Genomic DNA, 41,975 nt, shown 5'->3' with positions numbered 1-41,975 from the left:
ACGTGGGCGTTCGTGCCGCTGATCCCGAACGACGACACGCCCGCCCGACGCGGACGGCCCGTCTCCGGCCACGGCCGCGACTCCGTCAGCAACCGGACGTTCCCCGAATCCCAGTCCACCTTCGACGACGGCTCGTCGGCGTGCAGGGTGCCCGGTAGGGAATCGTGGCGGATCGCCTGGACCATCTTGATCACGCCGGCGACGCCCGCCGCCGCCTGGGCGTGCCCGATGTTCGACTTGATGGAGCCGAGCCACAACGGCCGGTCCTCGGGACGCTCCTGCCCGTACGTCGCCAGCAGCGCCTGCGCCTCGATCGGGTCGCCCAGCGTCGTACCCGTACCGTGCGCCTCGACGACGTCCACATCGCTCCCGGCGAGGCCGGCGTTCGCCAGCGCCTGCCGGATCACACGCTGCTGGGAGGGGCCGTTGGGGGCGGAGAAGCCGTTGCTCGCGCCGTCCTGGTTGACGGCCGTACCGCGCACCACGGCGAGCACGGGGTGGCCGTTGGCACGCGCGTCGGACAGCCGCTCCACCAGCAGCAGGCCCACGCCCTCGGAGAAGCCGGTGCCGTCGGCGCCGTCGCCGAAGGAGCGGCAGCGGCCGTCCGGGGACAGGCCTTGCTGGAGCCCGAACTCGACGAGTACCTCGGGGGTGGCCATGACGGTCACGCCGCCCGCGAGCGCCAGGGAGCACTCACCGGTGCGCAGGGCCTGGATCGCCAGGTGCAACGCCACCAGTGACGACGAGCAGGCGGTGTCCACCGTGACGGCCGGACCCTCCAGGCCGTAGGTGTAGGACAGCCGTCCGGATGCGATCGAGCCGGTGGCGCGGGAGCGGGCGTAGTCGTGGTACATCGCACCGGTGAACACGCCGGTGGGGGTGCCCTTGAGGACCGCGGGGTCGATGCCGGCCCGTTCGAAGACCTCCCAGGACGTCTCCAGCAGCAGGCGCTGCTGCGGGTCCATGGCCAGCGCCTCGTTGGGGCTGACCCCGAAGAAGGAGGCGTCGAACTCGGCGGCGTCGTGCAGGAAGCCGCCCGAGCGGGTGTACGTCTTCCCCGGCGTACCGGGCACAGGGTGGTAGACGTCCTCGATGTCCCAGCCGCGGTCGGTGGGAAACTCGGTGACGGCCTCCGCGCCTTCGGAGACCAGCCGCCACAGGTCCTCCGGGCTCTCGACGCCTCCCGGGAACCGGCAGGCCATGGCGACGATGGCGATGGGCTCGTCGTGGGCCGCGGCCGGGGCGGGAGCGGGGACGGCCCCGGAGGAGCCGAGCGCCGCCTGCTTCAGGTACAGGGCGGCGGAGCGGGCGGTCGGGTGGTCGAAGACCAGGGTGGCGGGTAGGCGCAGTCCGGTCGCGGTGGTGAGCCGGTTGCGCAGTTCGACCGCGGTGAGCGAGTCGAAGCCGAGTTCCTTGAAGGCACGGTCGGACTCGACGGCGTCGGCGGATTCGTGGCCGAGGACGTCGGCGACATGGGTGCTCACCAGGTCCAGGAGCAGGCTGTCGCGTTCCGCCTCGGGCAGCCGGGCAAGCCGGTCGGCCAACGAACCGGTGCCTGCGGCGCTGGCAGCGGCCGCCTTGCGGGTGGGGACGCGCACGAGATCGCGCAGGATCCCCTGGAGGAGTCCGGCGGCCGCCTGGGCCCGCAGTGCGGCCATACCGAGGTGGAGCAGCAGCAGGAGCGGCTCGGCGGAGTCGAGCGCCTGGTCGAACAGGGCCAGTCCCTCGGTCGTCGTCATGGCGGGGAAGCCCTGTCGGCGCAGCCGTTCGATGTCGGCCTCGCCCAGCTGTCCGGTCATGCCGGTGCCCTCGGCCCACAGGCCCCACGCCATGGAGACCGCGGGCAGCCCGGCAGCCTTGCGCTGGGCGGCGAGGGCGTCGAGGAACACGTTGGCGGCGGCGTAGTTCGCCTGCCCGGCGGCGCCCAGGACACCGGCAGCGGAGGAGAACAGGACGAACAGCGCCAGGTCGCGGTCGGCGGTCAGCTCGTGGAGGTGCCAGGCGGCGTCGACCTTGGGGGCCAGGGCGGTGTCCAGACTGTCCTGGCTGAGGGAGGTGAGGAGGCCGTCGTCGAGGACGCCGGCGGCGTGGACGACGCCGGTGAGGGGGTGCGCTGTGGGGATGGTGTCGAGCAGGGTGGCGAGGGCCTGTCGGTCTGCGACGTCGCAGGCGGCGAGGGTGACGGTGGCGCCGGCGGCGGTGAGTTCGTCGTGGAGTTGGGTGGCGCCGGGGGCGTCGGGGCCGCGGCGGCTGGTGAGGAGGAGGTGGCGTACGCCGTGTTCGGTGACCAGGTGCCGGGCGACGAGTGCGCCGAGGCCACCGGTGCCGCCGGTGATCAGAACGGTGCCCTCCGGGTCGAGGGCGGTGCCGGTGGTGTCCTCGGTCTCGGCGCGTACCAGGCGCGGTACGTACGTCTGACCGCCGCGCAGCATCAGTTCGGACTCGCCCGTGGCGAGCGCGGCCTGTAGGGCGGCCTCGGAGGAGGCGTCGACGTCGGCCAGCACGAAGAGGCCGGGGTGCTCCGCCTGGGCAGCGCGCACCAGGCCCCAGGCGGGGGCCAGTACGGGGTCGGGGGCGGGATCGCCCTCGATGGCGACCGCGCCGCGTGTGACGACGACGAGGCGCGACCCGCTGAACCGTTCGTCGCCCAACCAGGTCTGGACGAGTTCGAGGGCGCGGTGGGCGGTGGCGCGAGCGGCGTCGGGCACAGCGCCGTCGGGCGCGGAGAGTTCGACGACGGCCGTCCCGGGGACCGGCTCGGCAGCGCGCAGCGCGGCGAGGTCGGCGAACCGGCCTGCCTCGTCGGCCGCCCCGGCCGCGGCGGCGTCGGCCGCGGCCGGGACCCACACGGGGCGGTAGGGGAGGTCGCGGCGGGCACCCGCGGCACCGATCTGGTCGGCGGAGACCGCTCGGGCGGCGATGGATCCCACGCCGAGAATGGGGGCGCCCGTGTCGTCGGCGGCCTGGAGTTCGGTGTTTCCGCGGCCGTCGCTCGCCAGCCGCACGCGCAGCGAGGTGGCTCCGACGGCGTACAGCGAGACGTCGGTCCACGCGAACGGAAGAACCGTTTCGTCGCCGGGCTCGCCGTCGCCGACGAGCTCGGCGTGCAGGGCGGCGTCGAGCAGCGCGGGGTGCAGCCCGAACCGCTGGGCGTCGGCGTGGGCCTGCTCGGGCAGGCGCACCTCGGCGAAGATCTCGTCGCCGCGCCGCCACAGGGCTGTCAGCCCTTGGAAGAGGGGGCCGTAGGCGTAGCCGCGGCCGAAGAGTTCCTCGTAGGCGCCGTCCAGACCGATCGGCTCGGCGCCGGCCGGCGGCCACTGGGTGAGCTCGAAGCCGGCCTCGGAGCGCCGGGCGGAGAACACACCGCCGGCGTGCCGGATCCACGGCACGTCGTCGCCGTCGGCCCGCGAGTGGATGCTCACGGCGCGGTCGCCGTTGTCGTCGGCCGGGCCGAGCATCACCTGGAGAGCGACGCCACCGTGCTCGGGCAGCACCAGCGGGGCGTGCAGGGTCAGCTCGTCGAGGGTGCCGCCGCCGGCCTGGTCACCTGCCCGGAGGGCGAGCTCCACGAAGGCGCTGCCGGGCAGCAGGACGGCGCCGAGCGCCTCGTGGTCCGCGAGCCAGGGGTGGGTGCCGAGGGAGAGACGGCTGGTGAACAGGTGGCCGCCCGTCTCGGCAGGCCGGACCTCGGCGCCCAGCAGCGGGTGGTCGACGGGCTCCTGTCCGATGCCGGCGACCTCGTCGCCCGGAGTGGGCACGTTCAGCCAGTAGCGGCGTCGCTGGAACGCGTAGGTGGGAAGGTCGACGACCCGGGCCCCGGCGTAGAACGGGGTCCAGTCGACCCGTGCGCCTCGCAGGGAAGCCTCGGCCAGGGAGGTGGCGAACCGGAGCAGGCCGCCCTCGTCCCGGCGCAGGGAGCCGATGGCGGAGACCGCACGCCCAGCGGCGTCGGCGGTCTCCTGGACGCCGACCGTGAGCACGTGGTGCGGGCTGGATTCGACGAACAGACCGATTCCGTCGGCGAGCAGCGCCTGTACGGCCTCTTCGAACCGGACGGTCTGCCGGAGGTTGGTGTACCAGTACTCGGCGTCGCACGCCGCGGTGTCCAGGACACCGCCCGTGACCGTGGAGAAGAACGGGATGTCCGGGGTTCGCGGACGGATCGGGCCCAGGACGTCGATGAGCCGGTCCCGGATGGATTCCACGTAGTGCGAGTGCGAGGCGTAGTCCACCGGGATCCGGCGCACCCGCGCACCCTCCGCCGTGAGCTGGTCGAAGAGCTCGTCGAGGGCGTCGGTCTCGCCGCACACGACGGCGGTGCCGGGTCCGTTGACCGCGGCAAGCTGGATGCGGCCCTCCCAAGGGCGCAGACGATCACGCAGTACGGCCGCGGGGAGCGCCACCGAGATCATGCCGCCCTTGCCGGCCAGTTCCTCGCGGATGAGGCGGCTGCGCAGGGCGACGACGCGGGCGGCGTCGTCGAGGCTTAGAGCGCCGGACACCGCGGCGGCGGCGATCTCGCCCTGCGAGTGGCCCACGACGGCAGCGGGTTCGACGCCGTAGGAGCGCCACAGGGCGGCGAGGGAGACCATCACCGCCCACAGCACGGGCTGCACCACGTCCACCGGATCCAGCGTGGGCCGGCCCGGGCGTTCGCGGAGCACGCCTTCCAGGTCCCAGTCGACGAAAGGCGCCAGGGCGTCGGCGCATTCGGCCATCCGTGCCGCGAACACCGGTGAGGCGTCGAGGAGGTCGACGCCCATGCGGGCCCACTGCGAGCCCTGCCCGGGGAAGACGAACGCGACGCGAGGAGGACCGCCGGTCACCGTTCCCGATACGACGGTGCCGCCGGCCCTCTCGCCGGCCAGCGCGTCGAGGCCGGTCAGCAGGCTCTCGCGGTCCGGCCCGAGGACCACCGCGCGGTGGGGCAGGACGGCCCGTGTCGTGGCCAGCGACAGACCGATGTCGGCCGGCTCCGCACCGGGCTGCTCGGTCAGGTACGAATGGAGCCGTTCTGCCTGGGCACGAAGCGCCTGCGCGCTCTTTCCCGAGATCAGCCACGGCATCGCCGGAGGCATTTCCTCACCGCTCACCCAGGACACCCCTCGAATTGATTAACGAACTCACGCGCGTCATGCGGAAGGAGTCGCGCAGAAGGATTCGCCTACAAATCCTGAGCGCGCCTCATCGGCCCGCCAACCCCTAATCGGTCCGGCAGCCCCTACAAAACGGGGCTGCCGGACCGCGTACCGGGAATGGGGACGGGTGGCGTCGGGTTCACGCCGGCTGCGACTGCTGGCCGCCCGTGGCCGACGGGCGGAGCAGGTCGCCGAACTCGGGGTACTGCGCCATCGCCTCCTGGCGCGTCAGCGGCCGCTCGCGCGGACCGCGGAACACGGTCAGCAGGGCGGGCAGCGTCATCATGCTGCTCGGCGGCGCCTCGAGCGCGGCCACCTTGAACGAGGCGCCGGACAGGCCGGCGTGCTCCGTGGTCATGCGCGCGAACCGGGCGGTGAAGCGGCGCAGCAGCTCGGGGCCGCGCTTGAGGGTGGAGGTGGCCTCCGGGAACCACTGGTCGGTGCCGGTCGCCATCTGCCAGGGGCCGAGGGAGGACCGGGCGATCGCGGCCTGGGCCCGCTTGCCGAGCCCCGGCGCCAGACCGGTGCGGTCCAGCTCGGTGCGCAGCGCCACCGCGCCGAGCGCGGCGATGGACATGCCGGTCGCGTAGTTGGGGTTGAGCGTGGTGGCGGCGTCACCGATGACGACGAAGCCCTCGGGCAGGGGCAGCTTCTCGTAGTGCCGGCGCCAGTTGGGCAGGCCCCGATAGGCCTGGATGCGCCCGGCGGGCGTGGCCTGCGCGATGAGGTCGGCGATGACGGGGTCGCGCAGGGAACGGGCGAAGTCGGCGAACCCCTGTTCGTCGGTGGGCGGCTGACCGCCCCGGGTGCCGATCAGGGCGACGATCCAGCGGTTGCCCTCGTTGGGCAGCAGCGCGGCGCCCCGGCCCGGTTCGCCGGTGCCGTTCTGCGCCTGTATCAGCACCCCGGGGAAGTCCTCGGGGGTTTCCGGCGGGGCCTCGTACAGCCTGCTGGCGTAGGCGAAGCCGGCATCGACGCGGTCTTCCTGCACCTCGGGCAGCCCGAGCTCGGTCAGCCAGGCCGCAGCCTTGGAGCGGCGCCCGGTGGCGTCGACGACGAAGTCCGCCGGAAGCGTCCGGGCGGGATCGCCGTCGCGTTCGATCCGCACCCCGGTGATCCGGGCGGCCGATCCGTCGAGTCCGGTGACCTTGGCGGACTCGATCAGCGTGATCCGGGGGTCGGCCAGCACCCGCTCGCGCAGCGTGTGGTCGAGGAGGGCCCGGCTGCACAGCAGCACATGGGCGTCACCGGTGCGGTGCCGCCGATACCAGCCCTCCGCGGACAGGGTCAGCAGATCGGCGGGCATGCCGCGGCGCTTCGCACCGGCCGCGTACAGCGCGTCCGACAGCCCGGGCAGCAGGGTGTCGGCGGCACGCACCCCGCCGCTCATGAACATGTGGTTGTGGTACCCCTGCGGCAGGCCTTTGCGCGGGTCGGGCCGGTCGGGGAACGCGTCGCCCTCGACGATCGTGACGTCGCTCCCGTGCCCGGCGAGCACGGCGGCGGACAGCATGCCCGCCATGCCGCCGCCGAGCACCACCGCCCTGGTCATCGGCTGACGCCTTCCTGCGGGACCCCTGACACGTCGAGGAACCGGGCGATGCGGTGCGCGGCCAGTTCGGGGTCGGGGAACAGGCCCAGTTCGTCCGCGAGCCGGTACGCCTTCGCCAGGTGCGGCACGGACCGCGCGCCGTGCTCGGCCCACACCATGCGGTGATGGCCGATGTGGCCCGAGAGCCAGCTGAGGAAAACCAGTCCGGTCTTGAAGAAGAGCGTGCTGCGGCCCGGTCCCTGGAACAGGTGGGCGGACAGCTCGTCGGCCTGGCCGAGCTGCTTGCGGAAGGAGTCCGGGTCGCCCGCGTCGAGCGCGCGCAGGGCCTGGCCGGCCAGTGGCGCGATCGGGGTGAACACCGGCGACAGCGCGTCGCTGTGGCCGTGTCCGTCACCGGCGATCAGCTCGGCGTACGTGTCGTAGTCGCCGGTGTAGAACCGCACGCCCTCCGGCAGCCGGCGCCGCAGGGCGATCTCGGCCTCGGGGGTGAGGGGGGCGACCTTCACGCCGTCGACCTTGTCGGCGTTGTCGGCGATCACGGCGAGGAACGCCTCCGTCGCCGCCGCCGGGTCCTGGTGGCCCCAGTATCCGGTGTGACCGGGCACCCACTCGGGCAGCAGCCAGTGCAGCACCGCCGGCTGGGCGGACCGGCGCAGCAGGCCCGCGTACACCTCCGCGTACTCCTCGGCGCTGCCGACGGCACCGGCGAGAGCCGCACTGGCCTGGATGACCGGCTGGCCTCCCGCTTCGTTGACGACCTCCAGCTGCTCCTCGTAGGCGGCGACGACGGCCTCGCGGGAGTGCGGGGTGAACGGGTCGAGCTGGTCGGTCCACACCCCGGCGGCGAACCGGCCGCCCGACTCCGCGGCCGCAGCCCCGGTGCGGCGGATCAGCTCCGCGGCGGTCGGCCAGTCCAGACCGGCGCCCCGGTGGGCGGTGTCCAGGGCCTCCGCGACGGTGAACCCGTGGGACCACAGCTGCCGGCGGACGGCGAGGGTGGCCTCCCAGTCGAGGGCCTGCGGCGGCGGAGGGCCGAGCGGCGGGCCGAAGGGCTCGTTCGGCGCGAACGGGTCGCCGACGACCGGAGCGGCGGCAAGCACGGACCGGCTGCGGAACGGGGTGCTGTCGGGGGTGAGGGCGCGCGGCTCTCGACTCGGCTGATAGCGCGTCAGCGAACCGCTGTCGTCGGGGAGTTCAATCACGGCGTCAGCTCCGGGGTCTAGGGCGAATTGACCACGAACGCTAGTGACGGGAATGCACCCCAAGACCCCTTAAGCGACCCCTAACAAGGCGGCCGTGACAACAGAATCCGGCTCCCGGCCGTACTGGGCCGGGAGCCGATTCGGTGCCGTGCGCGTATGTCCTCAGGCGGCCGCCGAGGCGGTCCACGGAATGACGGCGCCGATCTCCGTGGGGCCGCCGTCCGGGCTGTCGACCTTGAGCATGCCGCCGATCGCGGCCAGCTCCCGCTCCAGCCTGGCCAGGCCCCCGGGGCGGGCGAGGCGGGCGCCGCCCCGCCCGTCGTCCCGGACCATGACGTGCAGCAGTCCCTCCCGCACGGACAGCGTCACCCACACGCGCCGGGCGCCGGCGTGCCGTGCCGCGTTGCCGAGGGCTTCACCGACCATGCGCAGGGCCGCCTGCTCGGCCACGGGGTCCCAGCCGGGGAGGGGTACGACGTCCAGCGTCACGGGCATCGACATGGCAGCCGCAAGACGTCGTACCCCGGCGACCAGGTCCGCCGCGGCGGGGGCCCCGACGGCCCCCGCACGGTGAACGGACTCCTGGACGGGCGCGGGGTGCACGGGGGGCACCGGGGCGGGCGCGGCCGAAGGAGCAGGGGCGGGCACGGCCGCGGGCGCCGGGCCGGGCGCGGCCGAGGGAGCAGGGGCCGGCTCCGGGCCGCCGGCACCGGGCCACGCCGGTCCCGTATCCGTTCCCTGTCGCCGGGCCTGCACGGCCTCGCGCACGGCCCGCTCGGTGCGCCGCGCCCCGACCAGCAGGGTGTCGGTCGCCTCGCGCCAGCCGTCGGCCAGCCGGTCCCTGCCGGGCGCGGCGGCCGTCGCGGCGGGCGCCAGCAGCGGGCCGGGGCCCAACAGCCGGAAGTACGTCCTCACGAGCACCGGGTTGACGCGGGCGGCCACGGCCAGCAAACCGGCCCCGACCAGAGCGGCGAGGAAGGCGGTGCCCCAGCCGGTGACGGGCACGACGGTGTACCAGTTCGTCGAGTCGCCGTCGGCCAGCGGCTGCCACAGCCCGAACACCAGCAGGACACCGTGCGCTCCGTAGACGGTCAGCAGAGCCGGCGAGAGTGCGACGGCGAAGCCCACGGTCGAGTCGAGTGCCAGCCATCCCACGTCGCGCCAGGTGGCGGGATCCTTCAGCATGGCGCGGCAGCGCCGTACGCAGCCCGCCACGCCCCGGCGGGCGTTCGCGGGCAGCAGCCGGTAGGGAGAGGGAATGTCCTGGCCGCTCCAGGCCGCCGCGAGCCGGCGGCGTGAGGTCGCGTGCGCGCGAACCGCCGCGAGGACGGCGGGGGTGGTGAACAGGCCGATCCCGATGGGAAGCAGAGCCAGTGACACGGCGGTCAGCACGAGCAGCAGCACGCCGCCCACGAGCGCGGTGACGGCCAGCACCAGCCCCTGCAGCGCGGTGACCCACGTGTCGTGCACCCTTGACCTGCTCACCTGTCTCCTCCTGTCGTCCGACCGGTGCCGTGCCGGCCCGCCACCAGTCTCGGCGTTCCGGGCCTCGCGCACACGGGGCCCGGCACCCGGACCGGGGTGTACCTGACACCACCTCGGACACGGCGGGGGAGACCCGGCTCAGTCCTCGCCGAGGGAGATCGCGGCGACCGGGCAGCCGGCGGCAGCGGCCCTCAACGCCCGTATGGAGGGGGCGCCGTACCCGGTCGGCGGGTCCCCTCCGGCCAACACCACGCGGCCGTCCTCGTCGCTCTGGTCGAAGACAGCGGGCAGGGCGTACACGCACATGCCCGAGCCGACACAGCGCTCACGGTCGATGTCGATACGCATCGCGCAACCGTCCGTCCCGCATACCGGTCCCGGCGGTCACCAGGTGACGGGAAGGGAGTGCATGCCGTGGATGAGCGTGTGGCTCTTGAAGGCGAGTTCCTCCTCGGCGACCGCCAGACGCAGGCCGGGGATGCGGGAGAACAAGGTGTTGAAGACGATCTCCAACTCGACCCGGACGAGGCTGGCGCCGGGGCACTGGTGGATTCCATGGCCGAACGCCGAGTGCAGTTCGATCTCGCGGTGGATGTCGAAGGTGTCGGGGTCCTCGAAGGCCGTCTCGTCCCGGTTGGCCGAGCCGTTCAGCGCGATGATGCCCTCGCCCGCCCGGATGGTGACCCCGGCGATCTCGATGTCCTCCGTCGCGACGCGCGCCGTGGCCGAGTCGGCGATGCTCAGGTAGCGCAGCAGCTCCTCGATCGCGTTGCCGGTCAGGGACGGGTCCCGCTTGATCTCCGCGAGCTGATCGGGATGGCGGAGCAGCATCGCCGTGCCCAGCGCGATCATGTTGGTGATGGTGTCGAAGCCGCCGAACAGCAGCATGCGCGCGAGCGCGACGATGTCCCCGTGCTCGAGGGCACCGGTCTCCTTGTTGCGGGCAATAATCCGGCCGAGCAGGTCGTCGGTGCCCCGCTCGGCCTTCTCCGCCACCAGCTTGCCGAGGTAGACGTCCATCTGAGCGGTGGCGGAGCCGACTTCCTCGGGACTCACGTCGCTCTTGACGGTCGTCTCGGCGAAGGCGCGGAAGGTCTCGGTGTCCTCGGCGGGTACGCCCATCAGTTCACAGAAGATCAGCGAGGGGACCGGGATGGCGAGCGCCTGGACCAGGTCGACCGGGCCGCCGGTCGCCAGCATCGCGTCGATGTGCTCGTCGACGACCTGCTGGATGCGCGGCCGCAGGGCCTGCATGCGCTTGACGGTGAGTTCCGGGATGAGGGCGCGGCGGCGCACCGTGTGGTCCGGCGCGTCCATCGCCACGAGCGGCAGCTCCATGGTCTGCAGGACCTCGTCGGGCACCGGGAACTGCAGCGGGTAGTTGGGCAGCTTGACGCTCGAGCTCATGGCCGGCGAGGTGAGGACGCGGCGCACGTCCTCCTGCCGGGCGACCACCCACACCTCACGCCCGGAGAGCGCCATTTTCACCTTGGTGACGGGATTCTTGCTGCGCATCTCGGAGTATGCGGGCGGCGGGCTGTACGGGCATTTCCGCTCCATCGGAAATGCGGGCAGCTCATCGGCATTCTGCGCAGGGGAGGAAGTCTCTGTCATGCCATCAGGCTAGGGGTGGACGTCATTTCCGCGGCCCCCCTATTTGACCCCTAATGCCGCGCCTCCCATGCTGTTCCGGACATGGTCTCCGGACATGGTTCAGCGCCCGCTCCGGGGGAGGAAAGCGGGCGCTGAACGGTGGTGGGGAGGTCTACGCAGGTGCCGGCCGGTCAGGCGGGCGCCGCGGCCTCCAGAGGCCGGACCTTGAGCGCCTGCCAGGCCGGTACCAGGGTGGCACCGACGGTGAGCAGACCCGCGAACCCGATCGTGGCGAAGTACATCCACAGGGGCCCGGTCGGCGTCAGGGAGTCGGCCCGGGCGAGGCTGAAGGGGATCAGCGTCATCGGGGCGACGAGCGTGCCGAGGAGGATGCCGATTCCGGCGGTCATGCCGCCTTCGTACGCCATCATGCGCATCACCTGGGCGCGGGTGGCGCCGGTGAGCCGCTGCAGACCGAACTCGCGGGTGCGACCGCGCACCGCCAGCCACAGGCTGTTCATCACGGAGATGGTGATGTACCCGAGCAGCGTGCCGATCATCAGGTAGCTGACCAGAGCCTGCGCACCGAGGTGGTGGGCGAAGGCGTCGGTGAGCCGGTCGCGGTCGACGACCTCGGTCCCCGGCAGCTGGGCCGTGACCTTGCCGAGCGCGGCGGCGAGCTGTGTGTCGTCCACACCGGGCTTCGGGGCGACCACGATGTGGCTCGGCAGGGTGCTGCGGGTGTGCTTGGCCAGGGTGTCCGCCGACATCATGATCGTCTCGAAGCTGGCCTTCGCCTCGACGAGCGCGACGATGTTCAGCTTCTCGGTGTTCCCGTCACCGAACCGCACCGTGAGGGTGTCGCCGATGCCGGCCTTGAGCTCCTTGGAGAACTCCTTGGCGATGGCGACCGAGTTGCCTTCGAGGTCGGCGAGCTTGCCCTCGGCCTCCTTCGCCGCGCCGACCGCCGCAGCCGCGTCCGGCGTGTAGCCGAGCAGCTGCCAGCCCTCCAGGTCCTTGTTGCCCCACGGGTCCTTCGGCGCCTCGATGAATCCGGTGCTGGCGACGAACTCGGAGGCGGTCTCGACCTCGGGCAGCGCCCGGACCTTCTCCAGCGTGCCCGGCTCCAGACCGTCGGGGCCGCCGCGCAGCACCGCGTCGCTGACCAGCGACTCGGTGTAGACGCTCTTGACGCTGCTCTCGGTCGAGATCAGGTACAGGTTCGCCGTGGCGATACCGGTCAGGAGCATGACGGGGGTGATCACCGCGGCCATCCGCACGGCCCTGGCCCGGGTGTTGAGTGCCGCGAGGTATCCGGACAGGCCCGTCACCGACTGCAGCAGCGGTCCGAAGACCTTGGTGAGTCCCCGGGAGATCACGGGGCCGAGCAGCGCGAGACCCACCGCGAAGAAGATGGACGCGAAGGTCGACGGGCTCGCGATCAGCGGACCGGTGACGAGGTTGAGCGCGACGTACCAGAGGTTGGCGCTGATCAGGAAGCAGATGATGGCGAAGATCAGTCGGACCTTGCCCAGTCGGAACTTCTGCTCGCCCTCCTCGGCGAGCGCTTCGGTGGGCTTGGCCAGTGCCGAGCGCCGCCCCGCGATGATCGCGGCGGTCGCCGAGGAGATCAGCGCCACCACACACGCCACGGTGGTCGGCAGCCAGCCGCGGTAGAAGACGAAGCCCTCGGGGGCGATGCCCGTGTCGGTGAGGGCGTCGAACAGCCACTTGCCCGCGGCCAGGCCGGGCAGGGCGGCAAGAGCGGTGCCGATGAGGGAGATGCTGACGGTCTCGCCCACCACCATGCGGCGCACCTGCCGGGGAGTGGCGCCGATGGCGCGCAGCGTCGCCATCTCCTTCATGCGCTGCTGGAAGGAGAGCGAGAGCGTCGACGCCACGCCGAGGATGCCCACCATCAGTGCGAGGGCGACGAGGAGGCCGGCGATGACGATCAGGTCGGTCATGTCGACGTCGGCGTACTCGGCCTTGCCGCGCTCGTCCCCGGTGAGGGTGACCGCGCCGCTGTCCGCGATGGCCCGGTCCACCTGCTGCTCCAGGGCGGTGACGTCCGTACCGGGCTTGACCAGCAGGCCGATGGAGTCGGCCTGGCCCGGCACCGGGGCGAACCGCTTGGCGTCGGCCTCGGAGAAGAACAGGCTGGACTCCACGGCCTCACCGGTGGGCTGGGCGACACCGGTGACGGTGAACTCCTGCGTTCCGCCCTTGAGCGCCACGTCGATCCGGCTGCCGGCCCCGACTCCCGCCTCCCGGGCGACCCCGGCGTCGAGCACGACCTCGCCGGGTGCGGTGGGGGCCCTGCCCTCGGCGAGCTCGTACGGCATGAGCGCCGCGGACTGCCAGCCGTGCCCGAAGGACTCCTCCTTCTTGCCCACGGGCTTGCCGTCCTTGAGGGCCGCGGCGGCGAAGGACCAGTCGACGACCGCCTTGTCCACGCCGGGCAGCGAGGACAGTTCGCCTGCCAGCGAGGCGTCGACACGGACGCGTTCGCTGAGGTGGGCGACGGGGCTGCCGGCCTGCTCGTACTCGCCGTTGCCCGCGACGACGATCGGGGCGGCGTTCAGACGCTGCGCCGGCAGCACGGCACGCAGGCCCGTCTCCATCATCGCGCCGCCGGCCGTCATGATGACGCCGGCGAGACACATCGCGACGAACGTCGCGAGGAAACTGCGCCACCTGAAGCGCACGGTACGAAGGGAGAGCTTGAACATCACATGCTCCCCACGGCCGCACCGGTGCGCGCCGCGACGGCGTCACCGAGATGGGTCATCTGCTCGGCCACCACGGAGGCCGTCGGGTTGTACATCTCGCTCGCCACCTGACCGTCGGCGAGGAAGACCACCCGGTCCGCGTAGGAGGCGGCCACCGGATCGTGGGTGACCATCACGATGGTCTGCCCGCCCTTGCTCACGGAGTCGGAGAGCAGCGTGAGGACCTCTCGCGCGGTGCGCGTGTCCAGGGCACCGGTCGGCTCGTCGGCGAAGATCACCGCCGGCTGGCTGACCAGGGCCCGGGCGATGGCGACACGCTGCTGCTGGCCACCGGAGAGTTCCGCGGGGTGGTGACCGGCGCGATCGCTCAGGCCCACGCCGGCGATGACCTGCCGGACGAAGTTCCTGTTCGGCCGGCGGCCCGCCAACTGCAGCGGCAGGATCACGTTCTGTTCGACCGTCAGGGCGGGCAGCAGGTTGAACGCCTGGAAGATGAAACCGATCTTGTCACGACGCAGCAGCGTCAGCTCGGTCTCGCTCTTGCCCTTGAGGCTGACACCGTCGATGACGACCGATCCGTTGGTGGGCTCGTCGAGCCCGGCCGCGCAGTGCAGCAGGGTGCTCTTGCCGGAACCGGAGGGCCCCATCACAGCCGTGAAGGTCCCCTGGTGAAAAGCCACGGACACACCGGCCAGCGCGGAAACGGACGTGCTGCCCCTCTTGTAGACCTTGTGCACGGAGTCCAAACGGACAGTCTCGGTGACTCCGCGGTTGCCAAGTGTGTCCACTTGTCTCTCCTCAGTCTGCGGAACTCTCATATGTCTCACTGCGGATCTCTTGAATCGAGACTATGAGCGGGCCTCCGGCCCCGGTATGGCTCTAGAACGCGGAAAGGGGGTGTACCTAACCCCCCTATCCGGCCCGCGTGGCCGATACGGACGCGGCCTGCGGCTCCGGTCCGGGCTCGGGCGGCTGCGGGGTGTTGCGCACGTGCCGAAGCCGCCACACCGTGAACACCGCGGTCGCGAGGGCCACGACGGCGCCGAACCATGCCGCGACGTGCATCGCGTCCACGAACGCCTTGTCCGCCACCGACAGCAGCGCCTGCGCCTGACGCGCGCCCAGCGCGCCTGCGGCCTCGACGGCGCCGCCGAGGGTCTGCCGCGCACTCTCGAACACGTCCGGCGCGACGCCGGCGGGCCTGTCGTCCGCCATGGCACCCCGGTAGACGGCGGCCCCGATGCTGCCGAACACGGCGATGCCGAGAGCGCCGCCGAAGTCCTGGAAGGTCTGGGTGAGGGCCGAGACGGACCCGGCGCGCTCCGGCGGCGCCGCGGCGACCACCAGGTCGGTGACCAGGGTGAGCACGATGGCCGCGCCGACTCCGATGGCGGTGGCTCCCGAGATGACCACCAGGAGGTTCTGCTCCGCTTCGACCCGGGTCATGACCAGGAACCCGGCACCGACGAGGGCAAACGCCGCCCCGATCACGTAGGCGGGTGGGACCCGGTTGGCCAGCACCACCGCGAACGGAGCGATCAGCATGGTCAGGGCGGGCGGTGGCATGGTCCACAGGGCCGCCTCCAGTGGCCTCATGTCCAGCACGTCCATGAGGTACTGGGTGGTGAAGACGCTGTAGCCGATCAGGCAGGCGAACGACAGCAGGCTGAGGCTGATCGCCGGGCTGAAGCCACGCCGGCGGAACAGCTTCGGGTCGATCATCGGATGGCTGAGCCGCGTCTGCCGGAACAGGAACACGCCGAGCACGGCGACACCGAGCACCATCGCGGCCACCCGCGGGACTTCGAGACCGTCGGTGGCGACCTCCTTGAGTCCCCAGATGACGGCGAGGACGCCGACGAGCGACAGCACGGCGCTCAGGACGTCGAAGCGGCCGACGTCGGCCCGCGGCCTGCGGAACTCGGGGACGAGCACCGGGACCAGGATCAGCATGACCGCGAGCACGGGGATGTTGATCAGGAAGATCGAGCCCCACCAGAAGTTGTTGAGCAGTGCACCGCTGATGACCGGGCCGATGGCCGAGCCGGCGGAGTTGCCGATCGCCCAGATCGAGATAGCCGTACGGCGCTGCTGCTCGTTGCGGAACATGTTGCTGACGAGAGACAGGGTGGACGGCATCAGAGTGGCGCCGCCCAGGCCCTGCAGGGCACGGGCGATGACGAGCGTCTCGGCGCTGCCGGCGTACGCGGCGAGCACGGAGGCCGCGCCGAACAGGCACGCACCGATCATCAGCAGTCGGCGCCGGCCGATGAGGTCGCCGACGCTGCCCATCGTGATCAGCAGGCCGGACAGCACGAATGCGTAGATGTCGATCATCCACAGCTGCTGTGTGCTGCTGGGATGGAGCTCGCCCGAGATGGACGGCACCGCGAAGTACAGCACCGTCATGTCCATCGAGGTCAGCAGCAGCGGCAGTACGAGCACGCCGAGCGCCAGCCATTCCTTGCGCCCGGCACGCGGCGCGGGCTGAGCCGCGTCGCCTCCCAACGCGGTGTTGTCCCCGACCGCAGTCATCGTCCGGACCCCCTGCCACCGAATGCGGATCCGACCGTGGGGCACGTCGGTTCCGCGAGGTATGAAAACGCCACCATTTCCTCCTCGACTTCCCTTCAGTCAGAAATCCGCCGGTCACGACGGGAATTCAGGTTCTTTTCCATGGGGTTCGAACAGTGCATCGCGCACCCGGCCCGGCCGCCCGGACGGGCGGCCCCTGACGGCCGTCTCACAGGCCGAGCTTGACGGTGGCGCCGGCATCGACCTTCAGGTGCAGGCCGGTGACGTAACGGGACTCGTCGGACGCGAGGTAGACCACGGCGTGGGAGACGTCGACGGGGTTGACGAACGGCACCGGCATCGACTGCAGGCCGGTGAAGACCGGGTCGACGTCCTCACGCACCGGCTCGTCCAGGTCCGGCCGGAAGACCTTGTACACGGCGTCGTTGAGCAGCATGTGCGTGTCGACGTTGGTCGGGTGCACCGCGTTGACGCGCTGGCCGCTGCCGGCGACGAGCTGGGAGAGCGTGTTGACGTACTCGACGAGCGCGTGCTTGGAGAAGCGGTACGCCGCGAATCCGGGGCCGGCCGGGGAGACGTCGCCGTGTCCGGGCTGCAGCGCGGTCATCGAACCGATGACGATGATCGAGGCGCCCTCGCCCAGGTGCGGCAGAGCGGCGTGCACGGTGTTGAAGACTCCGCCGAGGTTGATGTCGACGGTGTCGGCGAAGGCGCTGATCGGGCGCCCGGCTCCGATGGGCAGGATGCCCGCGTTGGGGACCACCACGTCGAGACGGCCCAGCTCGGCCACGCCCTCGGCCACGGCGGTCTTCAGCCCGTCACGGTCGCGCACGTCCGCCCGCCGGGTGACGATGTGCCGGCCCGCCTTCTCGACCAGCCGCGCCGTCTCCTCCAGGTCGTCGGACGACGCCATCGGGTACGGCACGCCCTCGATGTCCTCGCACAGGTCGACCGCGATGATGTCGGCGCCCTCCTCGGCCAGCCGCACGGCGTGGCTTCGTCCCTGCCCGCGCGCGGCCCCGGTTATCAGCGCCACTTTCCCAGCCACTCGTCCCATGGGGGACCCTCCCTGTTCGGACGTCGGATCCATCAGGATCTCTTCTTTGCCGTCGGGTGATTCTGCGTCTCATTATCAAAGCCCTCCGGCAGCCGACAGAGCGCGAACAACCCCTAGATAAGTAGGGGTGGACTGCGCTTACCGAGGAAACACATCATCTTTTCTGAAACCTCGTCTGACGTGTTGTCGAAGGGAGTCCGTCATGGGCGCTGAAGCAGCGGCCGAGGAGAACCCGGCCCTGCCGGAGTCCGGCGCCGGCGAACCGGTGGCCGAGGAGCTCCTCGTCGAAGAGGTGTCGATCGACGGCATGTGCGGTGTCTACTAGCCAGGAGCCGGATGTGTTCACTCCCGAGCGCCCCTACCGGTGTTCGCCGAGCGTGGCACTGCGCCCGGAGCCGTTCGGCGCGCTCGCCTACGACTTCCGCACCCGTCGGCTGAGTTTCCTCAAGACCCCGTTGCTCGTCGACGTCGTACGGACCCTGGGCGACCATCCTGACGTCCACGCCGCGCTCGCGGGTGCGGGAGTGGCCGTCGAGCAGCGCGGCGCCTACCTGCGGGCCCTGGCCACCCTGGCGGACGGCGCCGTGATCGAACCCCGTCCCGGAACCTTCCTGGAGCGTGCCGCGTGAGGCTCGTCGACCATTTCGAGACCGGGCTCGACGCCCCGATCTGTCTGACCTGGGAACTGACGTACGCCTGCAACCTGTCGTGCGTGCACTGCCTCTCCTCGTCCGGTCGGCGCGACCCGCGCGAACTGACGACCCAGGAGTGCGAGGCCGTCATCGACGAGCTGCAGCGGATGCAGGTCTTCTACGTGAACATCGGCGGCGGCGAGCCGACGGTGCGGCCGGACTTCTGGGAGCTCGTACAGCACGCCACCACGCGCCGGGTGGGCGTGAAGTTCTCCACCAACGGGGTGCGTCTGACGGCCGAGCGGGCCCGGTGGCTGGCCGCGAGCGACTACGTCGACGTCCAGATCTCGCTGGACGGCGCCACCGCCGAGGTCAACGACGCCGTGCGCGGCGCGGGTTCCCATGCGACGGCGATGCGGGCCATGCGCAACCTCGCGGACGCCGGCTTCTCCGGCTTCAAGCTCAGCGTGGTGGTGACCAGGCACAACGTCGGTCAGCTCGACGCGTTCAAGTCGATCGCCGACGCACACGGAGCCCAGCTGCGTCTGACCCGTCTGCGGCCCGCCGGGCGCGGGGCCGACGTCTGGGACGAGCTGCACCCCACCGCCGAGCAGCAACGCGGGCTCTACCACTGGCTGCTCGACCAGGGGGAGGGTGTGCTCACCGGTGACTCCTTCTTCCACCTCAACGCGCTCGGCGACGGTGCACTTCCAGGGCTCAACCTGTGTGGTGCCGGACGTGTGGTGTGCCTCATCGACCCGGTGGGCGACGTGTACGCCTGCCCGTTCGCCATCCACGACGAGTTCCTCGCCGGCAACGTCCGCTCCCCCGGCGGTTTCGCCGACGTGTGGCGTACGTCCCCGCTGTTCGCAGAGCTCCGCGCCCCGCAGACGGGCGGGGCGTGCACGGCGTGCTCGGCGTACGACGTGTGCCGGGGCGGCTGCATGGCCGCCAAGTTCTTCACCGGGCTGCCGCTGGACGGCCCCGACCCGGAGTGCGTGAAGGGCGCGGCGCGGTCGGCGCTCGCCGCCGTCGGCACGGAGCAGGTGCCGCGGCCGAGCGGCGACCACTCGCACCGCACCGCGCGTGCCCCGCGCTCCCGTCCCGTGCCCGTCAGCATCGGCTGGGGCCCGCCCGCGCCGGCGACCGCCCCCGACCGGCCGTGCGACACCAGCCCGCTGGCGGACCTCCGAGGGGCCGGCCGGACGTGCGCCTGACGGATCCGGTCGTCGTGGGACCCCGCACGGCCCCCAGCCGCGTGATGTTCGGTCCGCACGAGACCAACCTCGGCAAGGGACGCGCCCTGACCCGCCGTCACGTCGACTACTACGGGCGCCGCGCGGCCGGGGGTGCCGGTCTGATCGTCACGGAGACGGCGAGTGTGCACCCCTCGGACTGGCCCTATGAGCGGGCCCCGCTCGCCGCCGACTGCGGCCCCGGCTGGGCCGAGGTCGCCGCGGCGTGCGCACCGCACGGCACGCTGGTGCTGGCCTCGCTGGGGCACGCCGGCTCGCAGGGCTCCTCCGCCCACCACCAGTCGGCGCTGTGGGCGCCGTCCCGCGTGGCGGACGTGACCAGCAGGGAGATGCCCATGGAGATGGAGGAGCCCGAGATCGGCCAGCTGGTCGACGGCTTCTCGGCCGCCGCCGGTCTCGCCGCCGCCAACGGCCTGGCCGGTGTGGAGATCGACGCCGGTCAGCACAGCCTGCTGCGCCAGTTCCTCTCCGGCCTCACCAACCTGCGCACCGACGGCTACGGCGGCACGGCCGAGAACCGGACACGGCTGCTGCGCGAGGTGCTGGACGCCGTCCGCGACGCTCTCGGCACCGACCGCGTCCTGGGACTGCGGCTGTCCTGCGACGAACTCGCCCCGTGGGCCGGCCTCACCCCGGAGGCGTCCGTGGGCGTCGCCCGTGAGCTGGCGCGATGCGTCGACTATCTGGTCGTCGTCCGCGGCTCCGCCATGTCGGTCTCCGCCACCCGGCCCGACTTCCACACCCCCGCCGGCTTCAACACCGAGCTGTGCCGCACGGTGCGCACGGCGGTGGGCGAAGCGGTGCCCGTGGTGCTCCAAGGGTCGGTGACCGATCCCGCCCAGGCCCAGCGGGCGCTGGACGACGGCGTCGCCGACCTGGTCGAGATGACCCGGGCGCAGATCGCCGATCCCGACCTCGTCGCACTGGTACGCGCCGGACGTCCCGAACGGATCCGCCCCTGCGTGCGGTGCAACCAGAAGTGCCGGGTGCGGGACAACCGCAACCCGGTCGTCTCCTGCGTCGCGAACCCGGCGAGCGGCCACGAGACCGAGGACGCCTCCCTCGGCGGGCAGGTGCCGTCCGACCGCGCACTGGACGTGCTCGTGGTCGGCGGCGGACCCGCCGGCCTGGAGGCGGCCCGGGTGCTGGCCGGGCGGGGCCATCGCGTGGAGCTCAAGGAGCGCCGCGCCCGGCTGGGCGGGACGCTGCGGGACGCCGGTGAGCGCTGGTCTCCGCTCGCGGACTGGCTGGAGGCCGAGGTGCGCCGGCTCGGTGTGCGGGTGCGCACCGGAACCGAGGCCGTCCAGGGCGACCTGTCGGGCCGCCCGGTGGTGCTGGCCTCCGGTTCCCGTCCGGGGCCACGGCTCTACGACGTCGGCGGGCACGTCGTCGAAGCCGTCGACGTCCTGGCCGGGCGGGCACGGCTGCCCGACGGTGCGGTTCTGGTGCACGACCCGGTCGGCGACGCCACCGGCACCGCGGTCGCCGAGCTGCTGGCCGCCGACGGCCGGCCCACCACGATCGTCACCCAGGACCAGGTGATCGGCACGCAACTGGCGCTGACCGGCGACCTCGCCGACGCCAACACCCGGCTACGGCGGGCCGGCGTGACGCTGCTCAAGCGCCACACCCTGCGGGCGGTGGACGCCGACGGCGCCCTGGTGGAGGACGTGCTGACGGGGGAGCGGCGCTCGCTGCCGTGCGCCGCGGTCGTGCACTGCGGTCACCGCCTGCCCGACACCTCGCTGGAGGCCGAGCCGCGCGCCGGGGACTGCGTGGCGCCCAGGACGGTGCACGAAGCCGTGCTCGAGGGCCGCCGGGCGGCCCTGGCACTGGAAGGCGGAACCCGGCGATGACCGCACTGCGCCACCTGTTCTCGCCGCTGCGCCTCGGCCCACTGACGGTCGCCAACCGGATCGTTTTCTCCGCGCACCTGACCAACTACGCCGAGGACGGCCTGCCCAGCGAACAGCACGCCGCCTACTACGCGGCCCGCGCCGCCGGCGGGGCGGGGTTGATCATCACCGAGGAGCACTCCACCCACGTCACGGACTGGCCCTACGAGAAGCTGATCCACGGCTACCGGCCCGAGGCGGTGTCCGGCTACCGCAGGATCACCGAGGCGGTGCACGCCCACGGAACGCCGATCCTCGCGCAGCTCAACCACAACGGCGGCCAGGCCTCCTCGATGTACTCGCGGCTGCCGGTGTGGGCCCCGTCCCCGGTTCCCGACCCGCTGTTCCGCGAGGTGCCCAAGGCCGTCACCACCGGCGAGATAGCCGAGATCGTGGCCGGATACGCCACGGTGGCCGGGCACTGCGCCCAGGGCGGCTTCGACGGGGTGGAGCTGCAGTGCTCGCACTCCTCGATCGTGCGTGGCTTCCTGTCCCCCGCCACCAACGTACGCACGGACGCCTACGGCGGTTCGCTCGCCAAGCGCACCCGCCTCCTGCTGGAGATCGTCCACGCGGTGCGCGAGGCGCTCGGCCCCGACCGAGCGCTGGGCGTACGGCTGTGCGGGGACGAACTGATCGAGGGCGGGACGACCGTCGACGAGGCGGTCGAGACCGCCCGGCTCGTGGAGGCCACCGGAGAGGTCGACTACATCAACACCTCCATCGGCGTGGCCACGTCCACGCTGTACATGATCGAGGCGTCGATGACCGTGCCGCCCGGCTACGCCCTCTTCGTCGCCAACGCCATCCGACGCGCCGTACGGCTGCCCGTGGTCGGCGTGGGCCGTATCAAGGACCCGGTGCAGGCCGAACGGGCACTGGCCGAGGGACACTGCGACCTGGTGGGCGTGGTCCGCGGTCAGATCGCCGACCCCGACTTCGCGGTCAAGGCCCGTGCCGGACGCACCTCCGACATCCGCACCTGCATGTCCTGCAACCAGGAGTGCGTGGGCCGGATGGGCCTGAACCGCTGGCTGGGTTGCATCGAGAACCCGCGGGCGGGCCGTGAGGCGGTCTCCCTGCAGCCGCCCGGGCCACGGCCGCGACAGGTCCTGGTGGTCGGCGGCGGACCGGCCGGTCTGCAGGCCGCGGCCACCGCGGCCCAGCGCGGACACCGGGTGACGCTGTACGAGCGTGCCATGACGACGGGCGGGCAGGTCCAGGTGGCCGCCACGGCCCCGGGCCGCGCCGAGTTCCTGGACGTGGTGCGCAACCTGCTCGCCGAGTGCCACCGGCACGGTGTGCGGATCCACACCGGCGTGGAGGCCACCGCCGAGTCGGTGCGTGCGGCCGCGCCGGACGCGGTGGTGTTGGCGACCGGGGCCCGCCCCCAGCCCCCGTACTGGGCAGCTGGGCTCGACCGTGTCGTCGACGTGCGCGACGTGCTGGAGGGCCGGGCCGCACCCGGAGCGGGCGACCGCGTCCTGATCGTGGACGAACTCTCCTTCCACCAGGCGACGTCCGTCGCCGAACTACTGGCCGACCGCGGCTGCCGGGTCCGCATCAGCACGCCGGGCATGGTCGTCGGGCAGGACCTCGGCATCACCCTCGACCTCGAGACCTATTCAGTACGCGCGCATGCCAAGGGCATCGAGCACGCCACCGACCAGGTGGTGACCGGTGCCCGCGGCGACGGTGCGGAAGTGGAGCTGGACGTGCTCACGCACACCACGGGAGAAGTCGTGCAGGAGCGCTACGACTGGGTGGTGTGCGCGGTGCACCAGGCCCCGGAGGACGCGCTCTGGCACGCGTTGAAGGACGCGCCGTTCACCGTGCGGCGGGCGGGCGACTGTCTGGCGCCCCGCCGGGCGCACGCGGCGGTCGTCGAAGGACACCGGGCGGGAGTGGCGGTATGAACACGCTTCCCGCCACGCTTGCCGCCCCGCTGCCCGCCGTCGCGGTCCTCGTCGTACGGGACGGCGACCTGCCCGCCGGTGCGGACGAGGCCACCGCCGAAGCGGGCGGCGCCGTCCTGCTGGTCGGTACCGGGACGGGCGAGGCCCACGGCCCGCTCACCTCGGCACGACGGGTGTGGGCCGCCGAGACCGGCACGGCGCCCGGCACGCTGGCGGCCTGTCTGGCCCCCGTCCTCTCACCGGTGCACACCGTGGTGCTGCCCGCCTCGCCCGACGGCCGCGACCTGGCACCGCGGCTGGCCGCCGAACTCGGCCGCCCGCTGCTCGCCGGCGCATCATACGTACGGGAACACGGCGCCGACGTGCTGCGCTGGGACGGCAGGGCCCTGGTGGAACTGACCGTCGAGGGGCCGTTCGTGGCCACCCTGGTGCCGGGACTGAGCGGCGCCGAACCGGCCCCCGGGCCCCCGGTGGTCACCACCCTCGGACTCGACCCGGCCCGGCCGGTCGCCGACGCCCGCTCCCTGGCGACGGAGACCGGTTCCGGTGCGGCGGGCTCCCTGGCCGAGGCCCGAAGGGTGTTCTGCGCGGGTGGCGGGCTCGGCTCCGCCGCGGCGGTGGGGCTGCTCGCCGAGGTGGCCGCGGCCCTGGACGCCTCCCACGGCGCGACCCGCGTGGTCACCGACGCCGGCTGGCTGGGCTACGAGCGGCAGATCGGCACCACGGGCGTCACCGTCGACCCGGACCTGTACGTGGCGTTCGGTGTCTCCGGCGCCCCGCACCACACCGGCGGGCTCGGTTCCCCGCGCCACGTCGTCAGCGTCAACACCGACCCGCACTGCCCGATGACGGCCATGGCCGACCTCGGCATCGTGGCCGACGCCACGGCCGTGCTGACCGAAATCGCCCGGCTGCTGGGGATCCCGGAGACCTCGGGGCATGTCGCCGACGCCGAGGAGAGCGGAGCGATCCGATGAACAAGCACCCGGATTTCGACGTCGTGGTCGTCGGCGCCGGCCCCGCCGGAGCGGCGGCGGCGCTCGAGGCGGCACGCGCCGGGCGGTCCGTCGCGCTGCTCGAACGCGGCCCCTATCCCGGGGCCAAGAACGTGTACGGAGGCGTGGTCTACGGCAGCGTCCTCGACGAACTCGCGCCAGGATGGCCGGAGCACATGCCGGTGCAGCGCTGGGTGACCCGCCGCTCCACCATGCTGCTCACCGACCACCAGGCACTCACCGTGGACTTCCGCACCGAGGACTGGGGCTCCGCCCCGTACAACGGCGCGACGGCGCTCCGCGCGGAGCTGGACGGCTGGCTCGTCTCGCTCGCCCAGGAGGCGGGTGCCGTCCTCGTGCCGTCCACCACGGCCACCGGGCTGCTTCGCGATGCCGACGGCCGGGTCACCGGAGTCCGCACCGACCGCCCGGACGGGGAGCTCACCGCGGGCGTGGTGATCGCCTGCGACGGGGTGAACTCCTTCCTCGCCAAGGAGGCGGGGCTCTTCGCCGGCGTCCCCGGCCGGCAGGCCGAGCACACGTCCCTGGGGGTCAAGGAGACCCTGGCCCTGCCCCGCGAGGTGATCGAGGAGCGCTTCGGCCTCAGCGGCCGCCACGGCCAGGACATCGAGATCCTCGGCGGTACCGGCGGCATCCCCGGCGGCGGCTTCCTGTACACCAACCTCGACTCCGTCAGCATCGGCGTCGTCCTGTCGCTGACCGGGCTCGCCGCCTCCGGTGTCCGGCCCGAGGAGGTACTCGCGGAACTCAAGGCGCACCCGGCGGTGGCCCCGCTGATCCGGGGTGGCGAACTCAAGGAGTACTCCGCGCACCTGATTCCGGAGGGCGGCTACGACACCATGCCCGAACTCGTCGGCGACGGCATCCTGGTGGCCGGTGACGCGGCCGCGATGTGCCTCGCGGCGGGCGTGTGGCTGGAGGGCGTGAACTACGCGCTGGGCTCGGGCATGCACGCGGGGCGCGCCGCGGCCGCCGCCTGCGCCGGCGCGGACACCTCCGCCGCCGCGCTCGCCGGCTACCGGCGGGCGCTGGACGACTCCTTCGTGCTCCAGGACCTGCGCAGACTGCGCCGGGTGCCGCAGCTGGTCTTCTCCGACCGGGTGCAACGGGCCTATCCCCGGCTGCTGTGCGACCTCGTCCAGGGCTTCTTCACGGTCGACAACCGGCGTCCCAAACCGCGGCTGCGCGCGCTCGCGCGATCCGCGGCCCGGCGGCACGGGGTGCGTCTGCGTCATGTCCTGTCCGACTCCTTCACCGGGTGGAGGTCCTTCGGATGACTCCCACGCCTTCCGAGCGGCCGGGCGGTCTGCCCGACCACTCCTTCGAGGACCGGATGTCCACCGTGGAGTTCCGGGTTTCCGAACGGCCGCACATCACGGTGGACTCCGACGTGTGCCGTGGCTGCTCGACCCGCGTATGCGTGCACGCCTGCCCGGCCCGGCTGTTCGTGCCGACGAGCGACGGCTCGATCCTGTTCAACTACGAGCAGTGCTTCGAGTGCGGAACCTGCTACCAGGTGTGCGACGCCGACGGGGCCATCACCTGGACCTATCCCGACGGCGGCCACGGCGTCGCCTTCCGGAAGGGGTGAGCGTCGTGCTGGTGGCGGCCGCTCTGCGATTCGGCGACCCGCGTGCCGCGGTGGACCCGCTCACCGGACGGGTGACGACCGACTCCTACGCCGGAGGAGCCGGTCCGGCCGACCGGTGTGCGCTGGAGTTCGCGGTGCGTGTCGCCGAGGAACTCGGGGGCCGCTGTCTGGCCGTGACCGTGGGCCCGCCGACGGTGGAGGAGGTACTGCGCGACGCGCTGGCCGCCGGCGCCGACGAGGTCCTGCGGATCGACGGCCCGTCGGGCGACGGGGCGGCGACCGCCGTGTCCCTGTGCGCGGGGCTTGCCGCGACGGGCGTCACTCCCGACCTGGTGATGTGCGGGGACCGCTCGGCGGAACGCGGCACCGGCAGCACCCCCGCGTTCCTGGCGGCCCTGCTGGGCGCCGCGCAGGCCCTCGGGCTGACGGAACTGGACGTCGACGACGGCGGCTTGCGGGCGGTGCGCCGGCTCGACGGCGGGCGCCGTGAAGTGCTCGACGTACCGCTTCCCGCGGTGTGCTCGGTGGAACCCGGCACCGCCGTGCCGCGCCGTGCGCCGTTGCGTACCGTGCTCGCGGCCCGCACCCGGCCGGTCCCCTCGGTCACCGTGCCCGCGTCCCCGGATTCCGGAGTGCGGACGGGCCCGGTCCGCCCCTACCGGGCCCGTCCGCGCTATCTGCCCGCCCCCGCAGGCGACCTGCCCCGCGACCGGCTCCTGGCCCTCACAGGGGCCCACACCACGCCGCGCGTCCCGCCGCGCCTGGTCGCTCCGGGCAGCCCCGCCGAGGCGGCCCGGCTGCTGCTGGAGCACCTCAGGGCACGGACGTGAGCACCGTCGTCCACGCGAACGGAGTCTTCACCGGATGAGCCGACCCACCACACAGGACATGGGTACCCCCGCCGTGCTCCGGCTGTCCGCCGACCCGGCGACGCGCCGGCTGTCGGGCGGGCGCACTCTCCTCGGCGGCTCCCCCTACCGGGTACTTCGGCTGAACGGGCCGGCGGCGGCACTGGTGGCGGGCTGGTTCGCCGGAGAGCCCGTGGCGGACCGCCCCGGCCACCGCCGCCTGGCCGGTCAGCTGGTGCGGTGCGGGATGGCGCACCCCGTGCACTCCGGCACCCGGCCGACCGCCGCCGACGTGACGGTCGTGATCCCGTTCAAGGGCGACCCGGGCGGCGCCCACCACCCTCCCTCGCCCGGCCCTGTCGCCGCCGTCGTGGTCGTCGACGACGGGTCTGCCGTGCCCCTTCCCCGGGCCGCGGCCCGCCACCCCGTGTCACGGGGGCCGTCCGCCGCCCGGAACACGGGCTGGCGGCTGGCCCGTACCGAGTTCGTGGCCTTCCTGGACTCCGACGTCGTCCCCGAGGAGGGCTGGCTGGCGCCGCTGCTCGCGCACTTCGCCGACCCCGAAGTGGCCGCCGTCGCCCCACGGGTGGCGAGCCTGCCGGGGCCCACGACGCTGGAGCGCTACGAACAGCACCGCTCCCCGCTCGACCTGGGCCCCCTGCCCTCCGTGGTCCGCCCCGGCAGCCGTGTGAGCTACGTGCCCACGGCCGCCCTGGTGGTCCGGGCCTCGGTGCTGCGGGAGCTCGGCGGTTTCGACGAGGACCTGCGCTTCGGCGAGGACGTCGACTTCGTGTGGCGGCTGACCGCCCCGGGGAAGCATCAGGTGCGCTACGAACCGTCGTCCGTCGTACGGCACGCCCCCCGGACGACCTGGCCGGCGCTGCTGCGCCAGCGGTTCGGCTACGGCACATCCGCCGCCCCTCTCGCGCTGCGCCACGGCCGCGCCGTCGCCCCGGTACGCGCCTCCGGCTGGAGCCTGCTCTGCTGGGCCGCGCTGGCCGCGGGCCGTCCGGGCGTCGCGGCCGCGACCGCGCTCGGCACCGCCGCGATGCTGCCGCGCAAGCTGAGTGGGGTCGGCGTCCCCGCGAAGGAGTCGCTCGAGCTGGCCCTGCGGGGCCACTGGGGTGTCGGGCGGCTGCTCGCGGACGCCTCGACCCGTGCGTGGTGGCCTGCCGCGGTGCCGGCCCTGGCGACGCACCGACGGGGTCGGCTGCTGCTGGCCGCCGCGCTGGCCCGCCATGTGGTCGACTGGCGTCGACAGCGCCCTGGGGTGGACCTGCCGCGATGGCTGGCCGCCCGGGTCGCGGACGACCTGGCGTACGGCGCCGGCGTGTGGTGGGGCGCGCTGCGACACCGCACCGCCGCACCCCTGCTGCCCGACGCCGCCGACTGGCCGGGGCGGGACGGGGTGCGCACCCTGTGAGCGAAGCCCGCCGGCTCGCCGACCTGACCTGGCCGGACATCGCCGCCACGGCCTCGGCGAGTGTGCTCGTCGTCCCCGTCGGCTCCACCGAACAGCACGGCCCGCACCTGCCGTTCACCGTGGACACCGACATCGCGGTCGCGCTCGCCGAGCGGCTGGCCCGCGCCCGCGCATGGGTCGTCGTGGCGCCGCCCGTGCACTACGGCTCCAGCGGCGAGCACGCCGGGTTCCCCGGCACGCTGTCCATCGGGCAGGAGGCGACAGAACTGCTGCTGACCGAGCTGGTGCGCTCCGCCGATCACTTCGCGGCCGTGGTGCTGATCTCCGGACACGGCGGCAACGCCGCCCCGGTCCGCCGTGCCGTCTCCCGACTGCGGTGGGAGGGCCGCACCGTGCACTTCTGGGAGCCCTCGGGTGATCCGGCGGACTCACACGCCGGCCGTACCGAGACCGCGGCGATGCTGGCACTGCGGCCGGACGCGGTGCACCGCGACCGTGCCGTCGGGGGCGACCAGCGGCCGCTGCCGGACCTCCTTCCCCGCCTGCGGCGCGTCGGGGTGCGCGCGGTGTCCCCCAACGGAGTGCTCGGGAACCCGGTCGGGGCGCGTGCCGCCGACGGGCGCCGGCAACTGGAGGCGTGGACGGCGGACCTGATCACGGCGAGTGCCGCGTGGGCACCGAACAGCCCGGCGGAGGCCGGGGGAGCCGACCCCTCGTGCGAGGCGGGCTGACCGCGCCCGTCCCCGCTTTCCCATTCCGGCGGCGCTCCGCGGCATTCGCGAAGTGCCGCCGGGCTCCGGCCGTCGAGGCATTGTGCGGTCCGGCGCATTTCATAGGGGGAGGTAGGGGTGTGACCGGGACTGCGCCGAACCTAACGTGGTCGCCGAGGTTTTCGATCCGGACGTCGTATCCGGTGTTTCCCTGAACGAACCGAGCCACAACTCGAGACAGGAGTGCGGCATTGGTCAGCCACTCGAATTCTGCGCACGAAGCACCGGGAGAGCTCGTCCACGGTCTGCTGGACGATGCCGTCGCCGAGACGCCGGACTCCCCCGCGGTCCGCGACTCGTCCGGTGTGTGGACCTACCGTCAGCTCCACGCGTACAGCCTGGCGGTCGCCCGCTGGCTGCGCGCCCAGGGCGTCGGCCGGGGCGACCGTGTCGTGCTTCAGCTCCCGACCGGGCGGGAACTGGCCGCCCTGTTCTACGGTGCGGCCCGGTGCGGTGCGGTCTTCGTTCCGGTCAACCCACGGATGAAGCCTTTCCACCTGCGCTATGTCGTCGCCAGCGCCGAGCCCAAACTCCTCGTCGGTGACGCCGCGACCGCCGGCGGGCTGCGCGAGGTCGCCGGCCCGGTGCACCTGCTCGACGGCCTGTGGGCCGAGGTCGAGGAACTGCTCGACGCCGAGGACCGCTTCGAGCCCGAGACGGTGCGCCCGAGTGACGTGGCGACCCTCATCTACACGTCGGGCAGCACCGCCGCCCCGAAGGCGGTGGTGTGTCCGCACGCGCAGGTGGCCTTCGCCTCCCGCGCGCTCACCGAGGCCCTCGGCTACCGCTCCGACGACGTGGTCTTCTGCAGCTTCCCGATGTCCTGGGACTACGGCCTGTACAAGGTCGTGATGACCTGCATCGCCCGCTGCGAGATCGTGCTCGCCGACCGGGAGTCCGACCTGCTGCTGCTGCGGCGCATGCGGGAGACCGGTGCCACGGTGGTGCCCATCGTGCCGTCCTACGCCTCGATGCTGCTCACGCTGTCCCGGCGCGACGGCGGTTCCCCGCCTCCGGTGCGGATGTTCACCAACACGGGTGCCGCTCTTCCCCAGTCGACGATCGACGGGCTCCGCGAGCACTTCCCGGGCGTCCGGGTGGTGCGCCAATACGGACAGACCGAGGCCAAGCGCATCACCGTGATGCCGCCCGAAGAGGACCGGGAGCGCCCCGACTCGGTCGGTCTGCCGCTGCCCGGCACCCGGGTGCTGATCCTGGACGCGGAAGGCCGCGAGGTGCCCGCCGGCGAGGTCGGTGAGATCGTCGCTGTGGGCCCGCACGTGATGCCCGGCTACTGGAACAGCCCGGAGGCCACCGCGCAGGCCTTCCGGCGTCTGGCCGGCACCGGCAGTCCGTGCCTGCACACCGGTGACTACGGATACCTGGACGCCGACGGCTACCTGTACTTCCGGGGCCGCCGCGACGACATGTTCAAGCGGAAGGGCTTCCGCATGAGCACCCTGGAGATCGAGGACGCCGCGATGGACATCCCCGGAGTCCGCGCCGCCGCCGTGCTCCCCCCGGGCGAGGGGCACGACCTGGCACTGTTCGTGGAGAGCGACCTTCCGCCGTCCACGGTCCTCAAGGAGATGGCGACGCGTCTGGAACCCGCCAAGGTCCCGGCGGTCTGCCGTGTCCTGACCGACTTCCCGCTCACCCAACACGGCAAGAACGCGCGGCAGGAGCTCGCCGCCCTGCTGCTCGACAGGAGTGGGGAATGAGCACCCGGTCCACCGATCCAACCGAGCTCGCCCGGCGCCACGGCACCCCTCTGTACGTGTACGACCTGGATCGGGTCCGTGCCGCCCGGCGAGACCTGTTCGGCTGGCTGCCGGAGGGGTTCGAGGTCTTCTACGCCTTCAAGGCGAACCCCCACGTCGATCTGGTCCGCGCGCTGCGCGACGGCGACGGCCCGGCCTGCAAGGCCGAGATCAGCTCGACGGGCGAGCTCGCGGCGGCGCTCGAGGCCGGATACGCCGGTCACGACATCCTGTACACCGGACCCGGCAAGACCCCGGAAGAGCTGCACGAGGCGATCGCGAGCGGGGTGCGCACCTTTTCCGCCGAGTCGCTCACCGACCTGCAGCACATCGGCGAGGCGGCGGTCGGGCACGGAGTCGTCGCGGACTGCCTGCTGCGCATCAACAGCGCGAAGGCGGGTGCCACCACCAGTATCCGGATGACCGGGGCCCCCACCCAGTTCGGCATCGACAGCGAGACGATCCCCGCGCTCGCCCGGCAGCTGCGCGAGGTGCCCGGCACCTCCGTGGCCGGACTCCACCTGTTCTCCCAGAGCAACGCCCCCGACGAGGCCGCTCTGATCGGCGAGCTCACGCACACCATCGAGGTGGCCGCCGCCGTCCAGGACGAACTGGGGGTGCCGCTGCGGCTGCTCGACATCGGCGGCGGCTTCTCCGTGCCGTACGCGCAGGCCGGCGAGCGGGCCCGTTACCCCAAGCTCAGGACCGAGCTGGAGGCCTCGCTCGACGTGCACTTCCCGCACTGGCGCGAGGGGTTCCCACGGCTCGCGGTGGAGTCCGGCCGCTATCTGTCCGGCGACAGCGGAACCCTGGTGGCCCGCGTGAGCAACGTGAAGGTCAGCAGGGGCAGGAAGTTCGTCATCCTCGACGCCGGCATCAACACCTTCGGCGGCATGTCGGGCCTGGGCAGGCTGCTGCCGGTGGCGGTGCACGTCGACGCGGAGGGCGAGCGCGAGCAGGCGAGCCTCGTCGGACCGCTGTGCACGCCGGGGGACGTGCTGGGCCGGCAGATCGAGGTGCCGCCGCTGTCCCCCGGAGACCTCGTACGGATCCCCAACACCGGTGCGTACGGACCCACGTCGAGCCTGCTCATGTTCCTGGGCCGCCCGGCCCCCACCGAGGTGGCGGTCGAGGGCGGCCGGGTCGTCTCCGTCTCGCGCATCGAGCACCGGCGCACCTACCGCGGCCCGGAGAGCGACGATGAGTGAGCGGACCTCCGTGGAGGCGGTGGCGGACGCGCGGCCGGTGCCTTCGAAGGGAACCGTCGTCGTCAGCTCGCTGGCCTCCGACTCGCACACCTGGAATCTGGTCTTCCTGCAGCTGCTCATCGAGGAGTGCGGTTACGAGGTGGTCAATCTCGGGCCCTGCGTGCCCGACGACGTGCTGGTCGCCGAGTGCAGCAGGCACCGACCGGAGATGGTCGTCATCAGCAGCGTCAACGGCCATGGGTACCAGGACGGGCTACGGGCCATCGAGCGGCTCCGCCACTGCGACCCGCTGGCGGCGACGCCGATCGTGATCGGTGGGAAGCTCGGCACGGACGGCGGCGAGGACCGGGACCGGGCGGGCGAGCTGGTCGCCGCCGGATTCGACGCCGTCTTCGAGGACGGCAAGGACCCCATCGCGGCCTTCCAGTCCTTCCTGACGGCCCTGCCTCGGCCCGAGCTCCGGCAGCTCCCGGATCCTGCCCGGATATCGGCGTGACCGAAAGCCGTCCCGTCCGCGACCTGCGGCCCCTCACCCACGCCTCCGCCCCTGTGGACTTCGGGGAGCTCGTCCGCCGCGAGGGAGGCGACGGACGTCTCGTGGTGCAGCCCCGCATGGGCTTCGGCGACCCGGTGAGGATGCGGGCGGGTCTGCTGGCCACGAAGGAGGCGCGGGCCACCACGGTGGGCACGCTCACCCTGGACAGCTACACCCGCGTCGGTGACCTCGATGCCGTCGAGAGCGCCCTGCGCCAGGGCATCCGGCTCAACGGGTACCCCATCGTGAGCCATCCGGCCTCCACCACCGAGGCGGTGCTGGAGGGCCTGCGCGACCACACCTTCCCGGTGCAGGTCAGGCATGGATCGGCCACACCGGCCGGCATCTTCCGGGCGATGATGCGACTGCGGCTCAACGCCACCGAGGGCGGGCCGGTCTCGTACTGCCTGCCCTACGGGCGGACGCCGCTCGCCGAGGCCGTCCAGAACTGGGCGGACTGCTGCCGACTGTACAGCCGGCTGCGCGAGCTCGGGATCGAACCGCACCTGGAGACCTTCGGCGGCTGCATGATGGGCCAGCTGTGCCCGCCCAGCCAGCTGGTCGCCATCAGCTTCCTGGAAGCGATGTTCTTCGCCCAGCACGGCATCCGGTCGCTGTCTCTCAGCTACGCGCAGCAGACCCACATGGGCCAGGACCAGGAGGCGGTGGCCGCGCTGCGCCGGCTGTGCGCCGACCTGCTGCCCACCCGCAACTGGCACATCGTCGTCTACACGTACATGGGGGTGTACCCCGAGACGTCGCGGGGCGCCTACCGGCTGCTGGGCCGTGCGGCCGAACTGGCCGTCACCACCGGTGCGGAGCGACTGATCGTCAAGACCGCAGCGGAGGCACGTCGCATCCCCACGGTCCACGAGAACGTGCTGGCCCTGGAGTTCGCCGGCCGGGCGGCCGAGCTGACGGCCCGCCGCCACCCCCAGGTCCCGTACGGCACGGACGGGCCGGCCGACTCCCAGACGTACCGGGAGGCCCGCGCGCTGGTCGAGGCCGTCCTGGGGCTCGACCCGGACATCGGCCGCGCCCTGCTGACCGCGTTCCGCCGGGGATACCTCGACGTCCCCTACTGCGTGCACCCCGACAACGCCGGCCTCACACGCAGCCGGATCGACACGGACGGCAGGCTCCGCTGGGTGGACATCGGGAACCTCCCGCTCAGCGGAATCGCGGAACTCGGCGGATCGAGAAGGATCAGCTCCGCAGACCTGATGAACGACCTCCATCACATTCGCCGACGATTCGATGAACCACCCCGGGATTCGGGTGAATCGTTCGACGCAGAACTGGTGTGGGGTGAGTGGATCGATAGGGGCCCATAGGGGTGTGGGGGCATTGTGCCCGCGTCCTAGAGTTTCGGCTCCGAGTGTTTCTCGGGCATATCGACATTTCCTTGTGCGGCAGTGGAATTTTAGGTGTGGAGTGTGCAGATGAGCGGGTCCGGAAGCTTCGTTTCTGACACCCGGCACGAGCCGGACGACGCGTCGGGCACGCGTACCGCGCTCGTGGCCCGGCTGCAGCCGCTGCCGGACGCCGAGCAGGTGCGCGTCCTGCTCGACCTGGTACGCGCCGAAGCACTCGAGGTCCTGCGCGCCATCCAGCCCGAGCCTCCGGCCGCGGTCCAGCCTGACGCACCGTTCAGGGAGCAGGCCCTGGACTCCCTGGGTCTGGTCGCCCTGCACGCCCGGGTGAACGCGGCCACCGGACTCACGCTGCCGCCCACCGTCGGGTTCGACCACCCCACCCCGGCCGCGCTCGCCGCGTTCCTGCGCGGCGAACTCCTCGGCTCCTCCCCGGAGATCGACACGCTCGCACCGGTGCCCCGCAGCGCCGTCGACGACGACGACCCCATCGTGGTCGTCGGCATCGGCTGCCGGTTCCCCGGCGGCATCGAAAGCGCCGACGACCTGTGGGACCTGGTCGACGAGGGCCGCGACGTGCTCTCCGACTTCCCGGCCGACCGCGACTGGGACTTGGACGGGCTGTTCGATCCGGATCCGGCGACGCCCCGCAAGAGCTACGTGACCAAGGGCGGTTTCCTGGACACCGCCACGCAGTTCGACGCGGACTTCTTCGGCATCAGTCCGCGCGAGGCCCTCGCCATGGATCCGCAACACCGGCTCGCCCTGGAGACGGCCTGGGAGGCGCTGGAACACGCGGGCATCGCGCCGGACTCGCTGCGCGGCAGCCGTACCGGCGTCTTCCTCGGGGCGGAGGTCCACGACTACGGCGTCAAGGCGACCGAGGCCCCGGAGGGTCTCGACGGCTATCTGATGATCGGCACCGCCCCGAGCGTCGCCTCGGGCCGCATCTCGTACACGCTGGGCCTGGAGGGCCCGGCGATGACGCTGGACACGGCCTGCTCCGGCGCCGTCGTCTCCCTGCACCTGGCCGCGCAGGCGCTGCGCCGCGGTGAGTGCTCGCTGGCGCTCGTCGGCGGTGTGACCGTGATGGGCAGCCCCAGCATCTTCACCTCGTTCAGCCGCCAGCAGGGTCTGGCCGCCGACGGCCGCGTCAAAGCGTTCGCGGCGGCCGCCGACGGCACCGGGTTCTCCGAGGGCGTCGGCCTGCTGGTGGTCGAGCGCCTCTCCGACGCCCGGCGGCTCGGGCACTCCGTGCACGCGGTCGTGCGCGGCACCTCCGTCAACCAGGACGGCGCCAGCAACGGTCTGACCGCGCCCAGCGGTATCGCGCAGCAGCGCCTGATCCGCCAGGCCCTCGCCGATGCCGGGCTGGCGTCGGCCGACGTGGACGCCGTCGACGCGCACGGCACCGGCACGCGGCTGGGCGACCCGATCGAGGCCCAGGCCATCCTCGCCACGTACGGCCAGAACCGCCCCGAGGACGAGCCGCTGTGGCTCGGTTCGGTGAAGACCAACCTGGGCCACACCCAGGCGGCGGGCGGTGCGGCCAGCATGATCAAGATGATCATGGCGATGCGGCACGGCAAGCTGCCCCGGACGCTGAACGTGGACGAGCCGTCCCCGAACATCCGCTGGGAGAGCGGCAACGTACGGCTGCTGACCCAGGCACGCTCCTGGGAGCGGGGCGACCGGCCGCGCCGGGCGGGTGTCTCGGCGTTCGGCATCAGCGGCACCAACGCCCACGTCATCCTGGAGGAACCGCCGGCCCTCGACGAATCGGGCGACGCCGCACAAGGCGGCGCGGAGGGCGACGGGCGGATCCTGCCGCTGGTCGTCTCGGCCCGTACCGCTCCGGCACTGCGGGCACAGGCCGAGCGCCTGCTGACGTTCATGGCCGACCGGCCGGAGGCGTCCCTCGCCGACATCGGCCACTCGCTGGCCACCACACGCGCCACGCTCCCGCATCGCGCGGTGGTCCTCGCCGAGGACCGAGGCGCGTTCGAGAGTGCGCTGCGGGCCGTCGTCGACGAGCACTCGGCGCCGGGCCTCTTCCTCAACCCGTCGGCCCAGGGCGCGGACACCGCCCACCGGCTGGCGTTCCTCTTCACCGGGCAGGGCAGCCAGCGACTCGCCATGGGCCGCGAGCTGTGCCACACGTACCCGGTCTTCGCCAGGGCGCTCGAGGCCGCCATCGGCCATCTCGACCTCCAGCTCGACGTCTCCCTGTGGGACGTGCTCTTCGCCGAGGAGGGGGCCCCGGAGGCAGAGCTGCTCGACCAGACGCGTTACGCGCAGTGCGCGCTGTTCGCCGTCGAGGTGGCGCTGTTCCGGCTCGTCGAGTCCTGGGGCGTGCGCCCCGACTATCTGACCGGGCACTCCGTGGGCGAGCTGGCCGCGGCGCACGTGGCCGGAGTGCTGAACCTGGAGGACGCCGCGACGCTGGTCGCCGCGCGCGGCCGGCTGATGCAGCAGCTGCCGGCGGGCGGTGCGATGGTGGCCGTCCAGGCCACCGAGGACGAGGTGCGTCCGCTGCTCACCGAACGGGTCGGGATCGCCGCGGTCAACGGCCCCTCCTCCGTCGTCGTGTCCGGCGCCGAGGACGCCGTCCTCGGCGTGCAGGCGCATTTCGAGGAGCTGGGCCGCAAGACCAAGCGGCTGCGGGTGAGCCATGCCTTCCACTCGCCGCTGATGGAGCCGATGCTGGACGAGTTCCGCCGCGTCGCCCGGATCATGACCTACTCCGCCCCGCGGATCCCGGTCGTCTCCAACGTCACCGGGCAGCTTGCCACGGCGGAGCAGCTGTGCTCGCCCGACTACTGGGTGGAGCACGTCCGCGAGGCGGTCCGCTTCGCCGACGGCGTCCGCTTCCTGGAGGCAGCCGGCGTCACCGGATACCTGGAGCTCGGCCCGGACGCCGTACTGTCGGCGATGGGGCAGGAGTGTGTCACCGCCCCCGGCGTCACGTTCGTCCCCGCACTGCGCCGGGGCCGTGACGAGCGGCGGGAGCTGCTGTCCGCGCTGGCCCTGCTGCACACCTGCGGCACGAACGTCGACTGGGACGCCTGTTACGAGGGCCTGGGTGCCCGGCGCATCCCGCTCCCCTCCTACGCCTTCCAGCGACGGCGGTACTGGCTGAGCGCCCCTGCGCCGAGCGGCGATCCGGCGAGCCTGGGACAGATCGCGGCGGGGCACCCGCTGCTCGGCTCGGTCGTCCGCCTGGCCGCGGCCGACGGAAGCGCCGGTGGCGCGGTGCTGACCGGGCGGACGTCGCTGCGCACCCACCCGTGGCTGGCCGACCACGTCATCGCCGGTGTCCCGTTGCTGCCGGGCACCGCCTTCGTGGAGCTCGCGGTGCGCGCGGGAGACGAGGTGGGGTGCGCCACGGTCGAGGAGCTCACCCTGCAGGCCCCCCTGGCCCTGCCGGCCACGGGCGGTGTCGCCCTGCAGATCGTCGTGGGCGCCGAGGAGGCGGACGGCCGGCGCACGGTCGACTTCTTCTCCCGTGCCGAGGATGCCGCGGACGACGAGCCGTGGACCCGGCACGCCACCGGCGTGCTCGCCCCGGCCGCCCCGCAGCAGGACACCGCGCTCCCCGCCACGGCCCAGTGGCCGCCGGCAGGCGCCGAGGCGGTCGACATCAGCACCCTGTACCCGGACATGGCCGCGAACGGCTACGGCTACGGCCCCGTCTTCCACGGCCTGAAGGCGGTGTGGCGGCAGGGCGGCGAGGTGTACGCCGACGTGGCCCTGGACGGTGCCACCGCGGCACAGGCCGGCGCCTTCGGCCTGCATCCGGCGCTCTTGGACGCCGCCTTGCACGCCACGGACTTCGCCGCGCACGAGCCCGTCCCGGAAGGCACCCGGCTGCCGTTCGCGTGGACCGGTGTGTCGCTCTACGCCTCCGGTGCCTCCGCGATCCGTGTGCGGATCACCGCCACGGGCCCGGACTCCGTGGCCCTGTCGATCGCCGACGCGTCCGGCGCGCCGGTGGCGCGGATCGACTCGCTCGCCCTGCGCCCCGTGGACGGCGCCCAGCTGCGTTCCGCACACGGTGGTGCGGCGCCGCTGCGCGTGGAGTGGTCCTCGGTCACCGCGCCGGCCTCCGCGGGCCTCGACGGCTGGACCGTGCTGCCCGTGGACGCCGCCGACGGCGAGGTCCCGGACGCGGTGCGGGGGACCTCGTACGGGGTCCTCGCCAGGCTGCAGGAGTGGCTGGCCGACGAGTCCGCCGCCGATGACCGGCTCGCTCTCGTGACACGGGGCGCGGTCGCCGCGAGCGCGGACGACACCGTCGACCTCGCGCTGGCCCCGGTGTGGGGTCTGGTGCGCGCGGCGCAGGCGGAGCACCCCGGCCGGATCGTCCTGGTGGATGCCGACGCCGACACGGACGAGGTGCTGCTGGCCTCGGCCCTGGCCACGGGCGAGCCCGAAATCGCCGTCCGCAGGAGGGAGATACGCGTACCGCGCCTGGTGCGGACCGCCCCCGCCTCCGCCGAGGACGCACCGGCGCCCTGGGGTCCGGAGGGCACCGTTCTGATCACCGGCGGCACCGGTGGCCTCGGCGCACTCGTCGCCCGGCACCTGGTCACCGAACACGGCGTACGCCACCTCCTCCTCACCAGCCGCCGCGGCCCCGACGCCCCCGGTGCCACCCAACTCCACGACGAACTCACCGCCGCCGGCGCCACCGTCACCCTCGCCGCCTGCGACGTCGCAGACCGACAGGCCCTCACCACCCTCCTCGACACCATCCCCACAACCCACCCCCTCACCGGCATCGTCCACGCCGCCGGCGTCCTCGACGACGGCCTCCTCACCTCCCTCACCCCCGAACGGCTGGACACCGTCCTGGCCCCCAAGGCCGACGCCGCCTGGCACCTCCACGAGTACACCGCCGAACGCGGCATCGACCTCACCGCCTTCGTCCTGTTCTCCTCCACCGCCGCATTCCTCGACAACGCCGGACAGGCCAACTACGCCGCCGCCAACACCTTCCTCGACGCCCTCGCCCACCACCGCCACACCACAGGACTGCCCGCGACGGCACTCGCGTGGGGCCTGTGGACGGGTGATGTCGGCATGGGCGCGGGACTGGACGTGGCCGCGCTCCAGCGCATCGCGAAGCTCGGTCTGGAGCCGCTGTCCGCGGACGAGAACCTGGCCCTGCTGGACGCGGCCCTGCGCCTCACGTCCCCTGCGCTGGTCCCGGTCCGGATCGACGGCACCGCGCTGCGGGACCGCGCCGACGGCGTTCCCGCCGTTCTGAGCGCCCTGGTGCCGGCCCGGGTGCCGCGGCGGACGGCGGCCGCGGCGCCTGCGGCGGGCGGCGCCGTGTCGGTCGCCGACTCGCTCGCCGACAGCCTCTCCCGACTGTCCGACGCGGACCGTGCCGAGGCCCTGATCGACCTGGTCCGCACCCATGTCGCGGCGGTGCTCGGGCACGACGGCCCGGACGCGGTCGACGTGGGCCGGGCCTTCAGCGAGAGCGGCTTCGACTCGCTCGCCGCGGTCGAGCTGCGCAACGCGCTCAACGCGGCCACCGGTCTGCGCCTGACCGCCACCCTGGTCTTCGACTATCCGACCCCGCGCGCTCTGGCCGAGCACATCGCGAGCAAGCTGAGCACGGGCCGGAAGCAGGCCTCCGTCCGCCCCTCCGGATCCGCCGCCGTCGTCACCGACGACGACCCGATCGTCATCGTGGGCATGAGCTGCCGCTACCCGGGCGGGGTGGCTTCGCCCGAGGATCTGTGGGAACTGGTGGCCGAGGGCCGCGACGCGGTCTCCCCCTTCCCCGAGGACCGGGGCTGGGACGTGGACGCCCTGTACGACCCGGAGGCGGGAGTCTCCGGAAAGTCCTCCACCCGCGAGGGCGGGTTCCTCTACGACGCGGCCGAGTTCGACCCGGAGTTCTTCGGCATCAGCCCCCGCGAGGCCCAGGCCATGGACCCGCAGCAGCGGCTGCTGCTGGAGGTGTCCTGGGAGGCGTTCGAGCGAGCGGGCGTCGACCCGCTGTCCGTGCGCGGGACCAGCACCGGTGTCTTCGCCGGCGTGATGTACCACGACTGGGCCACCCGGCTCGGCGGCCGGGTGTCCGAGGAGTACGCGGGCTACCTGGGCAACGGCAGCCTCGCCAGTGTCGTGTCGGGCCGGGTCGCCTACGCGCTCGGTCTGGAGGGCCCGGCGGTCACCGTGGACACCGCCTGCTCCTCCTCCCTGGTCGCCCTGCACTGGGCGGTCCAGGCCCTGCGCGCCGGCGAGTGCTCCCTGGCGCTCGCGGGCGGCGTGACGGTGATGTCGACACCGGACACCTTCATCGACATGAACCGGCAGCGTGGTCTGTCCTCCGACGGCCGCTGCAAGTCCTTCGCCGCGTCCGCCGACGGCACCGGCTGGGGCGAGGGCGTCGGTGTGCTCGTCCTGGAGCGGCTGTCCGACGCCCGCGCCCACGGCCACCGCGTCCTCGCGGTGGTCAAGGGCTCGGCGATCAACCAGGACGGTGCGAGCAACGGCCTCACCGCCCCCAACGGCCCCTCCCAGCAGCGCGTCATCGAGCAGGCGCTGGCCACGGCGGGACTGGCGCCCACGGACGTGGACGCCGTCGAGGCGCACGGTACGGGTACGACGCTGGGTGACCCGATCGAGGCGCAGGCGCTCCTGGCCGCCTACGGTCAGGGCCGTCCCGCCGACCGGCCCCTGTGGCTGGGATCGATCAAGTCGAACATGGGGCACACCCAGGCCGCCGCCGGCGTTGCCGGGATCATCAAGACCGTCATGGCGATGCGGCACGGGGTGCTGCCCCGGACCCTGCACGTGGACGAACCCTCGCCCCAGGTGGACTGGGAAGCCGGAGCGGTGGAGCTGCTCACCGAGCCCAGGCCGTGGCCGGAGAGCGACCACCCGCGCCGCGCCGGCGTGTCCTCCTTCGGCATCAGCGGCACGAACGCCCACGTGATCATCGAGCAGGCTCCGGAGGACGTGCCGTCCGAGACGGTCTCCGCCGAGCGTCCGGTCCTCGCCTGGCCGGTCTCCGGCAAGACCCCGGCGGCCGTCCGCGCCCAGGCCGCACGGCTGCGGACCTTCCTCGACACGGTGACCGACGACGATCTTGCCGCGGCAGGCCGGGCACTGCACACCTCACGAGCGACGCTGGAGCACCGGGCGGTCGCGCTCGGCAACGACCGCGCCGACCTGGAGCGTGCCCTGGACGCCATCGCCGGCGGCGCCGGCGTCAGTGAGGCCATGGGCGGAAAGCTCGCGTTCTTGTTCGGTGGGCAGGGTGCGCAGCGGCTGGGAATGGGCCGGGGGCTGTACGAGGCGTTCCCGGTGTTCGCGGAGGCCTTCGACGCGGTTGTGGCCGAGGTTGGTCTGCCGCTGAAGAACGTGATGTGGGGCCAGGACGCGGAGCGTCTGGACCGCACCGAATTCGCTCAGCCTGCGCTGTTCGCGATCGAGGTGGCGCTGTTCCGGCTGCTGGAGTCGTGGGGTGTGCGTCCCGACTACCTGGCGGGGCACTCGATCGGTGAATTCGCGGCCGCTCATGTGGCCGGGGTGCTGTCGCTGGCGGACGCGGCACGGCTGGTGACCGCGCGGGGCCGGCTGATGCAGGCGCTGCCGCAGGGCGGGGCGATGGTGGCCGTGCAGGCGGCTGAGGACGAGGTCCGCCCGCTGCTGTCCGACACGGTCGGTATCGCCGCGGTCAACGGCCCGCAGGCCGTCGTCGTCTCCGGCATGCAGGCCGAGGTTTTGGCCATCAAGGAGCGTTTCGAGGCGGAGGGTCGTAAGGCGACGCGGCTGCGGGTCTCGCACGCGTTCCACTCCCCGTTGATGGAACCGATGCTGGAGGAGTTCCGCACCGTCGCACAGTCGGTGACCTACAGCGAGCCGTCGATCCCGATCGTGTCCACCCTCACCGGGGACACCACTGGTGATCTGACCGACCCGGAGTACTGGGTACGGCACGTCCGCGAGGCCGTCCGCTTCGCCGACGCGGTCCGTGCCCTGGACGCGGCAGGCGTGACCACGTACGTGGAGCTCGGTCCGGACGCGGTGCTGACCGCCATGGCCCAGCAGACCACCGACACCGCCACCTTCGTACCCACCCTGCGCCGGGACCGGGACGAGACCACCGAGACCGTCACCGCCCTCGCCCGTCTCCACACCACCGGCACCCCCGTCGACTGGACGGCGTACTACGGCGACCACCCGAGCGTGCATCTCGATCTGCCCACCTACGCCTTCCAGCACGAGTCCTACTGGCTGCACCCGACCGGTACGTCCGGCGACGTCGGCTCCGCCGGCCTCACGCCGGTCGACCACCCGGTGCTGAGTGCCGTCGTGGCCTCTCCGGAGTCGGACGCGATCGTTCTGACGGGGCGGTTGTCGTTGGCGACCCATCCCTGGATCGCCGACCACACCGTCCTCGGCACCACCCTCCTGCCCGGCACCGGACTCGTCG

Annotated in this window: 26 protein-coding genes; 16 read left to right on the top strand and 10 right to left on the bottom strand. The window is 72.7% G+C overall.

Features of this window, described 5'->3' with window-relative positions; all coding sequences use genetic code 11:
* The 10 genes from AB0A69_RS33045 to AB0A69_RS33000 form a co-directional block, all read right to left on the bottom strand.
* Positions 1-5,093, bottom strand: a 5,093-nt coding sequence (locus tag AB0A69_RS33045) for a type I polyketide synthase (RefSeq protein ID WP_361429683.1), incomplete at its 3' end; no start/stop codon positions are given.
* 184 nt (positions 5,094-5,277) lie between these two features.
* Entirely contained in the window at positions 5,278-6,690 is a 1,413-nt protein-coding gene (locus AB0A69_RS33040; RefSeq protein WP_361429681.1) for an FAD-dependent monooxygenase, read from the bottom strand.
* Positions 6,687-7,892 carry a DUF993 family protein gene (locus tag AB0A69_RS33035; protein WP_361429679.1) on the bottom strand — a complete coding sequence of 402 codons (1,206 nt, stop codon included), beginning with the start codon at positions 7,890-7,892 and terminating at the stop codon, positions 6,687-6,689. The genes AB0A69_RS33040 and AB0A69_RS33035 overlap by 4 nt, the downstream gene beginning before the upstream one ends.
* 162 nt (positions 7,893-8,054) lie before the next feature.
* On the bottom strand, positions 8,055-9,377 hold the full coding sequence (locus tag AB0A69_RS33030; protein WP_361429677.1) for a sensor domain-containing protein: 1,323 nt from the start codon (positions 9,375-9,377) through the stop codon (positions 8,055-8,057).
* Between the two features lie 138 nt (positions 9,378-9,515).
* Entirely contained in the window at positions 9,516-9,725 is a 210-nt protein-coding gene (locus AB0A69_RS33025) for a ferredoxin (RefSeq protein ID WP_361429675.1), read from the bottom strand.
* Between the two features lie 36 nt (positions 9,726-9,761).
* Complete coding sequence (locus AB0A69_RS33020; protein ID WP_361429673.1) at positions 9,762-10,892, bottom strand: cytochrome P450; 1,131 nt, start codon at positions 10,890-10,892, stop codon at positions 9,762-9,764.
* 269 nt (positions 10,893-11,161) lie between these two features.
* Complete coding sequence (locus AB0A69_RS33015) at positions 11,162-13,702, bottom strand: FtsX-like permease family protein (RefSeq protein ID WP_361429671.1); 2,541 nt, start codon at positions 13,700-13,702, stop codon at positions 11,162-11,164.
* Positions 13,702-14,520, bottom strand: coding sequence for an ABC transporter ATP-binding protein (locus tag AB0A69_RS33010; RefSeq protein WP_361429669.1), 819 nt, complete (start codon positions 14,518-14,520; stop codon positions 13,702-13,704). The genes AB0A69_RS33015 and AB0A69_RS33010 overlap by 1 nt, the downstream gene beginning before the upstream one ends.
* Before the next feature lie 94 nt (positions 14,521-14,614).
* Positions 14,615-16,237: an MFS transporter gene (locus tag AB0A69_RS33005; protein ID WP_361429667.1), complete on the bottom strand. Its 1,623-nt coding sequence runs from the start codon at positions 16,235-16,237 to the stop codon at positions 14,615-14,617.
* A 208-nt stretch (positions 16,238-16,445) separates the two neighbouring features.
* On the bottom strand, positions 16,446-17,294 hold the full coding sequence (locus AB0A69_RS33000) for a mycofactocin-coupled SDR family oxidoreductase (RefSeq protein WP_361429665.1): 849 nt from the start codon (positions 17,292-17,294) through the stop codon (positions 16,446-16,448).
* Positions 17,295-17,496: 202 nt separating this feature from the next.
* Between AB0A69_RS33000 and mftA the strand changes: the two genes are divergently transcribed.
* The 16 genes from mftA to AB0A69_RS32920 all read left to right on the top strand — a co-directional run.
* Complete coding sequence (gene mftA, locus AB0A69_RS32995) at positions 17,497-17,619, top strand: mycofactocin precursor MftA (protein WP_361429663.1); 123 nt, start codon at positions 17,497-17,499, stop codon at positions 17,617-17,619.
* 13 nt (positions 17,620-17,632) lie between these two features.
* On the top strand, positions 17,633-17,923 hold the full coding sequence (gene mftB / locus AB0A69_RS32990; RefSeq protein WP_361429661.1) for a mycofactocin biosynthesis chaperone MftB: 291 nt from the start codon (positions 17,633-17,635) through the stop codon (positions 17,921-17,923).
* The gene (mftC, locus tag AB0A69_RS32985) at positions 17,920-19,143 is read left to right on the top strand and encodes a mycofactocin radical SAM maturase (protein WP_361429659.1); all 1,224 of its coding nucleotides are present in this window, start codon (positions 17,920-17,922) and stop codon (positions 19,141-19,143) included. The genes mftB and mftC overlap by 4 nt, the downstream gene beginning before the upstream one ends.
* Positions 19,144-19,157: 14 nt before the next feature.
* Positions 19,158-21,038: a mycofactocin system FadH/OYE family oxidoreductase 1 gene (locus AB0A69_RS32980; RefSeq protein ID WP_361429657.1), complete on the top strand. Its 1,881-nt coding sequence runs from the start codon at positions 19,158-19,160 to the stop codon at positions 21,036-21,038.
* Complete coding sequence (locus AB0A69_RS32975; RefSeq protein WP_361429655.1) at positions 21,035-22,993, top strand: mycofactocin system FadH/OYE family oxidoreductase 2; 1,959 nt, start codon at positions 21,035-21,037, stop codon at positions 22,991-22,993. The genes AB0A69_RS32980 and AB0A69_RS32975 overlap by 4 nt, the downstream gene beginning before the upstream one ends.
* Positions 22,990-23,970 carry a mycofactocin-associated electron transfer flavoprotein alpha subunit gene (locus AB0A69_RS32970; protein ID WP_361429653.1) on the top strand — a complete coding sequence of 327 codons (981 nt, stop codon included), beginning with the start codon at positions 22,990-22,992 and terminating at the stop codon, positions 23,968-23,970. The genes AB0A69_RS32975 and AB0A69_RS32970 overlap by 4 nt, the downstream gene beginning before the upstream one ends.
* Entirely contained in the window at positions 23,967-25,286 is a 1,320-nt protein-coding gene (locus AB0A69_RS32965; RefSeq protein WP_361429651.1) for an FAD-dependent oxidoreductase, read from the top strand. Before AB0A69_RS32970 ends, AB0A69_RS32965 begins: the two co-directional genes overlap by 4 nt.
* Positions 25,283-25,600 (top strand): 4Fe-4S dicluster domain-containing protein, encoded by a 318-nt coding sequence (locus tag AB0A69_RS32960; RefSeq protein ID WP_361429649.1) that lies wholly within the window; start codon positions 25,283-25,285, stop codon positions 25,598-25,600. Before AB0A69_RS32965 ends, AB0A69_RS32960 begins: the two co-directional genes overlap by 4 nt.
* An 11-nt stretch (positions 25,601-25,611) precedes the next feature.
* The gene (locus AB0A69_RS32955; RefSeq protein WP_361429647.1) at positions 25,612-26,430 is read left to right on the top strand and encodes a mycofactocin-associated electron transfer flavoprotein beta subunit; all 819 of its coding nucleotides are present in this window, start codon (positions 25,612-25,614) and stop codon (positions 26,428-26,430) included.
* A gap of 58 nt (positions 26,431-26,488) precedes the next feature.
* Positions 26,489-27,871: a mycofactocin biosynthesis glycosyltransferase MftF gene (gene mftF / locus AB0A69_RS32950; protein WP_361429645.1), complete on the top strand. Its 1,383-nt coding sequence runs from the start codon at positions 26,489-26,491 to the stop codon at positions 27,869-27,871.
* The gene (gene mftE, locus AB0A69_RS32945; RefSeq protein WP_361429643.1) at positions 27,868-28,602 is read left to right on the top strand and encodes a mycofactocin biosynthesis peptidyl-dipeptidase MftE; all 735 of its coding nucleotides are present in this window, start codon (positions 27,868-27,870) and stop codon (positions 28,600-28,602) included. Before mftF ends, mftE begins: the two co-directional genes overlap by 4 nt.
* A gap of 230 nt (positions 28,603-28,832) precedes the next feature.
* On the top strand, positions 28,833-30,362 hold the full coding sequence (locus AB0A69_RS32940; RefSeq protein WP_361429641.1) for an AMP-binding protein: 1,530 nt from the start codon (positions 28,833-28,835) through the stop codon (positions 30,360-30,362).
* The gene (locus AB0A69_RS32935) at positions 30,359-31,609 is read left to right on the top strand and encodes a type III PLP-dependent enzyme (protein WP_361429639.1); all 1,251 of its coding nucleotides are present in this window, start codon (positions 30,359-30,361) and stop codon (positions 31,607-31,609) included. The genes AB0A69_RS32940 and AB0A69_RS32935 overlap by 4 nt, the downstream gene beginning before the upstream one ends.
* The gene (locus AB0A69_RS32930; protein ID WP_361429637.1) at positions 31,602-32,105 is read left to right on the top strand and encodes a cobalamin-dependent protein; all 504 of its coding nucleotides are present in this window, start codon (positions 31,602-31,604) and stop codon (positions 32,103-32,105) included. Before AB0A69_RS32935 ends, AB0A69_RS32930 begins: the two co-directional genes overlap by 8 nt.
* 53 nt (positions 32,106-32,158) lie before the next feature.
* Positions 32,159-33,478 (top strand): methylaspartate mutase, encoded by a 1,320-nt coding sequence (locus AB0A69_RS32925; protein ID WP_361429685.1) that lies wholly within the window; start codon positions 32,159-32,161, stop codon positions 33,476-33,478.
* A 108-nt stretch (positions 33,479-33,586) separates the two neighbouring features.
* The coding region (locus tag AB0A69_RS32920) for an SDR family NAD(P)-dependent oxidoreductase (protein ID WP_361429635.1) at positions 33,587-41,975 on the top strand (8,389 nt) is incomplete at its 3' end.

This window comes from Streptomyces sp. NPDC045431 (assembly GCF_040646655.1).
Taxonomy (GTDB): Bacteria; Actinomycetota; Actinomycetes; order Streptomycetales; family Streptomycetaceae; genus Streptomyces.
This window is presented reverse-complemented; position numbering and strand designations above follow the sequence as displayed.

Coding starts and splice junctions, on each gene's coding strand:
- AB0A69_RS32930 (WP_361429637.1), top strand. CDS start 31,602: ATGAGTGAGCGGACCTCCGTGGAGGCGGTGGCGGACGCGCGGCCGGTG.
- AB0A69_RS32935 (WP_361429639.1), top strand. CDS start 30,359: ATGAGCACCCGGTCCACCGATCCAACCGAGCTCGCCCGGCGCCACGGC.
- mftA (WP_361429663.1), top strand. CDS start 17,497: ATGGGCGCTGAAGCAGCGGCCGAGGAGAACCCGGCCCTGCCGGAGTCC.
- AB0A69_RS32965 (WP_361429651.1), top strand. CDS start 23,967: ATGAACAAGCACCCGGATTTCGACGTCGTGGTCGTCGGCGCCGGCCCC.
- AB0A69_RS33020 (WP_361429673.1), bottom strand. CDS start 10,892: ATGCGCAGCAAGAATCCCGTCACCAAGGTGAAAATGGCGCTCTCCGGG.
- AB0A69_RS33015 (WP_361429671.1), bottom strand. CDS start 13,702: ATGTTCAAGCTCTCCCTTCGTACCGTGCGCTTCAGGTGGCGCAGTTTC.
- AB0A69_RS32970 (WP_361429653.1), top strand. CDS start 22,990: ATGAACACGCTTCCCGCCACGCTTGCCGCCCCGCTGCCCGCCGTCGCG.
- AB0A69_RS33010 (WP_361429669.1), bottom strand. CDS start 14,520: ATGAGAGTTCCGCAGACTGAGGAGAGACAAGTGGACACACTTGGCAAC.
- AB0A69_RS33005 (WP_361429667.1), bottom strand. CDS start 16,237: ATGACTGCGGTCGGGGACAACACCGCGTTGGGAGGCGACGCGGCTCAG.
- AB0A69_RS32975 (WP_361429655.1), top strand. CDS start 21,035: ATGACCGCACTGCGCCACCTGTTCTCGCCGCTGCGCCTCGGCCCACTG.
- mftF (WP_361429645.1), top strand. CDS start 26,489: ATGGGTACCCCCGCCGTGCTCCGGCTGTCCGCCGACCCGGCGACGCGC.
- AB0A69_RS33000 (WP_361429665.1), bottom strand. CDS start 17,294: ATGGGACGAGTGGCTGGGAAAGTGGCGCTGATAACCGGGGCCGCGCGC.
- AB0A69_RS33025 (WP_361429675.1), bottom strand. CDS start 9,725: ATGCGTATCGACATCGACCGTGAGCGCTGTGTCGGCTCGGGCATGTGC.
- AB0A69_RS33040 (WP_361429681.1), bottom strand. CDS start 6,690: ATGACCAGGGCGGTGGTGCTCGGCGGCGGCATGGCGGGCATGCTGTCC.
- AB0A69_RS32960 (WP_361429649.1), top strand. CDS start 25,283: ATGACTCCCACGCCTTCCGAGCGGCCGGGCGGTCTGCCCGACCACTCC.